The organism is Sedimenticola hydrogenitrophicus (assembly GCF_025175675.1).
GTDB classification, from domain to species: Bacteria; Pseudomonadota; Gammaproteobacteria; order Chromatiales; family Chromatiaceae; genus Sedimenticola; species Sedimenticola hydrogenitrophicus.
Map to the genome: position 1 here is coordinate 56,549 of NZ_JANIOA010000010.1, position 57,671 is coordinate 114,219.

Annotated in this window: 44 protein-coding genes (1 of these 44 cut by a window edge); 35 read left to right on the forward strand and 9 right to left on the reverse strand. The window is 61.0% G+C overall.

Annotated elements, in window-relative coordinates; translation table 11 throughout:
• On the reverse strand, positions 1–77 hold the beginning of the coding sequence (locus tag NPX02_RS07560) for an undecaprenyl-diphosphate phosphatase (RefSeq protein WP_260292883.1). 724 nt of this gene lie to the left of the window's left edge; only the first 77 of its 801 coding nucleotides appear in the window; its start codon is at positions 75–77; its stop codon lies beyond the left edge, outside the window.
• 484 nt (positions 78–561) lie between these two features.
• Here NPX02_RS07560 and NPX02_RS07565 point away from each other — a divergent pair, with 484 nt between their 5' ends.
• Positions 562–1,980 (forward strand): mannose-1-phosphate guanylyltransferase/mannose-6-phosphate isomerase, encoded by a 1,419-nt coding sequence (locus tag NPX02_RS07565; RefSeq protein ID WP_260292884.1) that lies wholly within the window; start codon positions 562–564, stop codon positions 1,978–1,980.
• Positions 1,981–2,489: 509 nt separating this feature from the next.
• On the opposite strand, the gene glnD is transcribed toward NPX02_RS07565, so the two are convergent.
• Complete coding sequence (gene glnD, locus NPX02_RS07570) at positions 2,490–5,129, reverse strand: [protein-PII] uridylyltransferase (RefSeq protein WP_260292885.1); 2,640 nt, start codon at positions 5,127–5,129, stop codon at positions 2,490–2,492.
• A 14-nt stretch (positions 5,130–5,143) separates the two neighbouring features.
• The gene (gene map / locus NPX02_RS07575) at positions 5,144–5,944 is read right to left on the reverse strand and encodes a type I methionyl aminopeptidase (protein ID WP_260292931.1); all 801 of its coding nucleotides are present in this window, start codon (positions 5,942–5,944) and stop codon (positions 5,144–5,146) included.
• A 383-nt stretch (positions 5,945–6,327) separates the two neighbouring features.
• Here map and rpsB point away from each other — a divergent pair, with 383 nt between their 5' ends.
• The 24 genes from rpsB (at position 6,328) to NPX02_RS07695 (ending at position 37,110) form a co-directional block, all read left to right on the forward strand.
• The gene (rpsB, locus tag NPX02_RS07580; RefSeq protein WP_335342532.1) at positions 6,328–7,074 is read left to right on the forward strand and encodes a 30S ribosomal protein S2; all 747 of its coding nucleotides are present in this window, start codon (positions 6,328–6,330) and stop codon (positions 7,072–7,074) included.
• Between the two features lie 256 nt (positions 7,075–7,330).
• Positions 7,331–8,218 (forward strand): translation elongation factor Ts, encoded by an 888-nt coding sequence (gene tsf / locus NPX02_RS07585; RefSeq protein ID WP_260292887.1) that lies wholly within the window; start codon positions 7,331–7,333, stop codon positions 8,216–8,218.
• Between the two features lie 312 nt (positions 8,219–8,530).
• Positions 8,531–9,256, forward strand: a complete 726-nt coding sequence (pyrH, locus tag NPX02_RS07590; RefSeq protein WP_260292888.1) for a UMP kinase — start codon at positions 8,531–8,533, stop codon at positions 9,254–9,256.
• Positions 9,249–9,806 (forward strand): ribosome recycling factor, encoded by a 558-nt coding sequence (gene frr, locus NPX02_RS07595; RefSeq protein WP_260292889.1) that lies wholly within the window; start codon positions 9,249–9,251, stop codon positions 9,804–9,806. The genes pyrH and frr overlap by 8 nt, the downstream gene beginning before the upstream one ends.
• A gap of 161 nt (positions 9,807–9,967) precedes the next feature.
• The gene (locus NPX02_RS07600; RefSeq protein WP_260292890.1) at positions 9,968–10,732 is read left to right on the forward strand and encodes an isoprenyl transferase; all 765 of its coding nucleotides are present in this window, start codon (positions 9,968–9,970) and stop codon (positions 10,730–10,732) included.
• 2 nt (positions 10,733–10,734) lie between these two features.
• Positions 10,735–11,556 (forward strand): phosphatidate cytidylyltransferase, encoded by an 822-nt coding sequence (locus NPX02_RS07605; RefSeq protein ID WP_260292891.1) that lies wholly within the window; start codon positions 10,735–10,737, stop codon positions 11,554–11,556.
• Entirely contained in the window at positions 11,553–12,731 is a 1,179-nt protein-coding gene (ispC, locus tag NPX02_RS07610; protein ID WP_260292892.1) for a 1-deoxy-D-xylulose-5-phosphate reductoisomerase, read from the forward strand. The genes NPX02_RS07605 and ispC overlap by 4 nt, the downstream gene beginning before the upstream one ends.
• Positions 12,732–12,740: 9 nt before the next feature.
• Positions 12,741–14,165, forward strand: a complete 1,425-nt coding sequence (rseP, locus tag NPX02_RS07615) for an RIP metalloprotease RseP (RefSeq protein ID WP_260292893.1) — start codon at positions 12,741–12,743, stop codon at positions 14,163–14,165.
• Positions 14,166–14,440: 275 nt separating this feature from the next.
• Positions 14,441–16,750 (forward strand): outer membrane protein assembly factor BamA, encoded by a 2,310-nt coding sequence (gene bamA, locus NPX02_RS07620; protein WP_260292894.1) that lies wholly within the window; start codon positions 14,441–14,443, stop codon positions 16,748–16,750.
• Between the two features lie 16 nt (positions 16,751–16,766).
• On the forward strand, positions 16,767–17,285 hold the full coding sequence (locus tag NPX02_RS07625; protein WP_260292895.1) for an OmpH/Skp family outer membrane protein: 519 nt from the start codon (positions 16,767–16,769) through the stop codon (positions 17,283–17,285).
• 9 nt (positions 17,286–17,294) lie between these two features.
• Positions 17,295–18,353: a UDP-3-O-(3-hydroxymyristoyl)glucosamine N-acyltransferase gene (gene lpxD, locus NPX02_RS07630; protein ID WP_260292897.1), complete on the forward strand. Its 1,059-nt coding sequence runs from the start codon at positions 17,295–17,297 to the stop codon at positions 18,351–18,353.
• Positions 18,354–18,475: 122 nt separating this feature from the next.
• The gene (fabZ, locus tag NPX02_RS07635) at positions 18,476–18,916 is read left to right on the forward strand and encodes a 3-hydroxyacyl-ACP dehydratase FabZ (protein ID WP_260292933.1); all 441 of its coding nucleotides are present in this window, start codon (positions 18,476–18,478) and stop codon (positions 18,914–18,916) included.
• A complete protein-coding gene (gene lpxA / locus NPX02_RS07640; protein ID WP_260292898.1) occupies positions 18,913–19,683 on the forward strand; it encodes an acyl-ACP--UDP-N-acetylglucosamine O-acyltransferase in 771 nt (256 codons plus the stop codon). Before fabZ ends, lpxA begins: the two co-directional genes overlap by 4 nt.
• 161 nt (positions 19,684–19,844) lie before the next feature.
• On the forward strand, positions 19,845–21,002 hold the full coding sequence (lpxB, locus tag NPX02_RS07645) for a lipid-A-disaccharide synthase (RefSeq protein WP_260292899.1): 1,158 nt from the start codon (positions 19,845–19,847) through the stop codon (positions 21,000–21,002).
• Positions 21,002–21,580 carry a ribonuclease HII gene (gene rnhB, locus NPX02_RS07650; RefSeq protein WP_260292900.1) on the forward strand — a complete coding sequence of 193 codons (579 nt, stop codon included), beginning with the start codon at positions 21,002–21,004 and terminating at the stop codon, positions 21,578–21,580. The genes lpxB and rnhB overlap by 1 nt, the downstream gene beginning before the upstream one ends.
• A 603-nt stretch (positions 21,581–22,183) precedes the next feature.
• Positions 22,184–25,756: a DNA polymerase III subunit alpha gene (dnaE, locus tag NPX02_RS07655; RefSeq protein WP_260292901.1), complete on the forward strand. Its 3,573-nt coding sequence runs from the start codon at positions 22,184–22,186 to the stop codon at positions 25,754–25,756.
• Positions 25,757–26,293: 537 nt separating this feature from the next.
• A complete protein-coding gene (gene accA / locus NPX02_RS07660; RefSeq protein ID WP_260292902.1) occupies positions 26,294–27,250 on the forward strand; it encodes an acetyl-CoA carboxylase carboxyl transferase subunit alpha in 957 nt (318 codons plus the stop codon).
• A gap of 564 nt (positions 27,251–27,814) precedes the next feature.
• Complete coding sequence (gene tilS / locus NPX02_RS07665; RefSeq protein WP_260292903.1) at positions 27,815–29,176, forward strand: tRNA lysidine(34) synthetase TilS; 1,362 nt, start codon at positions 27,815–27,817, stop codon at positions 29,174–29,176.
• Between the two features lie 301 nt (positions 29,177–29,477).
• The gene (locus NPX02_RS21345; protein ID WP_305792786.1) at positions 29,478–29,966 is read left to right on the forward strand and encodes a type II secretion system protein; all 489 of its coding nucleotides are present in this window, start codon (positions 29,478–29,480) and stop codon (positions 29,964–29,966) included.
• A 432-nt stretch (positions 29,967–30,398) separates the two neighbouring features.
• Positions 30,399–30,899 carry a prepilin-type N-terminal cleavage/methylation domain-containing protein gene (locus NPX02_RS21600; RefSeq protein WP_418067324.1) on the forward strand — a complete coding sequence of 167 codons (501 nt, stop codon included), beginning with the start codon at positions 30,399–30,401 and terminating at the stop codon, positions 30,897–30,899.
• A 190-nt stretch (positions 30,900–31,089) separates the two neighbouring features.
• Entirely contained in the window at positions 31,090–31,629 is a 540-nt protein-coding gene (locus NPX02_RS07680; protein WP_260292905.1) for a prepilin-type N-terminal cleavage/methylation domain-containing protein, read from the forward strand.
• 130 nt (positions 31,630–31,759) lie between these two features.
• Positions 31,760–32,695, forward strand: coding sequence for a prepilin-type N-terminal cleavage/methylation domain-containing protein (locus NPX02_RS07685; RefSeq protein WP_260292906.1), 936 nt, complete (start codon positions 31,760–31,762; stop codon positions 32,693–32,695).
• A complete protein-coding gene (locus tag NPX02_RS07690) occupies positions 32,692–33,114 on the forward strand; it encodes a pilus assembly protein MshP (RefSeq protein WP_260292907.1) in 423 nt (140 codons plus the stop codon). Before NPX02_RS07685 ends, NPX02_RS07690 begins: the two co-directional genes overlap by 4 nt.
• Before the next feature lie 3 nt (positions 33,115–33,117).
• Entirely contained in the window at positions 33,118–37,110 is a 3,993-nt protein-coding gene (locus tag NPX02_RS07695) for a LamG domain-containing protein (RefSeq protein WP_260292908.1), read from the forward strand.
• A 528-nt stretch (positions 37,111–37,638) separates the two neighbouring features.
• Here NPX02_RS07695 and NPX02_RS07700 read toward each other — a convergent pair.
• Positions 37,639–38,685: a cyclic nucleotide-binding domain-containing protein gene (locus tag NPX02_RS07700; protein WP_260292909.1), complete on the reverse strand. Its 1,047-nt coding sequence runs from the start codon at positions 38,683–38,685 to the stop codon at positions 37,639–37,641.
• A gap of 369 nt (positions 38,686–39,054) precedes the next feature.
• Here NPX02_RS07700 and prfB point away from each other — a divergent pair.
• Positions 39,055–40,153, forward strand: a protein-coding gene (gene prfB, locus NPX02_RS07705) for a peptide chain release factor 2 (protein ID WP_260292910.1) whose coding sequence is annotated in 2 segments (ribosomal slippage) — positions 39,055–39,129 and positions 39,131–40,153 — 1,098 coding nt in all. Because the reading frame shifts where the segments join, the coding sequence is not laid out codon by codon here.
• 333 nt (positions 40,154–40,486) lie between these two features.
• Complete coding sequence (lysS, locus tag NPX02_RS07710; RefSeq protein WP_260292911.1) at positions 40,487–41,983, forward strand: lysine--tRNA ligase; 1,497 nt, start codon at positions 40,487–40,489, stop codon at positions 41,981–41,983.
• 228 nt (positions 41,984–42,211) lie between these two features.
• Here lysS and NPX02_RS07715 read toward each other — a convergent pair whose 3' ends face one another.
• Genes NPX02_RS07715 through ygfZ form a run of 3 tightly spaced genes read right to left on the reverse strand, consistent with a single transcriptional unit; the run spans position 42,212 to position 44,396 of the window.
• Positions 42,212–43,045 carry an HDOD domain-containing protein gene (locus NPX02_RS07715; RefSeq protein WP_260292912.1) on the reverse strand — a complete coding sequence of 278 codons (834 nt, stop codon included), beginning with the start codon at positions 43,043–43,045 and terminating at the stop codon, positions 42,212–42,214.
• Entirely contained in the window at positions 43,029–43,292 is a 264-nt protein-coding gene (locus NPX02_RS07720) for a hypothetical protein (RefSeq protein WP_260292913.1), read from the reverse strand. The genes NPX02_RS07715 and NPX02_RS07720 overlap by 17 nt, the downstream gene beginning before the upstream one ends.
• A 60-nt stretch (positions 43,293–43,352) precedes the next feature.
• Entirely contained in the window at positions 43,353–44,396 is a 1,044-nt protein-coding gene (gene ygfZ / locus NPX02_RS07725; protein ID WP_260292914.1) for a CAF17-like 4Fe-4S cluster assembly/insertion protein YgfZ, read from the reverse strand.
• A gap of 283 nt (positions 44,397–44,679) precedes the next feature.
• Here ygfZ and NPX02_RS07730 point away from each other — a divergent pair, with 283 nt between their 5' ends.
• The 4 genes from NPX02_RS07730 to NPX02_RS07745 all read left to right on the forward strand — a co-directional run bounded on the left by NPX02_RS07730 (position 44,680) and on the right by NPX02_RS07745 (position 48,945).
• The gene (locus NPX02_RS07730; protein WP_260292915.1) at positions 44,680–46,500 is read left to right on the forward strand and encodes an RNB domain-containing ribonuclease; all 1,821 of its coding nucleotides are present in this window, start codon (positions 44,680–44,682) and stop codon (positions 46,498–46,500) included.
• Positions 46,501–46,690: 190 nt separating this feature from the next.
• Positions 46,691–46,888, forward strand: a complete 198-nt coding sequence (locus NPX02_RS07735; protein WP_260292916.1) for a nodulation protein E — start codon at positions 46,691–46,693, stop codon at positions 46,886–46,888.
• 46 nt (positions 46,889–46,934) lie between these two features.
• Positions 46,935–48,749: an AAA family ATPase gene (locus tag NPX02_RS07740; protein WP_260292917.1), complete on the forward strand. Its 1,815-nt coding sequence runs from the start codon at positions 46,935–46,937 to the stop codon at positions 48,747–48,749.
• Position 48,750: 1 nt separating this feature from the next.
• Positions 48,751–48,945 (forward strand): hypothetical protein, encoded by a 195-nt coding sequence (locus tag NPX02_RS07745; RefSeq protein ID WP_260292918.1) that lies wholly within the window; start codon positions 48,751–48,753, stop codon positions 48,943–48,945.
• A gap of 23 nt (positions 48,946–48,968) precedes the next feature.
• Here the strand turns inward: NPX02_RS07745 and ybaK are convergent, their stop codons facing one another.
• Positions 48,969–49,451, reverse strand: a complete 483-nt coding sequence (gene ybaK, locus NPX02_RS07750) for a Cys-tRNA(Pro) deacylase (RefSeq protein ID WP_260292919.1) — start codon at positions 49,449–49,451, stop codon at positions 48,969–48,971.
• 110 nt (positions 49,452–49,561) lie between these two features.
• On the opposite strand from ybaK, the gene hrpB reads away from it, so the two are divergent.
• Together hrpB and NPX02_RS07760 are read left to right on the forward strand one after the other, a co-directional pair.
• Positions 49,562–52,081: an ATP-dependent helicase HrpB gene (hrpB, locus tag NPX02_RS07755; protein ID WP_260292920.1), complete on the forward strand. Its 2,520-nt coding sequence runs from the start codon at positions 49,562–49,564 to the stop codon at positions 52,079–52,081.
• 464 nt (positions 52,082–52,545) lie between these two features.
• Entirely contained in the window at positions 52,546–53,454 is a 909-nt protein-coding gene (locus NPX02_RS07760; protein WP_260292921.1) for a crotonase/enoyl-CoA hydratase family protein, read from the forward strand.
• Between the two features lie 21 nt (positions 53,455–53,475).
• On the opposite strand, the gene NPX02_RS07765 is transcribed toward NPX02_RS07760, so the two are convergent.
• On the reverse strand, positions 53,476–55,956 hold the full coding sequence (locus tag NPX02_RS07765; protein ID WP_260292922.1) for an ATP-binding protein: 2,481 nt from the start codon (positions 55,954–55,956) through the stop codon (positions 53,476–53,478).
• 186 nt (positions 55,957–56,142) lie between these two features.
• Here NPX02_RS07765 and NPX02_RS07770 point away from each other — a divergent pair, with 186 nt between their 5' ends.
• Entirely contained in the window at positions 56,143–56,394 is a 252-nt protein-coding gene (locus NPX02_RS07770) for an acyl carrier protein (protein WP_260292923.1), read from the forward strand.
• Positions 56,391–57,608, forward strand: a complete 1,218-nt coding sequence (locus tag NPX02_RS07775; RefSeq protein ID WP_260292925.1) for a beta-ketoacyl-[acyl-carrier-protein] synthase family protein — start codon at positions 56,391–56,393, stop codon at positions 57,606–57,608. The genes NPX02_RS07770 and NPX02_RS07775 overlap by 4 nt, the downstream gene beginning before the upstream one ends.
• Positions 57,609–57,671: the final 63 nt, after the last annotated feature.

Sequence of the window (57,671 nt, forward strand, 5' to 3'; positions counted from 1 at the left end):
TGGGCCGAGCTGGAGATGGGCAGGAACTCGGTCAGTCCCTGGACGATGGCGAGTATGAAGATCTGCAGGCTATCCATGGCAGTTGGCGCTTATTGGCGGATGGATCGGAATGGGTTTGCTCTCCAGCGGTTTCTCGGCCCGACCGGTGCAAGACGCGCTCGTTGATATAGCGAAGTCCGACAGGCTCCTGGATTGGCGGGTCATCATACCGTTTTGTCGGGACGAATTCATGTGACAATTCAAACATTGCGGCATTGGCCCGAACCGGGTTGCTGATCCTAACAGCCTGTGCATAAATAACTACTACCTCCTGCGGGTCTTTTCGTCCGCCTTCGGCGTTACGGCAAGAGTTACATAGAACGACCATGCGCACCTTGCCGTGCGACGTGAAGGGATTCACTAATGCCGCGGGGGCAGGGATGCCCGGGAGCGGCCTTGAAGGCAAACGCCCTTGAAGTTAAAAGAAAGCCCGGCGCAATAGGTAGCAGTTATTTCCATCCAGGCCCTGAAGCGGCGCAAAATGCTATAGACTTAGGGGAACATCGATCCAGGGGAGTTTAAATGATACCGGTGATTCTTTCAGGTGGTTCGGGTACGCGACTGTGGCCGCTGTCGCGTAGTCAGTATCCCAAGCAGTTCCTGCCGTTGGTGACGAACAACACCATGTTGCAGGAGACCGTTATCCGGCTGGAGGGTCTGGAGGGGGTCTCCGCCCCCATCGTGGTGTGTAACGAGGACCACCGTTTCATGGTGGCGGAGCAGTTGCGTGAGATGGGTGTGGAGGCACGGGCCATCCTGCTGGAACCGGTGGGGCGCAATACCGCGCCGGCGGTCGCCCTGGCGGCGCTGGAGGCCGTGGCCTCCGGAACGCCGGATGAGTTGTTGCTGGTGCTGGCCGCCGATCACGTCATCGTGGATATTCCCGCCTTTCATGGCGCCGTGACCACGGCCGCTGGGGCGGCTGCGGCCGACCGGCTGGTAACCTTCGGCGTGGTCCCCACCGGACCGGAGACCGGTTACGGCTATATCCGGCGGGGAGCGGCAGGCGACTGGGATGGCAGTTTCGCCGTCGAGCGCTTTGTCGAGAAACCCGACCTGGCCACCGCCAGCGCCTACATCGATGCCGGTGACTACTTCTGGAACAGCGGCATGTTCGTGTTCAAGGCGTCGCAATATCTGCAGGCGCTGAAACAACATCATCCGCAGATGCTTGCCGCCTGTAACCAGGCCTATGAAGACAGCAGGCGGTCACCCGATTTTGTGTGCCTGGGCAGGGAGGCGTTTGCCGCCTGCCCGGCCGATTCCATTGATTATGCGGTCATGGAGAAGACCGATCGCGCAGTGGTGGTGCCCCTGGATGCCGGCTGGAATGACGTGGGCTCCTGGTCGGCGCTGTGGGAGGTGGCGAGCAAGGATGGCGAGGGCAATTCACTGAAAGGGGATGTGCTGAGTGTCGATACCCACAACTCCTTTATCCAGTCCGAAAATAAACTGGTGGCCGTGGTCGGGCTGGACGACATGGTGGTGGTGGAGACGGATGATGCGGTGATGGTGTCCCCGAAGGCGCGGGTGCAGGAGGTGAAACAGATTGTCGATCTGCTGCGGGTCGCCGGACGCAGTGAGAGCGAGCTGCATCGCAAGGTGTATCGTCCCTGGGGCTATTACGATTCCATCGATATGGGAGAGCGGCACCAGGCGAAACGGATCGTGGTCAATCCGGGTGCCAAACTGTCGTTGCAGATGCATCACCACCGCGCCGAGCACTGGATTGTGGTCAAGGGCACCGCCAGCGTCACCCGGGGAGACGAGGTGATGCTGCTGACCGAGAACCAGTCCACCTATATCCCCATCGGCACCACCCACAGCCTGGAGAACCGGGGGGTCATCCCGCTGGAGATGGTGGAGGTGCAGACCGGCAGCTATCTGGGCGAGGACGACATCGTCCGCTTCGAGGACCTGTATGGGCGGATGGAATCCTGAATCGGCTCCCGGTGAATCCTCCATGCGTCAGTCGGGCCGACTCGGCCGTACTCGGGAAAATATTAGCCGCGAGGCGTGGTGCAAGAGGAGTGGTACAGGGATGTACCGATAACGGAGCCGAGGATGCAATGCACCGTTTACGGACCTAAGGACGGAATGAACGTAAATCCCCGAGGTAATCCTCCGCTCAGCCGGAACCACGGATGAACACAGATTCACACAGATAGGAGATCAGAATTCTGAATCTGTGTTTATCTGTGTGAATTCGTGGTTCTACAGGGGCTTGGGCGGCTCAGGCTGTTGTGGCGCCTTTGAGTCGTCCACCCAATAAGCCCCCGGCCTTACCGGTGGTAGTTAACTGAACGCGAATAGGGATAACTTCGCAATACACTTGCACACAGCCTGTAGGATGCCGGTGAGCTTGCGAACCGCATCGTTCGCGGGTCTCCGGATTGATGCGGTTCGTGCCGCACCGGCATCCTACACTCGGGGCAGCCTGCCGCGAGTCGTCAGCTCAGCCGCTCCTGTATCTCCTTCTCCAGCGCCTCAAACTGCTCCCGGCTGGCGAGCGGCTTGTTCTTTCTGTCGGTGATGAAGAAGGTGTCTTCCGCTTCGGCGCCGATGGTGGCGATCTTGGCACTGATCAGCTTCAGGTTGCATTTGGCAAAGGCGTAACCGACCTGGGATAGCAGACCGGGGCGATCATCGGTCAACAGCTTCATGATGGTGCGCTGGTTGCCATAGTCCTGGACAAAGTCGATGCGCGTCGGCGTGGAGAAGTGCTTGAGCCGCCGGGGGATGCGCCGGGAGACCACCAGGTTGGCCGACTCCGGGGCGATGAGGGTCGCTCGCAGCAGGTCGCAGATCTCCTCTCTTCTACCGATCTCCTCCACCGGGCTGCCATCCTGTTCCAGTACCAGGAAACTGTTCAGCGTGAGGCCGGTATGGGCGGTCTCGATGCGCGCGCTGACGATGTTCAGGCCCAGCTGGTCCAGCAGGCTGGTGGTGATGGCGAACAGGTCGTCACGGTCCGCGGCGTAGAGGAAGATTTCGGTACCGCCACGGGTGCTGGATTTGCGCAGCAGCACCAGGGGCAGCTGCGCGGGAGTGCTGGCGAGAATCATCCGGGTCTGCCAGGCGATCTCCTCCCAGGTGTGGTAGAGGAAGTAATCGATACTGAGGGTCGCCCAATGGGCGATCGCGGTGTCCGGGTTGATGCCTTCCGATTTCAGCAGATGCAGTGCCCCGGCCTGCTTGTTCTGCACGATCTCATCCCGCTCCTGGGGATTCTGCAGGCCGCGCAGCAGCGCCTGCTTGGTGGCGATGTAGAGCTCCCTGAGCAGGGAGTTTTTCCAGCTGTTCCACTTTTTCGGGTCGGTGGCGCGGATGTCCGCCATGGTGAGCAGGTAGAGATAGTCCAGGTGCACCGGGTTTTTCACCATCTGGGCAAAGTCCCGGATCACGTCCGGATCGCTGATGTCCTTGCGCTGGGCGGTGATGGACATCAGCAGGTGCTTCTCCACCAGCCAGGAGACCAGGCGGCTGTCATAGTCGCTCAGGCCGTGCAGCTTGCAGAAATCCCAGGCATCCCGGGCGCCCAGTTCCGAGTGGTCGCCGCCGCGGCCCTTGGCGATGTCGTGGAAGATGGCGGCAATGTAGACCAGCTCCGGTTTCGGCAGTTTCTCCATGATATCGCTGCACAGCGGGAATTCGCCCCGGTACTGGGGGACCGTCAGGCGCCGCAGGTTTCGCACCACGAACAAGATGTGCTTGTCCACGGTGAACACATGGAACAGGTCGTACTGCATGCGCCCGACGATATTGGCAAAGGCAGGAATATAGCGCGCCAGGATGCCATAGCGGTTCATGCGCCGCAGCTCATGGGTGATGCCGACCGGCTGGCGCAGGATCTCCATGAACAGGCTGCGGGCGCGGATGTCGGCGCGGAAGTCGTCATTGATCAGGTGCCGGTGGCTGCGGATCAGCCGGATGGTGCTGGCGCGCACACCGTTCAGTTCCGGGTGCTGCTCCATGACCAGAAACAGCTCCAGCAGCGCCAGCGGGTACTGGGTGAAGATGTCCTGGTGCACCACCTCCAGAAAGCCGCTGCGGGACTGGAAGCGGCGATTGATCGGCTTGGGTTCGTCCAGGTGGCATTTCAGCAGGATCACCTCCTGGAACAGCTGCAGCAGCATCTCGTTCATCCGCCGCAGGCGCAGCGCGGTACGATAATACTGCTGCATGAATTTCTCGACCCCCAGCTCCTGCTTGTCATCCGTGTAGCCGAACTGGCTGGCCAGGGTGCGCTGGTAGTCGAACAGGATGCGGTCCTCGCGGCGGCCGGTCAGCAGGTGGAGGGCGAAGCGGATGCGCCAGAGATAGTCCTGACAGTCCATCAGGTCCAGGTACTCCTCCTCGGTCAGGAAGCCGTGCACCACCAGATCGTGCATGGTCTTGGCGCCATAGTGGCGCTTGACCACCCAGCCCACCATCTGGATATCGCGCAGGCCACCCGGGCTCTCCTTGATATTGGGTTCCAGGTTGCTGATGGTCTCCTCGTAGCGCAGGTAGCGCTGTTTCTGCTCCTCCCACTTGGCGGTGAAAAACCGCGCACTCGGCCAGATGCGATCCGGACCGGTGGATGTCTGCATCTGCTGGAACAGCGACTCCTGTCCGACCAGCAGCCGTGCCTCCATGATATTGGTGGCGACGGTGATATCCTGTTTGGCCTCGCTGATGCACTCGGCAACGGTGCGCACGCTGTGACCCACCTCGAGCCCGATATCCCAGAAGAAGGTGAGCAGCTCGGCGAGCTTTTCGCCGTGGCGATCGGGATCCCGCTCATCCACCAGGATCATCAGGTCGATATCCGAGCCGGGGTGCAGCTCCATCCTGCCGTAACCGCCCACCGCGATCATGGCCGCGTCGGCGTCGGCGGGCATTTTCAGTTTCCACGCCTGGATCAGCAGGTTGTCGATCATCTGGGCGCGCAGCGGCACCAGGGCGGTGATCGGGTCCCCCTGTTCATAGCGGGCCTTGAGTACCTGGTAGATCTGCTTGATGGCGTCGCGGAAGATGGGCAACGGGTTGGCGGCTCCGTCCAGCCGCCCGGCGAACTGGTCTGGGTCGAATCGGGTCTCTGGGGTCATGGGCGGGTACCGGGTCAGGCGATGGACTGGGCAGGCTGTTCCCGCTCCTCGTCTCTCAGGGTGAGTACCTCATATCCCTCCTCGGTGACCAGAATGGTATGCTCCCACTGGGCGGAGAGGCTGCGGTCCTTGGTCACCACGGTCCAGCCGTCCGGGAGCATTTTCACCTGGCGTTTGCCGGCATTGATCATGGGTTCAATGGTGAAGCACATACCGGGAACCAGTTTGATCCCGGTCCCGGGAGTCCCGTAGTGCAGGACCTGGGGGTCTTCGTGGAAGCCGCGGCCGATGCCGTGGCCACAATACTCGTGCACCACCGAATAGTTATGGGATTCGGCGTATTGCTGGATGATATGGCCGATGTCTCCCAGGTGAGCCCCCGGCTTTACCTGGTTGATGCCGAGCCAGAGCGCCTCGTAGGTCACCTTGGTCAGGCGTCTGGCCAGGACCGAGGACTCGCCGACAAAGAACATCTTGCTGGTGTCGCCATGAAACCCGTCCTTGATGGTGGTGATGTCGATATTGATGATATCGCCGCTCTTGAGCTTTTTGTTCCCTGGGATGCCGTGGCAAACCTGGTGATTGACCGAGGTGCAGATGGACTTGGGGAAGCCGCGGTAGTTGAGGGGGGCGGGAATGGCATGCTGTACATTGACGATGTAGTCATGGCAGCGCCGGTCCAGCTCCTCCGTGGTGACTCCCGGTTGCACGTAGGGAGCGATCATCTCCAGCACTTCAGCGGCCAGCCGGCCGGATACCCGCATCTTCTCGATCTCTTCCGGGGTTTTGATGATTACACTCATGTAGATACTTATCCTGTGGTGTCGTGATTGCCCTGCCGTCCGGCCGGTTATCGGGCCTTACGCTATAGATTGCCATTGTAAAGGTTAATTTCGCCTTATTCACCTCTGCTGGTGCTGGGGTTGAAATGCCCCGTTCTGGCGAGAATGGCGGGGCGCGGAGTCCCCCGGGACGGCGCTACCGATTGTCGCCTGCCGGCTTCTGTGGTATAAAACGCGCCCCTGAATCGTGAGAACGCCAATTGGCGAACGGTCAGGGGGTGGTGGAATCGGTTCCACCGAACAAATACACACACGTACCGACACAGCTGTCGGGGTGCCCGGGAAACCGGGTCGCCAGTTGGGGTATGTGGAGGACTAACCCGTACAATTCGGAGCAATACATGAGCAACATCTCGATGCGTCAGATGCTTGAGGCTGGCGTGCACTTCGGTCATCAGACCCGCTACTGGAACCCCAAGATGGGGGCCTACATCTTCGGTCACCGCAACAAGATCCATATTCTGAATCTTGACAAGACCCTGCCACTGTACAAGGAAGCCATGAATTTCATGGGCTCGCTGGCTGCAAACGGCGGTAAAATCCTGTTTGTCGGCACCAAGCGCGCCGCCAGTGAAACCATCAAGGAAGAGGCGGCCCGCTGTGGCATGCCCTACGTCAACCACCGCTGGCTGGGTGGCATGCTGACCAACTTCAAGACCATCAAACAGCGCATCAAACGTCTGAAGGATCTCGAGGCGATGTTTGAAGACGGCACGATTGAGCGCTTCAACAAGAAGGAGGCCCTTGGCCTGCGCCGCGAGATGGAGAAGCTGGACCGCAGCCTGGGTGGCATCAAGGAGATGACCAGCCTGCCGGACGTGCTGTTTGTCATCGATACCGGGCACGAGGATATCGCCGTTGCCGAGGCGCGCAAGCTGGGTATCCCCGTGGTCGGCGTGGTGGACACCAATAACAATCCCGATGACATCGACTACGTGATCCCCGGAAACGACGACGCTATCCGCGCTATCCAGCTCTATGTGCAGGGTGCGGCGGCAGCCGTCCTGGAGGGGCGTGCCAGCGCGGCCCATCTCGGTGGCAAAGAGGGCAGTGTCGACGAGTTTGTCGAAGTGCCGGAAGAGAAGGCCAAGGCTGCGGAGTAATCCCTGTCGGCGAATTCCAGCGGGGAGTCGGGCGGGTGCCTGTGTTAGCGGTACCCGTTCGTCGCCCGGCGGATCAGCCGGGCGTGGATTGGAATATTGAACAGATAGCGGTTACGTCGATCGGATGACCGTAACGGCCACCCATCCGGGTAAGCGGTAACAGGTGCCGCGCACCTCGCGCCAGCCACCGACGGCCCGGACCCCAAAACCGCTATCTTCTTACACTAGCTTTAAAATAAGCGAGGAATTACGAATCATGGCGATTACAGCCTCTCTGGTAAAGGAACTGCGTGAGCGTACCGGTTCCGGCATGATGGAATGCAAAAAGGCGTTGGTCGAGGCCGATGGCGATATCGACGCAGCGATCGAGAACATGCGTAAATCAGGACAGGCAAAGGCTGCCAAGAAGGCGGGGCGTACCGCTGCTGACGGCCTGATAGTCATCCAGATGACCGATGACAACAAAAAGGGTGTCATGGTTGAAGTCAACTGTGAAACCGATTTTGTTGCCAAGGATGAGAATTTCACCTCATTTGCCAATGCCGTGGCGCAACGCGCCCTGGCCTCGGATGTGACCAGCGTCGAAGAGCTGTTGAATGCCCCGCTGCACGACGGCGAAGAGACCACCGTGAATACCGCGCGTGAGGCGCTCGTGGTGAAGATCGGCGAGAACATGAATGTGCGTCGGTTTGAGCGCTTCGAGTCCGCCAACGGCCGTCTGGCCAGCTACAGCCACGGCGCGCGTATCGGCGTGGTAGTGGATATCGAAGGCGCTGACGACGAACTGGCGAAGGACATCGCCATGCATGTGGCCGCCAGCAATCCGACCTGCGTCTCCGAGGAGCAGGTCTCTGCCGAACTGGTGGAAAAGGAGCGCGAGATCTTCAAGGTGCAGGCGCTGGAGAGCGGCAAGCCGGAGAATATCGTGGACAAGATTGTTGATGGCCGGGTACGCAAGTATCTGTCCGAGATCACCCTCCTGGGTCAGGCGTTCGTGAAAGACCCTGACACCACGGTGGAGAAACTGCTTGCCGGTGCCGGTGCCAAGGTCAACAGCTTCAAACGCTTTGAAGTGGGCGAGGGGATCGAAAAGAAGCAGGAAAACTTCGCCGATGAGGTGATGGCGCAGGTTCGCGGTGAATAACTAAACAAAAACAGTCCCGGTCTCCCGGGACTGTTTTTTTGTCCAGGGATGGACTTATGCCGCGGAGGCCATGAGGAGTGGTACAGGGATGTACCGATTACGGAGCCGAGGATGCCATGGTCGTAGGGGCAACCCCCCGTGGTTGCCCGGACAACGGGCAGGCACAGGGGCCTGCCCCTACGGGCGCGGAGGCCATGGATGGACAATACGTAGGGTGGACAAGCCCTGGACGCATCCACCGGATATCCTCGATACCTTGGGCCTTCACCGGGTTGATGGCTCGTTGTTATGTTAAAAATTTAGAGAATTTGTATGGCTGAATTGATCTGCCGGCGCATCCTGCTCAAGCTGAGTGGTGAGGCGCTGATGGGCACCGGAAGCTTCGGGATCGATCCCGAGGTGATCACCCGGGTGGCCAAGGATATCCAGGGGCTGGTCGATGCCGGCATCCAGGTGGGGCTGGTGATCGGCGGCGGAAATATTTTCCGCGGCGAGGGCCTGGCCAAGGCCGGCATGGACCGGGTTTCCGGTGATCACATGGGTATGCTGGCGACGGTCATGAACGCCCTGGCAATGCAGAACTCCCTGTTGAAGCTGGGTGTGCCAGCCCGTACCATGTCCGCCATCGGTATGGAACAGGTGTGTGAAACCTACGTACGCAGGAAGGCGGTGGAGTACCTGGATAAAGGCGAAGTGGTGCTGTTCGCCGCCGGCACGGGAAATCCGTTCTTTACCACCGACTCGGCGGCCAGTCTGCGCGCGATCGAGATCGGCGCCGACCTGATGATCAAGGCGACCAAGGTCGACGGGGTCTATTCGGCCGATCCGATGAAGGATCCCGATGCCGAATTTTATCCCCGAATCAGCTATGATAAGGCGCTGGCCGAGGGGCTGCAGGTGATGGACGCGACGGCGATCGTCTTGTGTCGCGACAACGCCATGCCGCTGCGGATCATGAATATCAACACCCCGGGCGCCCTGCTGCGCCTGGTGAAAGGCGAGGAAGTCGGTTCCCTTGTGGAGAGTGGAAATGATTGATGACATAAAAAAAGACGCGACAACGCGCATGGGTAAGAGTGTGGATGCGCTGGATCATGAGCTGGCCAAGGTGCGCACCGGCCGGGCTCATCCCAGCCTGCTGGACCATCTGACGGTCTCCTACTACGGTTCGGATGTGCCGCTCAGCCAAGTGGCCAATGTCACGGTGGATGATGCCCGTACCCTGGCCATTACGCCGTGGGAAAAGAACATGGTGCAGACCATCGAGAAGGCGATCATGAATTCCGATCTCGGTCTGAATCCCAATTCCGCCGGCACGGTGATTCGTGTACCGCTGCCGCCACTGACCGAGGAGCGCCGCAAGGATCTGATCCGGGTGGTGCGCAATGAGGCGGAGCAGGCCCGCGTGGCGGTGCGCAATATCCGCCGCGACGCCAACAGCGAACTGAAGAACCTGGTCAAGGAGAAGCTGATTTCCGAAGATGACGAGCGACGCGGTCAGGAGATCATCCAGAAACTGACGGATCAGCACATCAAGGAGATCGATGAGCATCTGGCGGTCAAGGAGAAGGACCTGATGTCGATCTGATCCGGAACAGCTGATAGCCAGGTCCAGGAGCAATATACAGGGGTCGGCGTCGGTTGGCGTCGCTATCTCAGGAGTCCAATGCTGAGGTGCGACGCGAATTCGATTCCGACCCCTCAAGCTAACTAGACACAATGCAGCAGCGGACAGAGGATTCGGGTTTAATGGAGGGTGATGGAGTGGCCCGGATACCACGGCATGTCGCCATTGTCATGGATGGTAACGGGCGTTGGGCGCAGCAGCGGAATCTCCCGCGTCATGCCGGGCACAAGGCGGGCGTGAAGTCGGTCCGTACCAGCGTGGAGGAGTCGGTCAGGCACGGCATCGAGGTGCTGACCCTGTTTGCCTTCAGCAGTGAAAACTGGAAGCGGCCGGCGGGCGAGGTCTCGCTGTTGATGGATCTGTTCATGGTGGCGTTGCAGCGCGAAGTGAAGCGTCTGAAACGCAATAACGTCCGGTTGCGGATTATCGGTGATCGCAGCGCATTTTCCGACAAGCTGCAGCAGCGCATCGCCGCCGCCGAGGCCGAGACTGCCGAGAACGACGGACTGGTACTGCAGATCGCCGCCAACTACGGTGGCCGCTGGGATATCGTCCAGTCGGTGAGGCATCTCGCTGCCCGGGTGGCGTCCGGCGAACTGACGGCGGAGCGGATCAGCGAAGCGGTCATCTCATCCGGGCTCTCGTTTTCCGACCTGCCCGACCCGGACCTGTTTATCCGCACCGGTGGCGAGCAACGGATCAGTAACTTTATGCTTTGGCAGTCCGCTTATACCGAACTCTTTTTCACCGACGCCTACTGGCCCGATTTTGACGCGCGGGCCTACGCCGCCGCCCTGGACTTTTTCGCCGCACGCCAGCGTCGCTTCGGTATGCTTGAGGAACAGCTGTCGAGTGCGACTCCCAACCCCCCGGATTCGACGGACTGACCATGCTGCTACAGCGAATCCTGACTGCCCTGGTACTACTGCCGCTGGTGATCGCGGGGGTACTTTATCTGCCGACCAGCGGATTCGCCCTGCTGTTGGCGGTGGTGATCCTGCTGGGGGCCGACGAATGGACCCGGCTGGCCGAACTGACCCGGCGCCCGCAGCGGCTCCTTTATCTGCTGACCATGGGGCTGGCCATGGCCGGGCTCAGCGCGATTCTGCAATATCCGCTGCCGAGCCTGGTGCTGTTCGCCGCAGTCAGTCTCGGCTGGCTGGTGATCTCCCTTTACATCATCCGCTACCGGCCGGATCGGGCGGTTAAACCGGGCCGGGCCGGCAAACTGCTGCTCGGTTATTTTGTCCTGCTGCCCACCTGGGCGGCGCTGGTCTATCTGCATGGCGAAGACGCGCAGGGGCCGGCCCTGGTGCTGTACGCCCTGTCGCTCTCCTGGGTGGCCGATACCGGTGCCTATTTCGCCGGCCGGCAGTGGGGAAGGGTCAATCTGTCGCCCCATATCAGTCCGAAAAAGACCCGCGAGGGGGTCTATGGCGCCCTGCTGGCGATCGGGTTGTGGAGTGGGGTGCTGATCTGGTTGCGCCCGGAGACGGGAACCTTGTGGCAGGTCGTGATACTCTGCCTGCTGGTCTGTCTGGTGTCGGTGGTCGGTGACCTGTTCGAGAGCCTGCTGAAGCGGCAGGCCGGCATCAAGGACAGCGGAAACCTGTTGCCCGGCCATGGGGGTATCCTGGACAGGATTGACAGTCTGACGGCGGTAGCCCCGGTGTTCACCCTGGGACTGCTGTTGCTGGGAGGTGGCGGGTGATTGGCTTGACGGTACTGGGTGCGACCGGATCTATCGGTATCAGTACGCTGGATGTGGTGGCGCGGCATCCGGACAAATATCGCATCGTGGCACTGACCGCCAATCGGGACGTCGAGGGGCTCTATCGTCAGTGCCGGCAGCATGCGCCCGAGTACGCCGTCATGGCGGATGGCGATGCGGCACGCCGTCTGGAGGGTCGGCTCAAGGGTGCGGGCTTGTCGATAAAGGTATTGACCGGCGTGGAGGGCCTGGAGCATGTGGCCTCCATGGCGGGCGTGGACTATGTCATGGCGGCGATTGTCGGCGCGGCCGGTCTGCTGCCCACACTGGCGGCGGCGCGGGCAGGCAAGCGGGTGCTGCTGGCCAACAAGGAGGCGCTGGTGGTCTCCGGCGCGCTGTTCATGCAGGCCGTGGAGCAGGGTGGGGCGGAAATCCTGCCGATCGACAGCGAGCATAATGCGGTGTTTCAGTGCATGCCGGCCGATTTTCGCCGCGGGCTGGACCGGGTGGGTGTGTCGCGCATCCTGTTGACCGCCTCCGGGGGACCGTTCCGCACGCTCTCGCTGGATCAATTGCAGAATGTGACTCCGGACCAGGCCTGCGCCCATCCCAATTGGGATATGGGACGCAAGATCTCGGTGGATTCCGCCACCATGATGAACAAGGGACTGGAGGTGATCGAGGCCTGCTGGCTGTTCCATACCACGCCGGATCGCATCAAGGTGGTGCTGCATCCGCAAAGCGTCATCCACTCCATGGTCGCCTATGCCGACGGCTCGGTGCTCGCGCAACTGGGCAATCCCGATATGCGTACCCCGATCGCCCACGCCCTGGCGTGGCCCGAGCGCATCGAGTCCGGGGTGGCCCCCCTGGATCTGTTCGAGGTGGCGCGGCTGGATTTCGAGCCACCCAGCTTGGAGCGGTTTGCCTGCCTGCGGTTGGCCTACGAGGCGATCGAGGCCGGCGGCACCGCCCCGGCCATTCTCAATGCGGCCAATGAGGTCGCGGTGGCGGCGTTCCTTGGCGGAAAATTGGGGTTTACCGATATACCGTGGGTGATCGGCTCGGTGCTCGAAACCCTGCCCGGACGGCATGACGCCGATCTGGAGACCCTGCTTGCGGTGGATGGCGAGGCCCGCCGCCGGGCGGAACAATTGATCCGCGAGCGGGTCTGATCTGTCGCCATGACATCATTTCTATTCACAGTTGCCTCATTTGTCGTTGCCCTGGGCATCCTGATCGCGGTTCACGAATTCGGCCACTTTTGGGTGGCAAGGAAGCTGGGCGTCAAGGTGTTGCGGTTTTCCATCGGTTTCGGCAAGCCGCTGCTGACCTTCCGGGGGCGGCCGTCGGCGGCTGAAGCGGCTGCGGGGGCCGCGCCCGGCGATCGTCACTCCGAGGCGGACCTGGGCACCGAGTATGTGGTCGCGGCCATCCCGCTGGGTGGCTATGTGAAGATGCTCGATGAGCGGGAGGGGGCGGTTCCCGAACGCTATCTGCACCAGGCCTTCAACCGACAGTCGCTGGCGGTTCGCTCGGCCATCGTCGCGGCCGGACCGCTGTTCAATTTCGCCTTTGCCATACTCGCCTTCTGGTTTATCGGTGTCTACGGCGATACCGGATCGCGGCCCTGGATCGGTGAGGTGGCGGAGTCGACCATTGCTGCCGAGGCGGGGTTTGCCGCCGATGACGAGATTCTCTCTGTGGGCGATACCCGGACGCCGACCTGGGAGTCGGCCGTCTACACGTTGTTGACCAATGCCACCTCGGGTGATGACGTGAGCGTCACGGTGCGGGATGCCGCCGGTCTCGAGCGGCTGCGCATACTGCCGGGTGATCGTCTGCTGGTCTTGGCGGAGGATGGCCGGTTGCTGGAGCGTCTCGGTCTTGCGCCAAAACGGCCGGTGATCGAGCCGGTGATCGGGCAGGTGGTGGCGGGCGAGGCCGCCGAATCGGCGGGTCTCAAGGCAGGTGACCGGGTGCTCTCGATCGATGGTCGGGAGGTGGGGTCATGGTCCGAACTGGTCGACTATATCCAGCGCCACCCGGCGACCCTGGTGGAGATGCGCATTTCCCGTGACGGTGCCGAGCGACCGATCAAGCTGATTGTCGGGCAAAAGGATCAGGGCGAGCAGGCGGTCGGACGCATCGGCGCGGGGCCCCATGTGCCGGAAGGCTTGTTCGACGATTACCGGGTGGAGGTGCGTTACGGCCCCCTGGAGGCGGTGCCCATGGCGGCGATCAAGACCGGTGATATGTCGCTGTTCATGCTGAAAATGCTGGGCCGGATGGTGATCGGGGAGATCTCCGTCAGAAACCTCAGCGGCCCCATCTCGATTGCCCAGACGGCGGGTCGCACTGCGAGCTTCGGGCTGACCCAATTCCTCAAGTTCCTGGCGCTGGTCAGTATCAGCCTGGGGGTGCTTAACCTGTTGCCGGTACCCATTCTGGACGGTGGCCACCTGTTCTACTTTCTGCTGGAGGCGATCAAGGGGAGCCCGGTCTCCGAGACGGCCCAGGCCTTCGGGCAGCGGATCGGACTGGTGATTCTGCTTGGTCTGATGAGCCTGGCCTTTTACGTGGATATCGCAAGACTGTTCAATTCGTAATTAATTCCCCCTGCCCCTTGGGTAGGTTCGAAAGTTTATTTATACTAGTGCACTTTTGGGGTCAGTGGGTACTTTGGAAGCATGGGCTGGCGTCAAAAAAATTATGAATATCATAGCGATAGCATGATCATGTTCGGTTTGAAATAGAGATCGAATTTCAGGCCTCCATCTACCCTTTTTCATATCGGGAGCGGAAACGGTTATCCCGGTTTCGCCAGGGTGAGGGGCTCGGTTGTCATGGATAGACTTAAAAAACAAAACCTTATAAAGATAATATGAACCTGGTTATTAAATTGCGACTGTTACTGACTCTCATCATCCTGGTTCTGCCTCAATTGGCATTCAGTGATACCTTCGTCGTCAAGGACATCCGGGTTGACGGGCTGCAGCGTATCTCGCCCGGAACGGTGTTCAATTACCTGCCGGTGAAGATCGGACAGCAGATCGAGTCGGATGCCACCGGGGATATTATCCGCGCACTCTATAAGACCGGTTTTTTCAAGGATGTGAAGCTGGAGCGGCAGGGAGATGTGCTGATCATCTTTGTCACCGAGCGGCCGGCGATCGCCAAGATTGAAATTCAGGGGAACAAGGCGCTTGAGACCGAACCATTGTTGTTGGCACTGAAGGATATCGGACTTGCGGAGGGTCGGGTATTCAACCGCTCGGTGCTGGACAAGATCGAGCAGGAATTGCAGCGGCAGTATTTCAACTTGGGCAAGTACGCAGTCAAACTCTCCTCGACCGTGACCCCCCTGGAACGTAACCGGGTGGCGATCAATATCGATATCTCGGAAGGGGGGACGGCGCGGATCAAGAAGATCAATATCATCGGCAACCGCGCCTTTGACGAGGAGGAGTTGCTGGATGAGTTCTCCCTCAATACCACCGGCTTTCTCTCCTCCTTCACCAAGGATGACCAGTACTCCCGGCAGAAACTCTCCGGCGATCTGGAAAAGCTGCGCTCGTTCTATCTGGATCGCGGTCATATCAATTTCGCGATTACCTCGACCCAGGTCTCCATTACCCCGGACAAACGGGATATCTATGTCACCATCAATATCGAAGAGGGCGAGGTATACACCATTAACGATATTCTGCTGACCGGTGATCTGGTGCTGCCCAAGGAAGCGTTTTTCCCGATGATTCATCTGGTACGTGGCGAGGTATTTTCCCGGAAAGAGGTGATCGGCAGTGCCGAGCGCATCAATACCCTGCTGGGCAACAACGGCTATGCCTTCGCCAATGTCAACAGCATCCCGGATATCGACGAAGAGAAGAAGCAGGTGGCCATCACCTACTTTGTGGATCCCGGCAAGCGGGTCTATGTGCGGCGGGTCAATATGAAGGGCAACAGCTCCACCCGCGACGAGGTGCTGCGCCGGGAGATGCGCCAGCTGGAGTCAGCCTGGTATTCCGCCGACCAGGTGACCCGTTCACGGGAGCGTCTGCAGCGCTTGGGGTTCTTCGATGAGGTAAATGTGGAGACCCCAGCTGTAGCGGGATCTACCGATCAGGTGGATCTGAATATCGCGGTGGTCGAAAAGCCGATGGGCAACCTGATGGCGGGTCTCGGCTTCTCCCAGTCCGATGGTGTGATCTTCAGCACCAGCCTGAGCCAGAAGAACTTTCTGGGCACCGGCAAGCAGGTCTCGCTGGCATTCGATAACAGTGATTCCAGCACCCATTACCGGCTGGGCTATGTCAATCCCTACTACACGGTCGACGGGATCAGCCGGGGCTTCAACCTGAGTTATCAGAAAACCGATTTCGACGAGGTGGATACGGCGAAATACCTGACCGACACCGGAACCGTCGGGGTGGTGTTCGGGGTGCCGATCACCGAGACCGACCGGGTCAATTTTACCGCCGACCTGCTGCACACCACGTTCAAGCCGGCGGAGATCTCGCCGTCCAGCGAGGTGCTCGCCTTCAGGACGGAGAACGGCGACTCCTTCCTCGACTTCAAGATCGGCACCAGCTGGACCCGGGATTCCCGCGACTCCTCGCTGCTGCCCACCCAGGGGGCGACGCAGAGCCTGAGCGCCTCGGCCACCCTGCCCGGCAGTGACCTGGAGTACTACAAGATCGCCTACAAGCACAAGCGCTACTTCCCGCTGAACAACGCCTTCACCCTGGCGCTCAATGGCGATCTCGCTTATGGTGATGTCTATGGCGAGACTTCGCGACTGCCCCTGTGGGAGAACTTCTTCGCCGGCGGCATCAGGACGGTTCGGGGGTTCAAGGATCACAGCCTGGGACCGCGTGACACGCTTAACGGTTTACCTAATGATCCGATTGGTGGAAACATAAAAATCGTCGGCAATGCCGAGCTGTTCTTCCCGGCGCCCTTCAAGTTGATGGAGAAGTCGATTCGCCTTGGCCTGTTTTTTGACGCGGGTAATGTATTCTCCACCCACGGCGGGGCGGATTTCGACCTGAGTGAGCTGCGTTACTCCACCGGGGCCTCGGCCATGTGGCTCTCCCCCATGGGCGCGCTGGGTATGAGCCTGGGTGTTCCGCTCAATGAGAAACCGGGTGATGATACGGAGATATTCCAGTTCACCTTCGGTACCGCATTCTAAGTATCAGGAGATTAAATTGAAGAAGTCAGCCTTAAGCATCCTTGCGATATTTCTGTTCAGTCTGATTTCGGCGGCGGGGGCGGCCGAATTTAAAGTCGGTGTCGTTGACCTGAATAAAGTGATGGAGCAGTCACCCCAGGCCCAGGAGATCAGCAATGCCCTGAAGAAAGAGTTCCAGGCACGCGATCAGGACCTGATTGCCAAGGCCAAACAGCTGAAGCAGCTGGAAGACAAACTGACCCGCGATGCCGCGGTGATGAGTACGGAAGAGGCCAAGCGGCTCGAGAACGACATCCGCTCCCGGCGTCGTCAGTTGACCACCAATCGCACGGAGTTTCGTGAAGATGCGAACCTGCGTCGCAACGAGGCGGTCAACCGGCTGTTGCGCAAAGTGGGTGAAGTGGTCAGCCAGATCGGTGAAGAGGAGCAGGTGGATGTGATCCTGACCGATGGGGTGGCCTATTTCAACAAGCGGGTTGATCTCACGGCGAAAGTCCTGCAGCGCCTTGAAGAGCTGGCTAAAACCTCCAAGTAGGACGGGCCGGTGAGCGCAGCGGTGTATCGCCTGGCGGACCTGGCGAGGCGTGTAGGGGCCGAATTGTTCGGCGATGGTGAGGTCACCATCAGTCATACCGACACCATACAGGACGCCGCCGAGGGTGCGATCTGTTTTCTGGCCAACAGCAAATATCGCCACTACCTGGCGACCACCGGTGCCTCCGCGGTGATACTGAGCCGCGAGGATGCCGCGGACTCCCCGGTGGCGGGGCTGATCTCGGACAACCCCTACCTGACATACGCCCGGGTCGCCTCACTGCTTTATCCGCTGACGGAGGTGACCGGTGGTGTGCATGCCTCCGCCGTTATCGCCGACAGCGCGAAAATCGATCCGCACGCCTGGGTGGGACCCTGCGCGGTGATTGGGGCAAACGTGGAAATTCAGGCGGGAGTCTGGATTGGCCCGGGTTGCGTGATCGATGCGGGCAGCCGCCTGGGCGAGCACACCCGCCTGGTGGCCAATGTGACCATCTGTGCCGGCACGGTTATCGGCAGACGGGTGTTGATCCATCCCGGAGCGGTGATCGGCAGCGATGGCTTCGGCAATGCCAACGATCGGGGTGCGTGGGTCAAGGTGCCGCAGATCGGCATTGTCAGGATTGGCGATGATGTGGAGATCGGTGCCAATACCACCATTGATCGGGGTGCCTTGCGGGACACCCTGATCGCCGATGGCGTGAGACTGGACAACCAGATCCAGATTGCGCATAACGTGCGTATCGGGGAGCATACGGCGATTGCCGGATGCGCCGGCATTGCCGGGTCCACCACGGTTGGTAAATATTGCACCCTGGGGGGCGGGGTCGGCCTGTCCGGGCATCTTGAGATTGGGGACAACGTGCATTTTTCCGGTCAGAGCCTGGTTACCCGCTCATTCAAGGAACCCGGATACTACAGCGGGAATCTGCCCGCGGTTTCCAACGGCGAATGGCGCAAAACCATCGCCCGGATCAGGCGCCTGGAAAGCGTCATCCAGCGGTTGAATGCGTTGGAAAAACAGGTTTTTACCGATAAATCTGAAAACCATGGGGATGAGCGGGATTAGGGGCCTGTCGGGTTTAACCGACAGCCTCCTGGAGCGGTCGTCAAAAATCCGATCCGATAACTGTATATATCTTGATCGCTGGATGTTCCGTTGCGGCGGCTGGGGAGTGTAATTTGAGTACGATGGATATCAACAAGGTGCTGACGCTGTTGCCGCACCGCTACCCGTTCCTGCTGATTGACCGGGTACTCGATTTCGAGAAGGATACCCGGCTCCTGGCGTTGAAGAACGTCACCTATAACGAGCCCTTTTTCAATGGTCATTTCCCCATCAGGCCGGTGATGCCCGGGGTGCTGATTGTGGAGGCGATGGCGCAGGCGACCGGTCTGCTGGCCATGGAATCCAACCCGGAGACGGTGAGCGATACCACGGTTTACCTGTTCGTCGGGATCGACAAGGCGCGCTTCAGGCGCCCCGTGGAGCCCGGCGATCAGCTGATGATCGAGGTGCGCCAGAACGCGATCAAGCGGGGCATTGGCGTGTTTTCCTGTACCGCCAAGGTGGATGGCCAAGTCGCCGCTAGCGCGGAAATCATGTGTACAGCCCGGGATTTCGCTCCTTGATCGATTCAAAAGCCGCCATCGATCCCACCGCCGAGCTGGATGAAGGGGTCTCGGTTGGACCTTTCAGCGTGATAGGCCCCGGCGTTTGCATTGGCAAGGGGACCTGGATCGGGCCGCATACGGTGATCAAGGGCCCGACCACCATCGGCGAGGAGAACCGGATCTTCCAGTTCGCCTCGGTCGGAGAGGATCCACAGGATAAGAAGTACGCCGGTGAGGAGACCCGGCTGGAGATTGGCGATCGCAATGTGATTCGCGAATTCACCACCATTAATCGCGGCACCGCCCAGGATGCCGTGGCGACCCGGATCGGCAACGATAATCTGCTCATGGCCTATACCCATGTGGCCCATGATTGCCAGCTGGGGGATCACATCATCATGGCCAATGCCGCCTCCCTCGGCGGACATGTGATCATCGGTGACTGGGCCATCCTGGGCGGATTCACCATGGCGCATCAGTTTTCCCATATCGGTGCGCACAGCTTCTGTGCCATGGGGTCGGTGATCAACAAGGACATTCCGCCCTATGTCACGGTGAGCGGACACCCGGCCAGGCCCTATGGTATCAACTCGGAAGGATTGCGGCGGCGCGATTTTCCCGACCTCACCATTCAACATATCAAGCGCGCTTTCAAGATCATCTACAAGCAGCAGCACACGGTCGACGAGGCGCTGCAGGCCTTGCGTCTGCTGGAGCCGGAGTGCCCGGAAATCGGTCTCTTCATCGCCTTCCTGGAGCAGAGCGAGCGCGGCATTGTCCGCTGAGCTCGGGTGGTCCCGAGATATGACAGGATCCAGTTCAAACCTTGTGGCCGGAGGCAATCGTAGGATGCTGGTGAGCTTGCGAACCGCATCATTTGCGGAAAGACTTGATGCGGTTCGTGCCACTCACCGCATCCTACCGCGCTAACCTAAAGAATCCGGCTATGCTGAAAATCGGAATAGTTGCCAATGAACCCTCGGGTGATCTGCTCGGGGCCGGGGTGATGCGCGAAATCCGCAGCCGCCATCCGGATGCCCGTTTCGAGGGCGTGGGCGGGCCGCTGATGATGGCGCAGGGTTGCCACTCACTCTATGCCATGGAACGTTTGTCGGTCATGGGACTGGTCGAGGTGCTGAAACACCTGCCGGAGCTGCTGTCGATCCGCAAACAGTTGCGTAACCATTTTCTGCTCGACCCACCGGATGTGTTCATCGGCATCGACGCCCCCGATTTCAATCTGGGCCTGGAAACGGTCCTGAAAAAGGCCGGGATTCCCACGGTGCACTATGTCAGCCCAACGGTCTGGGCCTGGCGTCCTGGACGGGTGAAGAAGATCCGCGCGGCGGTCGACCTGATGCTGAGCATTTTCCCCTTCGAGTCGGAATTCCTCGAACGGCACCGGGTTCCGGTCCGCTATGTCGGTCACCCGCTGGCCGATGAGATTCCGCTGGAGAACGACCGCGCAGCCGCCCGGACGGCGTTGGGCGTGGCCGACCGGCCGCATGTGGTGGCCCTGCTGCCCGGCAGCCGGGTGGGGGAGGTCGAGTCGTTGTCGGCGACCTTTATCCAGGCGGCCCTGCGGCTTATCGAGCGCTATCCCGACGTCCATTTTCTGGTACCGCTGATCAACCGGCGCACCCGCACCGCCTTCGAAGCCATCCTCAACCGTGAGGCCCCGGACCTGCCGGTCACGCTGGTCGACGGGCAGGCGAGAGCGGCGATGATCGCCGCCGATGTAGTGCTCACCGCGTCGGGAACCGCGACCCTGGAGGCGCTGTTGCTGAAGCGTGCCATGGTGGTGGCCTACCGGCTCAACCCGCTCACCTACTGGATCGTCAAGCGCTTCAATCTGGTTAGGATTCCCTATGTGGCGATGGCAAACCTGCTTGCGGATGAGGCATTGGCGCCCGAATTCATTCAGGGCGCGGCCACCCCCGAAGCGCTGGCGGAGGCCCTGAGTGAACTGCTGGAGTCTCCGGAACGGGTAAACGCTATCCAGCAGCGCTACGCCGAGCTGCATCGGACACTGCAACAGGACTCCAGCCGCAAGGCGGCGGAGGCGGTGCTCTCCCTGATCGGCCACAACGGGAGTCCCGGATAATGTCCGAGCTGCTACTGATTGCCGGGGTGGATGAAGTCGGCAGAGGCCCACTGGCCGGACCGGTGGTGGCGGCCGCGGTGATTCTGGATCCGGCTCGACCCATCGCCGGGCTGGCCGACTCGAAGAAGCTCAGCGAGAAACGCCGTGAGCAGCTTGAGCTGGAGATACTGGAGAAGGCGCTCTGCTGGTCACTGGGGCGGGCGGAAGTGGAGGAGATCGACCGGCTCAATATCCTGCATGCCAGTCTGCTGGCGATGAAAAGGGCGGTTGAGGCGCTCGTCACCCCGCCCGGCCATGCCCTGATCGACGGCAACCGCTGTCCCGAACTTCCCTGCAGTGCCGAGGCCATCATCGGTGGCGATGCCAGCGAACCGGCCATCAGCGCCGCCTCGATCCTGGCCAAGGTGGCGCGGGACCGGGAAATGGTGCTGCTGGATCAGCGTTATCCGGGGTATGGACTGGCGCAGCACAAGGGCTACCCCACCAAGGCCCATGTGCAGGCGCTGCGTGAAATCGGCGTCAGCCCGATCCACCGGCGCTCGTTCGGCCCGGTGAAAAAGCTCCTGGAGGGTGGCTGATCCAGGCCGCTCCTCCTATGAAGAATTGTTTGTCAGGTCATAGGGCGCCCCATGGGCGCCATCGGCGGGCACGGCCCGCCCGATGAGTAGTGCCAAGGTAATGCGGGAGCAGAGCCTGCCTATATCCGAACCACGGATCCACATGGATGGACACAGATGGATTAACCCTCCAGCCGGGCATATGCATGTCCCCCCGCGCGGCCAACCGCCTGTTGGGCGGCTTCCTTATCCAAAATCCGTGTGTATCCGTGTGCATCCGTGGTGCCTTTTCGGATTCCTCGTTCCCACGCTCCGAGACTGTGAAAGTATTCTGGCTGATCAACGCCGCAAAAAAATTGACCGCCTGAGAAGCCCGTAGAGAGGCGATCGCCATCTCGGGAAGGGTTGGAGTACCCCCCTTTTCGCGTCATCCGGCAATACTTTCACAGTCTCTCCGCGTGGGAATGCATACAGGAAACCCTTGCGCGCTTTGCGCCTCTGCGAGAGTCAATTAGCTCAGCCGGCAACCCCTGCCACCCGGCCGGTTTGGCGGACAGATAATCTCCGGCGGGGTATGATCCCGATCTGAAATTTCCTCCGCGACTGGGTTACAATACGACGACTATGCAACCGGCCTTCATCCATCTGCGCGTGCACTCCGAATACTCCCTGGTCGACGGGCTGGTGCGGATCAAACCGCTGGTCGCACGGGTGGCCGAGCTGGGTATGCCGGCGGTGGCGGTGACCGATCAGTCCAACCTGTTCTCCCTGGTCAAATTCTACAAGGCCTCCATCGCCGCCGGGGTGAAGCCGATCAGCGGCGTGGATGTCTGGATCCGCGATCCGGAGGACCCCAACAACCCGTTCCGGCTGCTGCTGCTGGTGCAGAATCCCCGGGGCTACCGCAACCTCACCTGCCTGGTCTCCAGAAGCTACCGCGAGGGCCAGCACCTGGGCAAGGCGATGCTGGAGGCGGAGTGGTTCACCCGGGACAGCTGCGAGGGGCTGATCGCGCTCTCGGGCGGGCGTGCCGGGGATATTGGCCGGGCACTGCTGGCGGGCAACCCGGCGGAGGCCGAGCGGCGTCTGCGCCACTGGCTGGAGCTGTTCGGCGACCGCTTCTACCTGGAACTGCACCGTACCGGGCGGGGCGGCGAGGAGCGTTGCCTGCACGCCAGCATCGCGCTGGCCACCCACCTGGATGTGCCGGTGGTGGCCACCAACGATGTACGCTTTCTCACCCCGGACGATTTCGAGGCCCATGAGGTGCGGGTCTGTATCCACGAGGGGCGCACCCTGGATGACGCCAGGAGACCCAAGCTCTACAACCGCGAGCAGTACCTGCGCACGGCGGAGGAGATGCTGGAGCTGTTCGCCGACATCCCGGAGGCGCTGGAAAACAGCGTGGAGATCGCCCGCCGCTGCAATATCGAACTGACCCTGGGGAAAAATTTCCTGCCCGACTTTCCCATCCCCGAGGGCATGACCATCGAGGAGTTCTTCTCCCGCGAGTCGATGCGCGGCCTGGAACAGCGCCTGGAGATCATTCTCGACCGTAGCGATCCCGGGTATGCCGGCCAGCGCAAGGTCTACGACGAGCGCCTGCGGATCGAGCTGGATGTGATCAACCAGATGGGCTTCCCCGGCTACTTCCTGATCGTCGCCGATTTCATCCAGTGGGCCAAGGATAATGGTATTCCGGTGGGGCCGGGGCGCGGTTCCGGTGCCGGCTCCATTGTCGCCTACGCCCTGAAGATCACCGATCTCGACCCCATCGAACACGAGCTGCTGTTCGAGCGCTTCCTCAATCCCGAACGTGTCTCCATGCCCGATTTCGACGTCGACTTCTGCATGGATAACCGGGATAGGGTGATCGACTATGTGGCGCGCAAGTACGGCCGCGACTCGGTCTCCCAGATCATCACCTACGGCTCGATGGCCGCCAAGGCGGTGGTGCGGGATGTGGGCCGGGTGTTGGGCCACCCCTACGGCTTCACCGACCGCATCGCCAAGATGATCCCGTTCGAGATCGGCATGACGCTCAAAAAGGCGCTGCAGGAGAGCGAGGAGCTGGCGGCCGCCTTTCGTGACGAGGAGGAGGTGACCCAACTGATCGAGATGGCGAGAAAGCTCGAGGGCCTGGCGCGCAATGCCGGCAAGCATGCCGGCGGCGTGGTGATCGCCCCGGGCCTGCTGACCGATTTCACCCCGCTCTACTGCGAGCCGGGGGGCGCCAATCTGGTCACCCAGTTCGACAAGGACGATGTGGAGCAGGTGGGGCTGGTGAAGTTCGACTTTCTCGGCCTCAGGACCCTCACCATCGTCGACTGGGCGCTGAAGACGGTCAACCGCAAACGCCGGGAGCAGGGGGAGGAGCCGGTGGATATCACCCTGATCCCCATGGACGATGCCGACGCCTTCGTGTTGTTGAAAAAATGCGAGACCACCGCGGTATTCCAGCTCGAATCGCGCGGCATGAAGGAGCTGATCAAGAAGCTGCAGCCGGACTGTTTCGATGACATCACCGCACTGGTGGCCCTGTTCCGTCCCGGACCGCTGCAGTCGGGCATGGTGGATGACTTCATCGCGCGCAAACACGGGCGCCAGGAGGTGGTCTACCCGCACCCGGACCTGGAGCCGATCCTGCGCTCCACCTACGGGGTGATCCTGTACCAGGAACAGGTGATGCAGATCGCCCAGGTGCTGGCCGGCTACTCCCTGGGGGGCGCCGACCTGCTGCGTCGCGCCATGGGCAAGAAGAAGCCCGAGGAGATGAAGAAGCAGGGCGAGATCTTCCGCCAGGGCGCCGTGGCCCGGGGCGTGGACGAGGAGGTGGCCACCTATATCTTCGACCTGATGGAGAAGTTCGCCGGCTACGGCTTCAACAAGTCCCACTCCGCCGCCTATGCCCTGGTTTCCTATCAGACCATGTGGCTCAAGGCGCATTACCCCTCGGCGTTCATGGCGGCGGTGCTGTCGGCGGATATGGATACCACCGAGAAAGTGGTGACGCTCATTGAGGAGTGCCGCAGCATGGGCCTGGTGGTCAACCCGCCCCACGTCAACCACTCCGAGTATATGTTCACGGTCGGTGACGCAAGCGAGGTGATCTACGGGCTGGGCGCCATCAAGGGGGTGGGCGAGTCGGCCATCGAGAGCATTATCGAGGCGCGCCAGTCGGGCGGGCGGTTCAAGGATATCTACGAATTCTGCCGCCGCATCGATCAGCGCAAGGTCAACCGGCGGGTCCTGGAATCCCTGCTCAAGGCCGGCGCGCTGGATGAGCTTGGGGTCAACCGCGCCACCCTGATGAACCAGCTGCCGCTGGCGCTGAAGATGGCCGAGCAGCACCATGCCAGCCTGGCGGCGGGACAGGAGGATCTGTTCGGTATCGCCGATCCCGAGCCGCAGGCGACGGTCGCCTCGCAGATGATCCCCGAGGATGCCGAGGAGTGGGAGGATGAGATCCGCCTGCAGGGCGAGAAGGAGACCCTGGGACTCTACCTGACCGGGCATCCGATCGATCGCTACGTCCCGGAGATGAGCGGACTGGGGGTCACCCGGATCGGCAATCTCTCCCTGGAGGGGGGCGAGGGCGGTGGCGGTGGCGGCTACCAGAAACGCTCCAAACAGCGGGTCATGGTGGCGGGGCTGGCGCTAGCGGTGAGTCACCGCCAGACCCAGCGCGGGCGTATGGGATCGGTGGTGCTGGATGACCGCAGTGGCCGCATCGAGATCACCCTGTTTTCCGACGCCTATGAGACGTTCAAGGATCTGCTGGTCAGTGACCGTATCCTGCTGGTGGCGGGTAATCTGAATTATGACGAATACCGGGGCGGCCTGAGTATCCGGGTCGATCAGGTGATGGAGTTCCAGCACGCACGGGCGTTGAATGCCGCCGCCCTGCGGCTTAGCTGGGACCATCGGCTGCTGGCGCAACGGCGGACCACCGCCCACGATTTTGCCGAAGAGCTGCGTACCGTGCTGACCCCCTATCAGGGGGGTGTTTGCGATATCCAGATCTGTTATCAGGGGGTATCGTCCGCCGCTGCACTGGTCTGCGATGAGGCGTGGCGCGTACAGCCGGCCGACGAGCTGTTGCGCCAGCTTTCGCGGCTGCTGGGTATGGAATCGGTGGAAGTGATTTACAATCGCGGACGTGTTGCCGAGCGACAGGATGCCGGGGTGCCGGCGTGACCTGGAGCGACCGATATATAGAATCCTGGTAACTACTCATGGGGTGAGTAGGATGTAGTCAGTGGATAAGCCGGTAGGTGCACCCACCAATGCTCACGGGGTGATTGGCCTACCTTGCCGGCCTCACGTGATGGCTTGTTTCCTCGAATCCGGCCCTTTTTTCAGCGCCTGCCCAAACTCGCTTCGCTCAAACAAGGGCAGGCTTGAATCTGAAAAAAGGGCCGGATTCGAGGCGCCATCAAGATCGACCAACAAGGCAGACCAATCACTTACACACCGGGTGAGTAGCTCGGTAGGGTGGGCACGCTTTTTGTGCCCACGCGGAAGGTGTGGCATGGGACAAAAAGGTGGGCACAGACTACGTGCCCACCCTACGTGGCTTTGACCAGCCGTTTCGCTATTCGCGTTCATTCGCGGCTTCAATAAACGGCATTCGACAATAGCCGATTTTGGTAGCCATTCCCATATCCATCAAAATGGTCTTGGGGATGGCCCGATAATCTGTTATCTGCAAACCTAATCCGGTATATTTCGCCCATGGACATGAACTTTCTAGAATTTGAACAACCGATTGCCGAACTCGAGGCGAAGATCGAAGAGCTGCGCCTGGTCGGCAACGACAACGAGATCAATATCCAGGACGAGATCACCCGCCTGGAGACCAAGAGCCGGTCACTTACCGAATCGCTCTATCAGAACCTGAAGCCGTGGCAGATTGCCCAGGTGGCCAGGCATCCGCTACGGCCCTATATGCTCAACTACATCGAGCATATTTTTGAGGACTTCCATGAGATGCACGGCGATCGGGCGTTTGCCGACGATCACGCCATTATCGGCGGCGTGGCCCGCCTCGACGGGCGTCCGGTGATGCTGATCGGTCAGCAGAAGGGGCGCGACACCAAGGAGAAGCTGTTCCGCAATTTCGGCATGCCGCGTCCGGAAGGCTACCGCAAGGCATTGCGCCTGATGGAGACGGCGGAGCGCTTCAAGCTGCCCATCCTCACCTTTATCGATACCCCCGGGGCCTATCCCGGTATCGGAGCGGAAGAGCGCGGCCAGAGCGAGGCGATCGCGAAAAACCTGCTGGTGATGTCCGGGCTCAAGACCCCCATCGTCTGCACCGTCATGGGCGAGGGCGGCTCCGGTGGCGCACTGGCCATCGGTGTCGGCGACCGGGTGATGATGCTCCAGTACAGCACCTATTCGGTGATCTCGCCGGAGGGGTGTGCCTCGATCCTGTGGAAGAGCGCCGACAAGGCCCCGCTGGCGGCCGAGGCGATGGCCATCACCTCGGACCGGCTCAAGGAGCTGGACCTGATCGACCGGATTATTCCCGAGCCGCCGGGTGGTGCCCATCGGGACCCGGAAGGTGCGGCCAAAAACCTGAAGTCGGCGTTGTTGGCCTCATTGCAGGAGCTGGATCAGAAACCCCTGGAGCAACTGTTGGAGGAGCGCTACCAGCGTCTGATGGGGTATGGTACCTTCCAGGGATAATTCAGGGTAACTGCTCACGGGGTAATTGGCCTGACTTGCCGGCGACGTGAAGGGATTCACTAATGCCGCGGGGGCAGGGATGCCCAGGAGCGGCATCACACGATGGCTTGATTCCTCGAATCCGGCTCCTTTTTCAGCGCCTGCCCAAGCCGCTCCCGGCCATCCATGGCCTCCGCGGCATAAGTCCATCCGTGGACAAAACTCGCTTCGCTCAGACAAGGGCAGGATTGAATCTGAAAAAGGAACCGGATTCGAGGCGCCATCCAGATCGCTCAACAAGCCAGGCCAATCGCTTGCAGGCCGGGTAGTAGTTACGATACAGGTTTATTGTCGCAATCCATAGGGCGGGCCGTGCCCGCCGATGAACGCAAGGGGTCGGAGTCAAATCAAATGTACGGGTTGAGTTTAAACCTCCTGTTTCAACTGATTTGACTCCGACCCCTCTGGATGTATCTGGATATGACTACTGCCCCTCAGGATATATAGGCCGCCCTGCGGGCGCGACCGGCGGGCACGGCCCGCCCTATGTTTGACGCATCTGCATAGACACATCAGGATATTCACATGTCATTCAATCCCGAACGTCTGCTGAATATGCTTTTGACATATCCACAGCCCAGCGGCTACCTGCTCGGCTTCAGCGGCGGTCTGGACTCCCATGCGTTGCTGCACGCCCTGGCGGCACTGGGCGAGCGGCTGCCGGCCCCGCTGCGGGCGATTCATGTGGATCATGGGTTGCAATCACAAGCGGTCGCCTGGTCCCGGCACTGCGCGTCGGTCTGCGCGAAACTCAACGTCCCCCTGGAAACCTTCTCATTACAGCTCCAGCCGGTCAGGGGTGAGAGCCTTGAGGCGCTGGCGCGCGAGGCGCGCTATGGCGTGCTGGCGCGGGAACTCCGCACCGGGGAGATGCTGCTGACGGCCCACCACCAGGATGACCAGGCCGAGACCCTGCTGTTGCAATTGTTGCGCGGGGCCGGGCTGAGCGGCCTGGCCGCCATGCCGGGCCTGACGGAATTTTCCCGCGGTTGGCATACCCGCCCGCTGCTGGCTGTTAGCCGTGACGAACTGATGCGGTACGCCGGTGGGGCGGGCCTGGAGTGGATCGAGGACACCAGCAACCGGGACATCGGGTTCGATCGCAACTACCTGAGGCACGCAGTGATTCCGTTGCTGAAGGCGCGCTGGCCGGCACTGGGCAGCACCCTGTCGCGCAGCGCGCGCCACTGTGCCGAGGCGGATGGGCTGATCGAAACCCTGTTGTCCCGGACCCTGGAACGGATTCACCAACCGGTCGACGGCACCCTGTCGGTGGCGGCGCTGAACGCACTGCCGGCCGAACAGCAATCGGCGCTGCTGCGACTCTGGTTCGGTCAGCGGGGAGTGCCGTCGCCCACCTCGGCGATTCTGCAGCGGATCATCAGCGAGGTCCTGGGTGCGCGCCGGGATGCCACTCCCCAAGTGGCCTGGAGCGGGGCGGAGGTGCGACGCTATCGGGACCGGCTCTACCTGATGCCGCCACTGGCGCCTTTCGATCCCTCCCTCTCCCTGGTCTGGAGAGGCGAGCCCGCGCTGGCCCTGCCGGCCGGTCTGGGTACGCTCCATTTTCGCCCCTCGGTCGAGGAGACGGGGGAGCGGGCGGGAACCGGCCGCTACCGGATTCGCTTTCGCCGGGGCGGCGAGCAGTGCCGGCCGCTGGGGCGGGGTGTGGGCAAACGGGTCAAGGCACTGTTGCAGGAGGCGGGCGTGTTGCCCTGGATGCGCGAGCGGATACCGCTGCTGGAGATCGACGGGGAGATCGCCGAACTGATCGGCATCTGTCGCTGTGAGCCGGCCGCCCGGGACCCGCTGCTCAGCGGGCTGGAAATCAGTTGGGACTGCCCGCTACCCTGGCGGCAATTCCCCCAAGTTGATAAATCGGATTAAATTTTATTATAAACCCTAAAGTTTCTGCTGGCTTGGGCGATAGTCCTCCGTAGTGGGATTAAATGAAGCGGCAGCGGTGGCAATCCGCGGCATTTTAGTTTCGTGGGGTGGATAAGCCGGTAGGCGCATCCACCATTGCCGCGGGTTTGAAGGGGTCAGAGTCAAATGGGTCGAGGCTGTAGGGTCATACTCAGCTCGTTGAACCCATTTGACTCCGACCCCCCGCAACGCGGAACAGGCCGGCAGATTCGGAAAAACGATCAGTAACAACAACTGTAATATGCAAACCTTGGAGTGGAAAATGAAACGACAGGCGGGTTTTACCCTGATTGAACTGGTGGTGGTGATCCTGATTCTCAGCGTGCTGGCGGCCACGGCGCTGCCGCGGTTTATGGATGTGACGCAGGACGCCCATGTGGCCGCCGTCAAGGGTGCCGGTGGTGGGTTTGGCTCAGCCGTCTCCCTGGCGCATGCCCAGTGGGTGGCCAATGGCAACACGGCGGCGGTTGATAATCTGGTAGGTTTCGGGGACGGCACGATTGACACCAATGCCAATGGTTGGCCAACGTCAACCAACGGCAATAATGCTAATCCGAATGCTACAAGATGCGTGCAGATATGGGATGATGTCATGCAGAATCCACCTCCAGCAGGAACGGGCACGGTAAATGTGGATTACCAGGCGACGGCGTCAGGCAGTGTTTGCACCTTTAACTATCAGCCGGCCGGCAGCATGAGTATCACCTACGATGTGAGTAACGGTGCAGTGACAGTAGATGCCGTATTTTAATGGTTAGTCTTAGGGGTGGACTCAAATTGAACAATTTTGACTCTGCCCCTTTCACTGGCAAGCGGCGCCCACGGGACGCCCTGCAATGCCGATCCGGCCTGTAACTCACGACATGTAATCGTACGAAAGGGTTGAGTGCTGAATACCATGTCACCTCCTTCCACAGCAACCGAACGGGCACCGCTTGAGTGCCCGTTTTGCGTGTGGAGCGATTTGCCGGGGCATAGGGCGGGCCATGTCCGCCAACCTGTAGGAGCGGCGCCCCCGACGCGAACGGCCTCGACCCGGGGGCGGACCTCCCGCCATACCTCTCTGGCAAAGCAGGTGTCGGAGTCAGGTCGCGTACATCGTTCGTATTTACCACGGGATTTGTTACGACCTGACTCCGACACCTTGATTGAACCTCTGGCGCCCACGGTGTGCCCTATACCGATACATGGGGCGGATCCTGCCGCAAGCCACCACAACCGGACCGCTCAACGGGGCTTCACCCTGGTGGAATTGGTGGTGGTCCTGTTGCTGGTGGGGATATTGGCGGCGGTGGGTATGCCGCGCTTCTTCAATCAGCTCACCTTCCAGGAGTGGGGCTTCAGCGACGAACTGGCGGGGGCACTGCGCTTCGGCCAGAAGCTGGCGATCGCCACCGGTTGCGATACCCAGGCGGCCATCACCGCCGCCGGTTACCAGCTCAATCAGCGCGTCACCTGCAACAGCGGCGCCTTCACCACGCCGGTTCGCCTGCCCGGCGGCGACGGCACCGGTTATGCCGGGAGCGCCCCGGGCGGCATCGCGTTGACGGCTGCATCACTCTATTTCGACGCATTGGGGCGGCCCCACGACAGTGCCGACGGCAACTTGCTGGCGGCGGCGACCAACATCGCCATCGGCAGCCGCAGTGTCTCTGTGGAACCCCAGACCGGGTATGTGCACTGACATGACGCGTCGATCGGCAATTCAAGTATCAAATATTGGCTCGGCCACGGAATTTGTGGGTGTTGAGAGAAAATATTTTCTCTCGCCAAGCACGCCGAGACGGCGCATACCAGAAATAAAGCGAAAAAATCAGTTTTCCTCGGCGTTCTTTGCGTCTTGGCGAGCGCAAAATAAAGCCGGAACAATGGAGGTGTCGGAGTCGGGCCGGGCTGGAGTCCAGGCATACAGCCGACGCCGTGCATGGCCCGACTCCGGCACCTGGGTTCACTGTCAACGCGGTGTCACCCTGATCGAGCTGGTGGTCTCCATCGTGATCCTCTCCGTGGCGGCCGCCGGCATCATGATGGTGATGACCCGGACCGTGCTCTCCAGCGCCGATCCCATGCTGCGGGAACAGGCGACCGCCATCGCCCAGTCCTATATGGAAGAGATCCTCACCCAGCCGCTGACTGACCCGGACGGGGGCGAGGTGAACGGTCCCGAAGGCGGCGAGACCCGGGCCACTTATGACGATGTGTGGGATTACCACGGAATCGCCAACAGCGCCGGAGCGCTGGATCAGAACGGTGGCTCAGTGGCCGGGCTCGAGGGTTACAACATCGCCGTGGCCGTCAGCACTGCCAATCTGGGTCCGGGGGCCGGCAGCCCGGCAGTGCGTATCGCCATCACCGTGACCCACGACGGCCAGGCCGGTATCAATGTGCCGGTCGTGGCCTACAGGTTGAATTGAGATGACGTTCAATACGGCAACTCTTTCCGTAGGCAAAGCGGCGGCGCCGCGAACGATTCAGGTGTCGGAGTCGGGCCGTGCAGGAGTCCAGGCATACCGCAGAGGCTGTGCATGGCCCGACTCCGACACCTTGCCGCGCGACGAAGCAAGGCGTGTACGGCCTCACTCCGACACCGGGTACAACCGCCAACGCGGCTTCACCCTGATCGAACTGGTGGTGGTGATCGTGATCAGTGGCGTCATCGCCGTGGCCGCCTCCCAGCTGATCCAGCGCCCGGTGGAGATGTACCAGTCCCAGGCCAGCCGCGCCCGGCTGGTGGACCGGGCCGATACCGCCCTGGTACAGATGACCCGGGAGCTGCGGGACGCCCTGCCCAACAGCGTGCGTATCGGCTGTACCGGACGCTGTCTGGAGTTCCTGCATGTGGTCACGGGGGGGCGCTACCGGGCCGCCCCGGTGGATGATCCGTTACAGCTCAGCTTCAACCCGGCGGATGTGGATTTCCAATTTGAGGTGCTCGGTCTGTTACCCAACAGCGGCCTGATCCAGTCGGGGAGCAATGCCAATGATTGCGCCAGCATGAATGCCGCCTGCCTGGTGATCTACAACACCGGGCTGCCCGGCAGCAACGCCTACAACCTGGACAATGCGGCCACCGTTACGGCTGTGAATACGCTGGTGCCCATCACCCTCGATTTTATCAACAGTGGTTTTACCGGCGGTCAGACCGCCTTTCCCGCCAGCTCGCCCGACCAGCGGTTCTATATTGTCGACACACCCATCACCTATCTCTGTGACCCCGATCCCGGCAGCGGAACCCTGCGGCGCTACCAGGGCTATAACCTGCAGGCGGATCAGCAGGACCTGGACAGCCATGCCGAACTGCTGGCCCAGCCCAACCCGGCGGAGCATGCCCTGCTGATAGACCAGGTCAGCGCCTGCCGCTTTACCTACACCCCGGGGACCCCCTCCCGTAACGGGCTGGTGACCCTGGAGCTGACGGTCCAGGAGCGCAGTGAATCCATCACCCTGCTGCAGCAGGCCCACCTGGTAAATATGCCATGAGCAGATGGGGCGGCAATGCGATGCAGGGTTCGGTGGGACAGCGGGGTTTCTCCCTGATCAGCACCCTGTTCATACTGGTGGTCCTGGCCGCCTTGGGCGGCTACATGGTGCGGCTGAATGTCGCCCAGCAGACCACCACTACCCTGTCGTTGCAATCCGTACGCGCCTGGTATGCGGCGGCCAGTGGCCTGGAGTGGGCGGTGTACCAGATCAACACAGGTAGCAGTTGTCCCGCCGTGCCGAGCAGTTTTACTGCCGAAGGATTCACGATTTCCATGACCGCCTGTACGCCTTATCCGGTAACCGAGGGTGCGACCGGTTACAACCTTTACGACGTCCAGGTCGAGGCGAGCCGGGGCAGTTTCGGGTCGACGGACTATGTTTCACGCCGGCTGCGTGCCACGGTAACCGGGAGCTGATGCATGACACGGTATGTTGAATCAGGATATGGAGCATTGAAGGCGTGGTGGCCATGGGTATCACTCAGCCTGTTGTTGGTTTTGCAGATCGGGATGGTCCAGGCGGCGGAGGTGAAACGGGTGCAAAGTGGCATCCTGTCCAGCAACAGCGCCGCTACGCACACGGTGAACATCACAACCGTCGATCCGGCCAAGGCTTTCCTGATCTTTCAGACCCGACACAGTTCCAATCGACCCGGTGGCTCGGCTGCCGCGGGACGGCTGGGATCCGCCAGCTCGCTGGAGTTCGTGACTACCCGCAGCGATCCTATTGATATCCAGTGGTATCTGGTGGAGTTTGCCTCGGGGGTAAATGTCCAGCGTGGCGAGGTGTATCAGAATAGCGCAACGGTCAATATTCCAATTATCCAGTTGGCTTCATTGGAACAATCATTTGTCACCTGGTCCAAGGCCATCAATGGGTCGCACAGTACCTGGGGGACCGATGACCCGGTCTTTATGCAATTGACGGCCATCAACAATCTTCAGCTGCGCAGCAGCGCATCGACCAGCAACCACCGTGTCTGGTGGCAGGTGATCGAGTATACCGATGCGGCCGATATCCAGGTGCAGCGCGGTACCACGACGATTGCTTCCAATAAGAACGACCAGACAGTCGCCATCAATCCGGTCGGCTTGAGCAGAAGTATTGTATTGGCCGGGAACAGGATTGCCGCTGATGCCAAGCAGATCAATCGCCATACTCTGAGTGCTGAATTCAGTGACAGTGACACATTGCTGTTTTCCCGTCATCGTGAGGGGGGAAACGTCTCCATACCGGAGATCGGCTGGCAGGTGATCGAGTTCAGTGACGGCACCCTGGTGCAGTCCGGTGTCACCAAGGTTTCTAAAAACACCCTCACCGAAACGGCTTTGCTGTCTCCTGTCAATCCCAACCTTTCGATTGCCCTGGGTTCGGTGCAACCGGCCGGTGGTCAGAATATGGGACGTACCAAATACCAGGGCGATGATATCCCCGGCGTAACCGCCTTTACCCTGGGTCTGACCGGCAATACCCTCACCCTGCAACGCAACAGTGACCTGCATGAAGCAACCATCGGCTGGTTCGTCGTTGAATTTCCGACACCCCGACTGGCCGAGTGGCGCATGGATGAGGCCAGTTGGGGGCAGGTGCAGGATGCGACCGGCAATGGTTATCACGGAACGGCTCGCAATGGCGCAGCAACGGCCGCAACCACCCCGGCCGTACCCGGCAGTCCAGGCACCTGCCGTTATGGCACTTTTGACGGGGTCGATGATTATGTCGATTTGCCGGGTCTGCCCAATCTCACCGGAAGTTTTACCATCACCGCCTGGGTCAGGGCGAACGAACTCGGCAAGGATCAACGCATCTTTGCCGATGACCAGAACAATAGTGGCGGATTTGCCTTTAGTCTGGGTGATGGCGGTGATGGAAAACTGCGCTTTTTCTCCCGTCAGGTAAACCCGATTAGCGTCGATACTCAGAATGCGGTGATTTCGGCAGGCACCTGGCACCACGTGGCAGCAGTACATGATGTGACGGCCAGGACGCGCATGATTTATGTGGATGGTGTGGCGGTGCGACTCAATAACGGCAGCACCAGTTCGGTTTACACCGGGACCTGGGGTAGTGATCCAGGCGCCGCCAGCCTTGCAGGCGAGAACGATGCCGCTGGCGGTGAGGCGGTTCCCAACTGGCGTTTTAACGGCAGCCTGGATGAGGTGCGGATATACTCTGATGCGCTCACCCAGAGTCAGATACAGGCGGTCAAAGATGAGACCCGTCCTTGCGCGGCAGCCGGGCTGGATCATATCCGCCTCGAGCACGACGGCCAGGGACTCACCTGTACAGGCGAGACGGTCACCGTCAGGGCCTGTGTCGATGCGGCCTGTAACGATCTCTATACGGGTGAGGTGACGCTTGATTTCAGCTCCCCCGCCTCGGGCTGGAACGCGGACCCGGTTACCTTCAGCGGCGGTAGTGCCAGTGTCAGTCTGAGCCGTACCACGGTGGGCACCGTGGTGCTGGATGCGAGCGCCAGCTCGCCGACGGCAACCGGCGACACGCAATGCAGTAACAGTGGCGGTGGGAATCCCTGCGAAGTCACCTTCGCCGCTACCGGTATCCTCATCGACGGGGACGATGGCGACGGGGCCGCGGAGAGCATGATTTCCACCCAAATCGCCGGCAAGCCCTCGAACAGCGGTTACGGTGCCGCGGTCCAGCGGGTGCGGGTGGTGCGGACCGATGACCAGACCGGCGCCTGCGTTGCCGGTGTCGCTAACCAGACCCTGGATGCCGTGGTCAGCTACCTGGTGCCGGTGGCCAGTGAAGGATTGGGGGATAACGCCCTCAGCGTCACCGGTGTGGGTAGTGCCAACCTGACTGCCGCCGGCGGCGGCCAGACCCTCCAGCTCGCCTTCGACGGCAACGGCACCGCCCCCTTCAGCTTCAACTCGCAGGACGCGGGCCGATATCAGTTGCGGGTGGAGATGGCGATACCGGTGGTAGACCCGGACGGCATCCCGACCGGGGAGACGGTGGCCGCCAGCGATACCAGCAACGGCTTCGTGGTTCGACCCCTGGCGGTGTACGCCGATGCGACGGGCAATCCCCGGGCGCAGAGTGCCGCTGGGACGGCGTTCAAGGGGGCGGGGGAGGCGTTTACCCTCGGCTACAGGAGCTTGCGTTGGGTGTCGGGACGCGACAATGACAATAACGGCATCTGGGACAGCTGTTCCAGCCCGACCCTTGCCGATCCCGGGGCCTATGCCCGGCTGCCGGCCTGGACCTTCGGCCAGGCGGGTGCCGATCTGCAACAACCTGTCGGGGGCAACGCCGGCACCCTGACCCATGGGGGCGGGGACGCCGCCATCCCGGCTGGGGCAACCAGTGTCGACGAGGGTAATGTCGCTTATAGCGAGGTGGGCATCATCCAGCTTCAGGAGGATAGTCTCAATCCCTTCCTCGGCGAGTCGGTGAAGCTCTGTTCGCCCTATATCGGACGCTTCATACCGGCTGATTTCAGCTTCAGCATCACCGATCAGGGGGTGCTGGAAAACAGCTGCCCGGCCGGTAGCTTCAGCTATGCGGGCACACCCATAGGCTATGCCGCGCTGCAGTTACCGACCGCCATCATCACCGCCAGAAACAGCAGTGGGGACATCACGCGGAATTACACCGGGGCGTTTATGAAGCTCCCGATGACCGGTATCGATATACCCGATATCACCAGTGATGGCAGCCAGCTGGGCGCGGATGGCGTGACCAGGGTGGGACTCAGCTGGGAAGTTGGCACGCCTTCCTTGACCGATAACGGCGACGGCACGCTGGGATTCGTGTTGGCTGGGGATACCTTCACCTATGGCCGCACCAGCAACGACCGGGTGGCCCCCTTCACCAGCGATGTGCAGCTGGCGGTGCAGGGCATAACGGATGACGACGGCGTCAGCGCTACCGGACTGCCCGAAAATTTCACCCCGACCGGGGTGGAGCTACGCCACGGGCGCATGGCGATGCAAAATGCCCAGGGTTCGGAACTGCTGCCGCTGCGGGTGCCGCTGCAGGTGGAATACTATGCCGGAGCCGCCAGCGGCTTTGTGGTCAATGGCGCCGATACCTGCACCACCGGAGTGACGATGACTCTGAACGACCCGCTGGGACAGGTAGTGATCGCCGGGGGCAGTCGCAATACCGCCATTTATGCACCGGCCGCCGTGGCCGGCGCCTTTGCGGCGATTGACCTGAGTAATCCTTCACTGCAGTTTGTCCAGCCGCCGCTGGCGGGCGAATTCAATCTGCACCTGCAGCCGTCGGGGCAGGGCAATGCCGGGAGTACTGTGGTGGAGGTGGAAGTGCCACTCTGGTTGAAGTATGACTGGAGCGGCGCGGGGATGGCGGATCCCTCGGCCAAGGCCACCTTCGGCGTGTTCAGCCGTCCCGGCGGACTCATCTATCAGCGGGAAACCTACTAGCGTTGGTGATTGCTCCCGGATACAACAACATTGAGATGTAGGATGGGTGAAGGAGGAACGACGTAACCCATCAAGCGGGCAGGGCACCATGCGTGGGGGATACCCGGCCGTATTTGCCGAGTGCGCTGTGAGCCACCGTTTGACGATTGAGGCATCGGTGGGTTACGCGGCGCCCGGGTGCTGTTGTGGACTGGAAGTGAAGTGCCTGTGCGCCGCTAACCCACCCTACGCGCTGTGCCCACGCTGTCATCTGTGTTGTAGTGTCCGCGTGGGCACAAAAAGCGTGCCCACCCTACCTGCCTATTCGAACCACGGATTCACACCGATAGACACAGATGGGTTCACCCTTAAGCCGGGCAAAAGTATGCCCCCGCACGGCCAACTACCTGTCGAGCAGCTTCCTTATCCCCAAATCCGTGTATATCCGTGTCCATCCGTGGTGCTTCTTCAGTCAGAGAGAGCCCCGTGGGCGGCGTGGGATATCGCATCGCGGATTCGGCAGACAAGATCCGCCTGCCGCGCTGGGCATCAGCTTCGAATAGCCGAGAGTCCACCTTCCAGTACGTAGACGTCGAAGCCCTGCTGGCTGAGGAGGAAGGCGCAGGTGGCGCTTCGCTGTCCCGAGTCGCAGTAGACGATGTATTTCTTGCTCTTGTCCAACTCGGGAATGGCCGCCCGCAGCTGATTCTGCGGGATGTTGAGACTGCCCCGCAGGCCGTTGTGCTCGAATTCCCGGCGAAACCGTACATCGATGCGCACCGCCCCGTCGGCGGCCATCCTGGTCAGGGTCGGATAGTCGATCCACTGTAGCAGGGGGGCCTCCAGCAGCTGCAGGAAGTCCTCCTTGGCCAGGCGCATCAGTTTCCCGTTGGTCAACATGGAGACATTGGCATTGCGTACCGAATCGGTGATCAATGCCTCCTCGCCAAAGCTGCTGCAGGGGCCGAGTTCGGCCAGTACCACCTCGCCGGTATCGGAGGGCAGGGTGACGCGGCAGCGGCCCTGCTTGATCACGTAATAGTAGTCACCGGGATCGCCGGTCTTGACGATCAGGTCTCCGGCCCGGGCCTCGACCTCCTCCATGCGCGAGAACAGATCCTGGATGTTGGCCGCGGGCAGCCGGGTGAAGGCGGTGGTCTGCATCATCGACATCATCCACTCGCTCTCCTCGGCACTGGGACCGCCGGTGGGTTCGGGATGACTGTTGATGGAAAACTCCGGCGAGAAGTGTCCCCAGGCGAGCAGGCGCTCCAGCAGGGCCGAGTCGAAGCGGACCACGGTTGCCGCCTGCGACACCACCACGCCGCGGTAGTGGCGTGGTTTGCGACTGGCCAGCGCATGCAGCCCCCGGTCGGAGCCGGCGGATACCCGGATCTCCTCGCCCTCGGGCGAGGTGAGGCAGAGCTCCCCGGACATCAGGAAGAGGCTGTCCGGATCATTGTCCCCGATATTGAAAACCTGTTCGCCGTGCAGGTAGCGCTCGACGTGGGCCTGCTCCGCCAGATAGAGCAGATTGTCCTCATAGAGGGCATTGACCGGAATCAGGGTGCGAAATTTATTGAGATCCAGTTCCATAAATCATCCAGAAAGCCTCAGTGGAATGCGCTTTACACTACGAGAATAGTGCCTGAGGAGCAAGCGGAATGATTGTGTAATGTAACTACTCACGGGGTGATTTGCTTGCCTTGTTGGCCGATCTTGATGGCGCCTCGAATCCGGCTCCTTTTTCAGATTCAAGCCTGCCCTTGTTTGAGCGGAGCGAGTTTGGGCAGGCGCTGAAAAAGGGGCCGGATTCGAGTAGACAAGCCATCGTGTGAGGCCGGCAAGGCAGGCCAGTCACTTACAGACCGGGTGAGTAGTTACTGTGGAATATGAATTCCGGACGGTTTCCGTCGCTACCCTTTCTGGTGTAATATTCGCCCTCCGTTTCGTTCGAGGTAGACCATGCAGGATCTCAATCCCATCACTAATAAAATCAGTGAATTACGAGGGCGCTCGGAGTCCCTTAGGGGGTACCTTTGACTATGACCGCAAGCAGGAGCGCCTGACCGAGGTCCTGCGCGAGCTCGAAGATCCCGACATCTGGGGCGATCCCGAGTATGCCCAGTCGCTCGGCAAGGAGCGCGCCACACTTGAGGCCATCGTACTCACCCTGGACGGACTGGTCAACGGACTGAACGAGGCCGCCGACCTGCTGGAGATGGCGGTGGAAGAGGGCGATGCCGAGACGGTGGATTCGGTGGTGGCCGATCTCGAAAGGTTCGAGAAACAGGTCGCCGAGCTGGAGTTCCGTCGCATGTTCTCCGGCGAGATGGATGCCGCCAACGCCTTCCTGGACATCCAGGCCGGTTCCGGCGGCACCGAGGCGCAGGACTGGGCCGAGATGCTGCTGCGTATGTATCTGCGCTGGGGCGAACACCGTGGTTTCAAGACCGAACTGATGGAGGTCTCGCCCGGCGAGGTGGCCGGCATCAAGTCGGCCACGATCCGTTTCGAGGGTGAGTTCGCCTTCGGCTGGCTGCGCACCGAGATCGGCGTGCACCGGCTGGTGCGCAAATCGCCCTTCGACTCCGGCAACCGGCGCCACACCTCGTTCGCGGCGGTGTTCGTTTCCCCGGAGGTCGACGACTCGATCGAGATCGACATCAATCCCGCCGATCTACGTATCGACGTCTACCGCGCCAGCGGCGCCGGCGGGCAGCACGTCAACCGGACCGAGTCGGCGGTGCGCATTACCCATAACCCCACTGGCACCGTGGTGCAGTGTCAGAACGACCGCTCCCAGCACAAGAACAAGGACCAGGCGATGAAGCAGCTCAAGGCCAAGCTGTATGAGCTGGAGATCCAGAAGCGCAATGCTGATCAGCAGGTGTTGGAGGCGAGCAAATCCGATATCGGCTGGGGCAGCCAGATCCGCTCCTATGTGCTCGACCAGTCGCGCATCAAGGACCTGCGTACCGGGGTTGAAACCGGCAATACCCAGGCGGTGCTGGATGGCGGGCTGGATCTGTTTCTTGAGGCGAGTCTCAAGAGCGGCTTCTGACCGATTATCTTTCCTGATTACCCACAATTCTCAGTCAGGTTCGAATATTGTTAATCAAGCCGCGAATAAACGCGAATAGACGCAAATAATAACAAAACCAATTAACTGACCAGTGAGCAATGGAACGGGTCTCTATCTGAAAATGAATGACGCCCTTCCGACAAGGACACGAGGTACATGGAAATTAATAGAATTCGCGTTCATTTGCGTTCATTCGCGGCTAATATTTTCCTGATCGTGGCTGAGCCAGGTGAGTAATCAGGTTATCTTTTTACGCGTTTGGTCTGATGCTCCCGCAGCCTTCTCTGACGCAACAACCAACGAGTTTTTACCATGAGTGAACAGATCCAGGACGAAAACAAGCTAATTGCCCAGCGCCGCGAAAAGCTGGCGCAGATCCGCGAGCGCGGCATCGCCTTTCCCAACGACTTCCGTCGCAATGTGGTGGCTGGTGAACTGCACGCCGAATATGGCGAGAAGAGCGCGGAGGAGCTTGAAGAACTGGCTGTGCGGGTGCGGGTGGCCGGGCGCATGATGAGCCGCCGGGTGATGGGCAAGGCCAGCTTCTCCCATCTGCAGGACATGTCCGGCCGCATCCAGCTGTTCATCCAGCGCGATACGCTGCCGGAGGGGTTCTACAACGATATCTACAAGAAAGAGTGGGATGTCGGCGACATCATCGGTGCCGAGGGCCAGCTGTTCAAGACCAAGACTGGCGAGCTTTCGGTGCGCTGTGACGAGCTGACCCTGCTGACCAAATCCCTGCGTCCGCTGCCGGAGAAGTTCCATGGCCTGACCGACCAGGAGCAGCGTTATCGCCAGCGCTACCTGGACCTGATCATGAGCGAGTCCTCGCGCGACACCTTCCGCCTGCGCACCCGCATGATCCAGTACATCCGTGGTTATCTGAACCGGAAGGATTTCATGGAGGTGGAGACCCCCATGATGCAGGCGATACCAGGCGGCGCGACGGCGCGCCCCTTCGTCACCCATCACAACGCCCTGGACATGCAGCTGTTCCTGCGCATTGCGCCGGAGCTGTATCTCAAGCGCCTGGTGGTGGGGGGCTTCGAGCGGGTCTACGAGATCAACCGCAACTTCCGCAACGAAGGGCTTTCGACCCGGCACAATCCGGAATTCACCATGCTGGAGTTCTATCAGGCCTATGCCGATTACAACGACCTGATGGATCTGACCGAGGATATGCTGCGCGGTCTGGCCCGTGAGATCCTGGGCGATACGGTGATCCGCTACCAGGGCGAGCGCTATGACTTCGGCCAGCCGTTCGCCCGCCTGTCGATCAAGGAGTCGATCCTCCATTTCAATCCCGCTGTCCGGGCCGAACAGCTGGAGGATCTGCAACAGGCGCGTGGCCTGGCGGAATCCCTCGGTATCCCGCTGAAGGCCAGCTACGGCCTGGGCAAGGTGCAGATCGAGATCTTCGAGAAGACGGTGGAGCACCGGCTGATGAATCCCACCTTCATCACCGCCTACCCCACCGAGGTATCACCCCTGGCACGGCGCAATGATGACGATCCCTTTGTCACCGACCGCTTCGAGTTCTTCGTCGGCGGGCGCGAGATCGCCAACGGCTTCTCCGAGCTCAACGACGCCGAGGACCAGGCGGAGCGTTTTCGCATGCAGGTGGAGGAGAAAGAGGCGGGGGATGACGAGGCGATGCACTTCGATGCCGACTATGTGCGCGCCCTGGAACACGGTCTGCCGCCCACCGCCGGTGAAGGCATCGGTATCGACCGGCTGGTGATGCTGTTCACCGACTCGCCGTCGATCCGCGACGTGCTGCTGTTCCCGCACATGCGGGCGGAGTGATTGAGCGTCTGGAATTTAAATATTTTTTATTAACCGCGAAAAACGCGAACCACACGAAAAAACAGTCGTAGGTTGGGGTGAGCCTGCGAACCCCAACGGTGTTGCATGCGTGCGCCATGATGTTGGGGTTTGTTCCTCACCCCAACCTACGGTCTGACAAACACTCATTTTCGCGATTTCCGCGCCTTTCGGTTAATAGCTTTCTCTATTTTGAAGGTTGGCGGGTATTTAGAGAAAAACACCCTGTATCGATTCGATATCCTCGGCCACGCCCTCGATCTCGATCAATTCAACCTCCGGGTCGAGCCCCACCTTCAGGAACGCCGGTACGTTGATCCAGTTGGCCATGCCGCCGATGTCCTCGGCGGGAAGGGCTTGGAGCCGGGCGACAATCACCACATCCACATAATCGGCCTGGGGCCCGCCGTCATACTGGAGATTCTGCGCCTCGGCCGCCACCTTGATCAGGGTCTCGGGAAAGCCCCAGAACTCCAGGATCTGGGTGCCGATGCTGGGGGTCAGCTCGGCTACCAGGCTGTCCAGCTCCACCTCGTCTTCCATCAGCTCGGGATAGGCCTCGGCCCAGGTGAGAATCGGCAGGGAGCCGATGTTGTGGATCAGACCGGCCAGCATCGCCTGCTCCTTGTCCAGGTGCGGCAGGTTCTGGGACAGCACGCGGCTGATGGCGGCAATCTCCACGCTCTGCTCCCACATACGGCGTAACCGGACGTCCAGGGTGTCGGACGTGGCCTGGAAGATCTGTTTCATGGCCAGGCTGACCACCAGGCTGCGAACCAGCTTGTAACCGAGCCGGGTCACCGCCATCTGGATGCTCTCGATCGGCACCCGTCCGCGATAGAGGGGGCTGTTGGCGACCTGCAGCAGCCGGGTGGAGAGGGCCGCATCGGTGCCCACCATGTCGGCTATCTGGTGGGCGGTGATGTTCTCCTGCTCCACCGCGTCACGCACTTTCAGGGCGACTTCCGGGAGCGTCGGCAGGGTGATCTTGTTCTCTTTGATGGCGGTCTGGAGTGACTCGAGAAATTCAGCTTTGCCAATCATATCGGTAATTCAGTCCCAATTGGCGGGTGCGGCAGGCGGGCCGCCGGACATCCGGCGACCGGTCAGACCCGGTGTTGTTGTTATCACTGTATCGGAAGATGCCCCGGATACTTGAACCTGGAAAACGCAGTTGGATCACAAAAAGCAGCGGCACCCCTTGCGGCACCTGGCTATGAGAAAAATGGCTCATCACCAATAAGGTGACCATGCCATTTTTCTCTACGCCATGCACCACAATGGATACCACTCTTTTTTCGCGTCCAACTGCGTTTTCCAGGTTGAACGGCTGCGCTGATCACGATCCGATTCAGCCGGGCGCATCAGTCTCATCAAAACCGTAGGGCAGGGTGCCGAGCTTCAGTTTCGGCCCGGTGTCGCCCTGCAGGTGCAGATTATCCTGTTCGAAATTCTTGATCTCCGTCACCGCCAGCAGGTCGAAACCGCCGCCGGGAGCGGGCCGGGCGTCCACCACCTTGCCCGCGCCCTGTCCGGATGCGCTGCCGGGTGCGAACAGTTCATCTCCCGGTACCGGCCGGGTGTCCGTATCCACAGAGGCCAGGTACATGCGCCGTTTCAGCTTGCCCAGATATTTCATGCGGGCGACCACCTCCTGTCCGGTGTAACACCCCTTGGTGAAGCTGACGCCATCGATCTGCTGCATGTTGGTCATCTGCGGCACGAAGGCGTCGCTGGTCTCCCGGTAGATGGTCGGGATGCCGGCGCGGATATCCAGCAGGGACCAGTAGTCCCGGTTGCCCGGTTGTGCCGCTTGTGCCAGTTCGCTCCAGCTTGCGGCGACCGCCTCCGGGGTGCCGCTGAGCTGAAAGCGTGCCGGTTCGCCCGGCAGCCGGATCAGCGTGATCCCGCTGTGTTGCGCCACCTCGCCCGGTTTGTCGGGGACCTTGGAAAACTGCCGTTGCAGCAGGCCTTCGGCACAGTCGCCGGCGAGGCCGATGGAGACGATCTCATCGCTGGCGTCGGTCACCTTGACCTTTGATATCAGCACGAACATCGGCAGGCGGTGCAGCACGGTTTCATAGGTGTCGCGCGGCATCTGCAGGAAGTAGTCACCCTGATGCAGGAAGATCCTGAAATTGGCCAGCATCCGTCCCTTGGGCGAACAGTAGGCGCTCAGTTGGCTCCAGCTCTCGGTTACATCGCGGATGTCGTTGGTGAACTGGCCCTGGAGAAAGGTACGGGCATCCTCGCCCGCCACCCGGATCAGCCCCAGATGGGAGAGGTCGAACAGGGCACAGGCCGGGAACGGGTCATCGCAGACAAAACGGACCTCGCCTTCCGCCGATATCTGCGCCGACTGGGATTCAAGAAAGCTTTGCCATTGGCTATTCATGTTGCTGGATCCTCGGGTGCCCTTGTGTGGTAACGGTTATCTTTAATTGCCAGGGAAAATTCTCTCTGAATCAGTCATGTAATCCGATTTAGAGGGGGAGTCAACCGGTCGTTTGAGATCCGGCTGAGCAGAATCTTCAGCATCGAAGGGTAACATACCGGGCACAGTGGGTCGCCACTCTGGATATGGGGATATATGAATTTATGATTATCCGCACTATCCGGCGGTCAAGCGGGGATTCTCGGTTTATACTCGGCAGCCGAGAGACACAGATAGGAAGCCCATGTCAGTTTTCAGAGCAGCACCAGGCAGCTTGGCCCTGTATAAGGTTCGTCCGGCCCGCGTCACCCAGGTCAGTGACAAGATCGATATCGATCTGGGGACCGGTAAGGGCAAGCGGGTCCGCCCCAAGGATATCCAGATTCTCCATCCCGGTCCGCTGAACCGGCTGGAAGACCTGGTGGAGCTGAACGGCGAACTGGCGGAGGCCTGGGAACTGCTGAGTGGTGAGGAGACCAACCTGGAGGAGCTCTCTTCCCTGATCTATGGCGACTTTACCCCGGTCACCGCCTGGGCGACCTGGCAACTGGTGGAAGAGGGGCTCTATTTCGAAGGGAACCCGCAACAGATCCGCGTGCGCAGCGCGGCCCAGGTGACGGCCGATCAACAGGCCCGCGAGGCCAAGGCGGCGGCGGAGCAGGCATGGGCGGATTTTCTCGCCCGGCTGGAGCGGCGGGCGATCGAACCGCAGGACCACGAGCGGCTGGTGGAGGTGGAGAAGCTGGCCCTGGGGGCGAGCGAAAACAGCCGTATTCTACAGCTGCTGGGTCATCAGGAGACCCCGGTGAATGCCCACCGCATGTTGGTGGGCGTGGGCTATTGGCGTGACGACCACAACCCGTTTCCGTTACGCCAGCAGCTGCCCTGCGAGGATCCGCGCCTGGAACTGCCGCCCCTGCCGGACGAGGCGCGGGAGGATCTGACCGCGCTACCCGCATTTGCCATCGACGATGAGGGGAGCGAAGACCCGGACGATGCGATCTCCCTGGAGGGCGATCGCCTGTGGGTGCATGTGGCGGATGTGGCCGCGTTGGTAACCGCGGATTCGGCCCTCGACCGGGAGGCGCGCAGCCGGGCGGCCAACCTCTATCTGCCGGAAAAGATCGTGCATATGCTACCGCCCGAGATCACCCACCGGCTGGCCCTCGGCCTGCAACCGGTTTCACCGGCACTGTCGATCGGCATGCGCCTGGACGCGGCGGCGCGGATCACCGATGTGAAACTCTGCAAGAGCCTGGTCAAGGTGACGCGCTACACCTATGACGAGGTAAACCAGCGCATGGACAGTGCGCCGTTTGCCGCCCTCAGGGCGCTCACCGACTGTTTCCGGGCGCGCCGCCTGGCCGACGGTGCGGCCACCATCGATCTGCCGGAAGCCAGTGTGCGGGTGCGTGATGGCGAAGTGGTCATCCGCCCCATGCAGCGCCTTCACAGCCGCGAGATGGTGACGGAGGCGATGGTGATGGCCGGCGAAGCGATTGCCGGTTACGCGCTGGCGCAGGAGATCGCGGTGCCGTTCGCCATTCAACCCGCCCCGGACCAGGCGGAGACCCCGGTCGGACTGGCGGCCATGTATGCCTATCGCCGCAAGATGAAGCCGTCCCGGTCCCGGACCCAGGAGGGGCCCCATTCAGGCCTGGGCCTGACCTGCTACACCCGCACCACCAGTCCGTTGCGGCGCTATCTGGATCTGGTGGTCCATCAGCAGCTGCGAGCCCATCTGGATGGCCGGGTGCCGCTGTCTCTGCAGCAGATCGGTGAGCGTATTGCGGCGGTTGAACCGCTGAATGGGGCCATTCGCCGGGCCGAGCGCCTCTCCAACACCCATTGGAAACTGGTCCATCTGAAGCGCAATCCGACCTGGCAGGGTGAGGCGGTGGTGGTCGAGGTGGCGGAGAACAAGGCCACCCTGCTGATTCCCGAACTCGCCATGGAGACCAAACTCCGGCTGCGCCAGGAGCTTGCCCTCGATGCATGCCTGCGCGTCGCGGTGCGCGAGGTGGATGTGGAGGATCAGACGGTCTGGTTCCGGCCGTTGGGTTAGCCACCCACACGCCATCAACAGCCGGCATCCTGCCATCCAATCTGAAGCGGAGTCCCACATATCTCGCATTTTAACGCGCCACTTCTTATACTGGGGCGCCGGTCTGTCCGCTACCGGGCGATGTCCCGCCGCGGGCGGTTTCAGGCGGCAACAAACCATAACAATATCAGGCCGAAGTTGGAGAGCCAGCATGTCGGGAGAAGAACCAGTCAGCCATTCCGGGTCCCCCGGGGTACCGCGACCCTCCGAGGCGTTTTCCGCCTACTGCAATGCCGAATTTGACCGCCGCCGCAACAGCGGTGAGACTTTCGATGAGGCCACGTATCGCGAGGCGATGCAGCTGGCGCTCAGCAAGATCGAACGGCTGGAAGAGGAGGGCTACGCATGACCCAGGAGCCGCGCATACTTCGTCCCGTCCAGTCGAGGATTCCGGGATGATCCTTACCGATATCATTGCCGAGAATTTCCTCAAGTATGCCCGTCTGGAGTTGCGCAATCTGCCCGCGCAGGGGGTGATCGCCGTCTCCGGCGCCAATGAATCGGGCAAAAGTTCGATTGGCGAGGTGATCTGCTTCGCGCTGTTCGGTCGTACCTTCTCCCTGGGGCAGGAGGATCTGCGAAAACTGATCCGCTGGGGCGAGCCGGCGTGCAGCGTCACGGTCCGTTTTCGGGTGGAAGACCAGGCGCCGTATCAGATTACCCGTATGCTGGATCGGAATGGCAACCATGGGGTCCGGCTCTCTCGGGCAGATGCCGAGGAGAGTCCATTTGCGCGCGGTCAGGTCGAGGTCGAAGCGGTACTCTATGATCTGCTCGGGTACGGCTATGATGAGTTCATCGAGTCCTACTATCTGGCCCAGCGGGAGATCATTGCACCCCAGCCGCACAGCCAGGCGGTCAAAAGCATGGCCGGTCTCGCCACCCTGGAGTATGTGGCCTATGAACATGAACAGGAGATCGAACAGGAGCGCGAGGCGATTGCCGGCCTGCAGGACCGCATCGAGCAGCAGGACGGGGAGCTCAGGGAGTTGAACCTGGATCCCGCGGCGCTGGGCGAGCTGGAGTCGGAGCAGCAGGCACTGCAGGCCAATCAGGCGCTGCTGCAGGAGAAGGGAGCGAACCTGGAGCGCGCGTTCGGCGACTACCGGGAGATGCTGCCGAAACGTTTTGCCGCGCGTCGCGCCAGGCGGCGGGCGAGTATCCTGCGCCTGTTCAGCCTGATCGCCACCCTGCTGAGTGGCGTGGCCTGGGGGATGCTGGCGCGATTGCCGGATCACCCTTACAGCGGTCGTATTGACTCCGCCCTGAAGAGCTATCTGACCCAGTGGGAGGCACAGTACCCCACCGGACTGCTCTATGCCGCCGCGCTGTTCGCCTTGCTGTTTGCACTGCTCTGGGTGCGGGTGGTGACCCGGCAGATGCGGGTGAACCGCCTCAACGGTGAGGCCAATGGGCTGGCGGTGGCACTGGAGAGCGCCCTGCTGAGTCCGGCCAACGGACTGAACGGGGTGCACGCCGAGGAGGGCGAGGCGGACGAGCGCGCGGCCCTGCCGGCGCGCATCCTGGCCGAAACCGTCTCCATCAGTGAACTGGAGCCTGCCGTGGAGCGGATTGTCGACACCCTGCAGGAGAAGCGGGAGACCCTGCGTCAGCGGGGTGTCCGGTTGGGCACGGCGCTGCACAAGGAGCAGGCGCGTCTGAAACAGGGGGCGCAGCTCGATGCCGTCCGTGAGGCGCTGCAGCAGCAGCGCGCGGAGCATGAACGACGCATCGAACTTCGTGAGCATGCCCTGGAATTGTTGTCCGGCGCGATGAATACCCTCTCACAGCGCTTTAATCGCGATCTGGGAGAGTCGGTCAGCGGGACACTGCCGATCTTCACCGACAACAACTACCAGCATCTGCAGATCGAGGATGATCTCACGGTGCGGGTATTCTCCAGCCAGAAGCGGGACTTCATGGATCTGGAAGAGATCTCCAGCGGCACCCAGCGGCAGATCATGCTGGCGCTCAGGCTGGCCCTGGCTCAGGCCCTGAACCGGCGCACCGAGGGGGGGCGGCAGTTCGTGTTCCTGGATGAGCCCTTCGCCTTCTTCGATCAGGAGCGGACCCGAAGTACCCTGCGGGCGTTGCCCGGGCTGAATGGACGGATCAGTCAGACCTGGATCGTGGCACAGGATTTTCCCGCGGGGGAGGCGTTCGATCTCTCGTTGACCTGCGACCGGGAGCGACCCGAACTGGTGGTGTGACATGGCCGATTACAATAACTCCTGCGCGGTGTGCCGCTTTCTGCGCAGTCTCGCCTTCAGCGCCATCGGCGGTGGCATTGCCGGCTATACGGCGCTGGGGTTTGGGCTGAGCCAGGACCATGCCATCGTTGCCGCCTTCTTCGGCGCCTTGGGGCTGGTGGTACTCACCAGCCGTAAATCCAAGAACTCCCGCTGATCGGAAACCTACCGCCGGGTTGGTTACTGGGCGGCAGAGACCAGGGTGGGATTGAGCACCCGCTGTAGATCGTCCGCAGCCAGGCTGATCAGATAGCCCCGCCTGCCGCCGTTGATGTAGATCCGTTGCAGCGCCAGGATGCTCTCCTCGCAGTAGACCGGCATGCGCTTGCGGGTGCCGAACGGGGAGGTGCCCCCCACCTGATAACCGGAGTGGCGATCCGCTACCGCGGGCTTGCAGGGTGTGATCGACTTGACCCCAATATGGCGGGCCAGGGCTTTGGTCGACACCTCGCGGTCGCCGTGCATCAGCACGATCAGGGGATTGCCATTTTCATCTTCCATGATCAGGGTCTTGATCACCTGGTGCTCATCGACCCCCAGCTCAAGAGCAGAGACCCGGGTACCGCCCCCCGTCGTATAACGATAGGGATGATCCGAGAAGTCGACCTGGTGTTGGCGCAGCTGGCGGATGGCGGCGGTGGCCGGAGTCTTGTGCTTGGTCACGGTGGATACACTGTCGTTCGTCTGTGGATTGGGGCTATGATAGTGCAACACCGACCGTGCTGGAATATCGCTTTCGCGCTCAACAGACTCCTGGAATCACCGCTCGCCCGATGTCGCAACTCCCGGTTACCCAACTGCTGCCCGAACTCTGCCGGACCCTGGCGGAATCCGGACGTGCGCTGGTGGCCGCACCGCCGGGCTCGGGTAAGACCACCCTGATCCCACTGGAGCTGATCCGCCAACCCTGGCTGGCCGGCCAAAAGATCCTCATGCTCGAGCCGCGGCGTCTGGCCACCCGTGCCGCGGCGCGGCGCATGGCGCAGCTGCTTGGCGAACCGGTGGGCCAGCAGGTCGGCTATCAGGTCCGGTTCGAGCGTGAGATCTCCGCCAATACCCGCATCGAGGTGGTCACCGAGGGGATACTGACCCGTCGCCTGCAGCAGGATCCGGAACTCCGGGGGGTCGGACTGATCATCTTCGACGAATTCCATGAGCGCAGTCTGCATGCCGATCTGGCGCTGGCGCTCACGCTGGATGTGATGAATAACCTGCGCGATGACCTGCGCCTGCTGGTGATGTCCGCCACCCTGGATACCGGGGCGGTGGCCGGTCTGCTCGGCGGCGCGCCGGTGATTGTCGGCGAGGGGCGCAGCCATCCGGTGGAGCTGCGCTATCTGGAGCGTCCGGCAACGGCCGATATCAGTGAATCCCTGGCCCGGGGCGTGCTGCGGGCGGTGGCGGAGACGGCGGGGGATATCCTGGCCTTTCTGCCGGGCAGCGGGGAGATTCGGCGCGCCGCCTCCCTCCTCAAGGAGCGCCTGCCACCCGGGGTCGCCCTGTTTCCGCTCTATGGTGATCTGAGCCGGGCGGATCAGGACGCCGCCCTGACCCCGCTGGCGGCGGGCCGGCGGGTGGTGCTCGCCACCTCCATCGCCGAGACCAGCCTGACCATTGAAGGCATCGGCGCCGTAGTGGACGCCGGCTGGTCAAGACGCCCCCGGTTTGATCCCAACAGCGGGCTCTCCCGTCTGCAGACGGTGCGCGTCTCGGCCGCCTCGGCCGAGCAGCGGGCCGGACGCGCGGGGCGGCTGGGGCCGGGGGTCTGTTACCGGCTGTGGACAGTGGCCGAGCAGGCCCGCCTGATACCGCATCAGCCGCCCGAACTACTGGAGGCTGATCTGGCGCCACTGGTGCTGGAGCTGGCGCTCTGGGGGGTGACGTCGGCGGACGGGCTGGCGTGGCTGGACGGCCCGCCGGCCGGGGCCTATGCGCAGGCCCGGGAGCTGCTGCAGCGGCTGGATGCCCTGGACGCGCAGGGCCGGATCACCGCACTTGGTCGTCGCATGGTTGGGCTTGCCCTGCACCCACGGTTGGCCCATCTGCTGTTGAATGCGGGCGGGCAGGTGGATCTGGCGTTGGATCTCGCCGCCTTGCTGAACGAGCGGGATATCCTCAGACGGCGGCCCGGGGTTACCCATTCAATCGATATTGAAGAGCGTCTCCACCGGCTGGCCGCCTGGCGGCAGGGCCGGCGGGAGCGCGCTGCGGAGGGGGGGCTGGATCGCTCCGTAGCTCAGCAGGTGGAACGCTCCGTGAAACAGTGGCGCCGCCTGCTGGGTTCCGATTCTGAACGGGGGCGCAATGATCAACAGTTGAGTGTGGGTGGGCTGTTGTCGCTCGCCTTTCCGGAGCGCATTGCCCAGCGTCGTACCGGTTCGGACGGCCGCTATCTGCTCGCTTCGGGGCGTGGGGTGGTACTGTCGGAGGGGGACCCCCTGTCAGGGAGTGAATACCTGGTGGTGGCCGCGCTGGATGCCGGCCGGCGGGAGGGCCGGGCCTACCTGGCGGCGCCGATAACCCTGGATGAGATCCGGGCAATCCAGGCGCCGCAGATCGGCAGCGGCCGGCGGGTGGCGTGGGAATCCGCCAGCCACTCTGTGGTGGCCCGGGAGGAAGAGCGGCTCGGGAGCCTGATCCTGTCCCTGCGTCCCTTGAACCGTATCGACCAGGACGAGAGCGCTCGGGCGATGCTCACCGGCATACGCCAGATGGGGCTGGGGGCACTGCCCTGGAACGAGGCGCTGCTGCAGTGGCGGCAAAGGGTGATGTCACTGCGCTCATGGCTTGATGATCCGGTCTGGCCCGATCTCTCCGACGCGGCGCTGCTGGATAGCCTGGAGGAGTGGCTCGCTCCCTGGTTGACCGGTATCAGCCGCAGAGAACATTTGAAGCAGCTGGATCTGGATGCCATTCTCCACAGCCAGCTCTCCTGGGAACAGCAACAGCAACTGGAAAAACTGGCACCCGCCAGTCTGACGATGCCGAGCGGGGGTCGCCGGAGATTACACTATCAGGCCGCTGAGCCGCCGGTGCTGGCGGTGCGGCTACAGGAGCTGTTCGGGCTGCGGCAGACACCGGCGGTGTGTCGGGGAACGGTCTACGTCATGCTGCATCTGCTGTCGCCGGCGCAGCGGCCGATTCAGATTACCCAGGACCTGGCCGGCTTCTGGGACCGGACCTATGCGGAAGTTCGTAAAGAGTTGAAAGGGCGCTATCCAAAACACTACTGGCCGGATGATCCCTGTTCCGCGGTTCCCACTGCCCGGGTACGGCCGGTCAACAAAGGCTGAATTTGGTCCGTCATTCGTGCTCCCGCACGCCGATCAGTGGCCTGTAGCACGCCGTCACCGGCAAAGGTTTGCCGCTATTCCCCGTTTTTCTCCCTGCGATGCCGCGCTATTACCTGGTATTGGACTCGGAAATGTTGGGCTGGACAGGACCCGGGGAAGGTTGCAGTGTGGCAGGGTGATACGGTTCGCAGGGCCGGTCAATGGCGTGGTTGAATAAGCGGTAGTGTGTACGCGGTAAGCGCCGTTGCCGGGCAGTGTCTTCAATAATACCGGGCAGCATTCGCTGTGCGGACGTGGATTGACTCTATGCTAAGGCATAGGAATTGCAGTATGCACTGCGATTCTGTTGGTGCGGCGCAACTCGTTCGATCGATAACTGCCATTCAGAACAATGCCGGAGGAGGATGAGTTGGTGTCGCAAATGTCCCCTGTTCAACTTTCCACATAATCCAGGAGAGGGAAAAATGAAACAGCACAAGATCGAGATGGCGAATACCCGTGGATTGACACATGTTGATCTGGAATTTGATCCGGCCTACCACGCCGTGTGGGCCAGATTGCGCTATCCGGACCGTCCCTGCATCAGTAATGGGCTCATCCGGGATCTGCAGCAGGTGCAGACCCTGATCTCATCCATCGCCAGGAAAGGTCATGAGTCTGGCGACCCACACAGACTGCGTTATCAAATACTCAGTTCGAGTCTCCCGGGCGTATTCTGTCTGGGTGGAGACCTGGAGATGTTCATCCGCCTGATTCGGCTCGGTGACCAGGACGGACTGGCGAATTATGCCCGGGATTGTATCGATATTCTCTACGCCTCGATCAGCGGATATGGGTTGCCGTTTACCAGCATTGCACTGGTTCAGGGAGAGACCCTTGGCGGCGGGTTCGAGGCCGCGCTCGCCGCCAATGTACTGATTGCCGAAAAGAGCGCCAAATTCGGTTTTCCGGAAACCGTATTCGGTATGTTTCCGGGAATGGGGGCGTTCAGCTTCCTGGCGCGCCGCATCGCACCGGCCATCGCCAAGCGCATCATTGCCAGTGGCAAGGTCTACACGGCGGATGAGCTGTTCGAGCTGGGGGTGGTGGATCAGGTGGTGAATGATGGTAAGGGGGTTGAGGCCGTCCACGAATTCATTCGCCATCAGCAGGTGCGCAGTACCGGTTTCGAAGGGCTGGAGCGGGTGGTGGAGCAGTTCAATCCGCTCTCCTACAAGGAACTGCTGGAGGTGGTCAATATTTGGGTTGAAACCGCGCTACAACTGTCGGAAAAAAATCTGCGGTTGATGGAATATCTGGTGCATGCACAGAATAAACGCTGGACTCCGGTGGCAAACACAGCGGCCAGGTTGAAACGGGTCAATACGGGATGATCGGCAACAACGGATTGCGGCTCAGGGCGCGGTAAAGGGGGAGCGTGGATTCTCAATCAATCTTGAGAGTTCGCTGACCCCCTGGTTGAAGGCCGTGCGCAGGTTGGCAATCTGATCCGACCCCTGTTCGCTAAGGCGATCCTGTGGCAGCTGCTCCGCACACAGGGCCTGGGCCTGCAGGCGGCTGAGGCCGAGATTGGCTGCGGAGCCTTTCAGGGCATGTGCGTACGAGCTGAACTGTGCCGGATTGTTGGCCGTTACCGCCTGTGACATCTCGTCAAGCAGCTGTTCTCCGTCCTGTTTCAGCTTGTTCAGCAGCCGTTCAAGGAAGGCCTGGTCCGGCGCCAGCAGGTACAACTCATTGATGGTGCCCAGATCCAGTATGGGATCACCATCCGCTGCATCGGTTGACTCAATCGCCGCTGGCGAAGGGGGATGTGGTTTCTGGTCTGCAACCGCCAACCGGATCACCTTATTGAGGCGTTGCGCTGAGATCGGCTTGGTGAGAAACCATTTGATCCCGGCCTCCTCACACTGTTTACGGCTCTCTATGGTGGCGTTCGCGGTGAGTATAATGAACGGAATCGAGTTGTCTGGATGGGCAAAACGGAATATTTTGAATGCATCCAGTCCGCCCAGGTGGGGCATCTGCATATCCACGATGACCAGGTCATAGCGGCGGGTTTCCAGCGCATCCAGTAACTCCTGCCCATCTTCCACTTGCTGGTAGTGGTGGCCCGCCTGATCGAGCATGCGGCCGAGTACCAGCCGATTGATGGGATTATCCTCGGCAAACAGTATTTCCAGTCTATGCTCGGGACCGGGATGCGGCGCCGTGGCGGAATCCATGGCGGCGGAATCCGCGGAGAGTATGTCGTTGGCATCGTAGTCCGAGACCCGTGATGCATGCAGTATGTTGAACAGCGGCACTTTGTCCAGCGGCTCCTGTAGGATCTGGACCCGGTTTTTGATGGTCGGACGGATCAGCTTCAGTTGTCGTTTGTTGCCGCTATGCAACAGCAGGATTGAAGTATCCTGGCAACCCTGGTGACGCAACAGGTGGTCGATATAATCAACCGTGTTCTGATCATACGGGGTCTCCTCGAACAGCAGCAGATGGTAGGGGCGGGACTCTGCAGCTGCCGCCTTCAGTCGTCTGGCCGCGTCGCGAATATCGGGACTGTTGTCAAACTGCACACCCCAGCCGTGCAGGCAGTGCGTGGCATTGGTCTCGATCGATTCATCCAGGGTTGAAATACGCAGTACCCGGCAGCTCTGCATCAACTGCATCTCGTCCGGGGTTACCATCTTTTCCTGGGCCTGGAATCCGAGTTCGAACCAGAACAGGCTGCCGCTGCCGGGCTCGCTTTGCAGACCGATCTCTCCCCCCATCAGTTCAACCAGCTGCTTGGCAATGGTGGTCCCCAGGCCTGTTCCACCGAAGCGGCGGGTGGTGCTGCCGTCGGCCTGGGTGAACTTCTCAAAGATTTTTTCCTGTATCTCCCCGGGGATACCGATGCCGGTGTCGCTGACCTCGAAGCGGATGACCTGGGACGCGTCCTCTGCTTCCCGGATCCGGGTGCAGCGCAGTTCCACATGGCCGGAGTCGGTGAATTTGATGGCATTGCCGATCAGGTTGATCAGCACCTGGCGGAGATGCAGCGGATCACCAATGAGACGGAACGGGATGATCGGATCGATCTGGGAAAACAGTTGTACCTTTCTTTTGTTGACCTGCGGAACAAGCATCTTGATGGTGCTGTTGATCAAGGCATGGAGATCGAACGGGGTGGTTTCGATTTCCAGTTTTCCGGCTTCGATCTTGGATATATCCAGAATGTCCTCAATCAGGCGCAGCAGGGTATGGCCGGAGGTATGTATGGTGTCGACATATTCCCGTTCCAACCGATTCAGATGACATCCCCTGAGGAGTTCACCGGTACCGATGATGCCATTCAACGGTGTCCTGATCTCATGGCTCATGCGTGCCAGGAACTCGCTCTTTGCCTGATTGGCCGCCTCCGCACGGCGACGCTCCTGATGAATGCGTTTGGTCAGCTTGGCCGCGTAGCCGGGCAGTACCATGAGCGAGACGAGCAGTCCAATACCCAGTGGAAGATTCTCCCGCCAATAGGGCGTGAATGCGATGACGGTACTGAAGCCGATAACCGACAGCACACCGGAGAGATAGAGATATTTTTCACCGTAGCGGAAGCCATTGCCGAAAGTGACCCAGAGATAGACGGCATACCACGGGGCTCCCAGTTCACCGGTGATGGCCAGTCCGAAACTGAAGGCCGAGACATCGGCGACGATGCCGATCACCCGGCGTAGCGGGGACTTGTCCGGCCAGCTCAGGATGGACAAAAACAGGGTGGTGGAGAGGATGATAAAGAGCGAAATGAAAACAAGTATAAAATGCCATTCCCGCAGCGCCGCGGGCGAGGAGGGTCCCGAGGCCAGGATATAGACAAACAGGGCAACCTGAATAAAGATGCGCACTGCCGCCTGTTCATGCTCGCTATCCGGTCGGTTGCTCAGTCTATGGGTAAGCCGATGGAATCCTGTCTCTATCGTGGCAAAAAAAGATGTGGGATTGCTATTCATAATTAGGTGATGATACAGTGCTTGTGGTGTCACCGACAGCAAATCCAGTCTATTTTCGAAACATCAACGGAAGCATATATCATGGCCATGGACATTGAAACTATCGTTAAAACGGCGATTGCCAATCAGAAAATGATCGATGTGGAATCGATTTCATTGATGACCTCGCTACAGGATCTTGGGGTGACCTCGCTGGATGCGATCACCATCGTCTATGAGGTCGAGGAGATCTGTGACATTGAAGTGCCGAATGATGAGCTGGAGAACCTCCGAACGGTCCAGGATATAGTGACCGGTGTGCAGTCACTGTTGGCAAAAAAAGTCCAGGTATGACCCGGGACGGGAATAGCCGGGTGGTGATCACCGGCCTCGGCTCGGTGTCGGCGCTGGGTCTCGATACGGACCGGTTCTGGACCGCCGTGAAAACCGGGCAGAGCGGTATCGCTCCGCTGCAAGGATTTGCTGATGCGGCACTGAAGATCAAGCTGGGCGCGCAGGTCAAGGGGTTTGACGCGGCGGCCCACTTTTCCAGCAGGGATCTCCCGCTCCTGGATCGCTACAGCCAGTTCGCCCTGATGGCGTGCCGCGAAGCCATTGGACAGGCCGGCCTGGAACCGGCCGTCCTGCACGATGCGGCGGCGGTTATCGGCACCGGTTGCGGGGGCAAAGAGACCGATGAAATCACCTACGCCCATCTCTATAAAGAGCAAAAATCCCGCGCCCATCCGTTCACCATCCCCAAGGGCATGCCCAGTGCCGCCGCCAGCCAGGTGAGCATGCAGCTTTCCATCGCCGGGCCGGTGTTCACCGTCTCCAGCGCCTGTTCGTCGGCCAATCACGCCATTGCCCAGGCGGCGCTGCTGATCCGTGCCGGGGTGGTGGAGGTTGCCATTGCCGGCGGTACCGATGCACCCTTCACCTACGGGTTGTTGAAGGCCTGGGAGGCGCTGAGGGTGGTCTCCACGGACAATTGCCGACCTTTTTCGGCCGATCGTAGCGGTCTGGTGTTGGGGGAGGGCGCGGGAATGGTGGTGCTGGAATCGGAACGCCACGCCAGGCGGCGTGGCGCATCGATTCTCGCCCGGCTCGCCGGTTCGGGCATGACGGCGGATGCCGGCCATATCACCGATCCCTCCGCCGACGGGGCGGCACGCGCCATCCGCGCCGCACTCAAGGATGCCGCCATCGACGCTCAGTCGGTGGAGTATGTGAATGCGCATGGCACCGGCACCCTGGCCAATGACCGTACCGAAACCGAGGCATTGCATCGGGTGTTCGGTACGCATGCCAAGGCCTTGATGGTCTCATCCACCAAGGCGATGCACGGCCATGCGCTGGGTGCCTCCGGTGGCCTGGAATTCATTGCCACGGTGCTGGCGCTGCGTGAGGGGATCATCCCGCCCACTATCAATTTCACCGGGCCGGGCGAGGGGTGTGATCTGGACTATGTACCGAATGTCGCCCGGGAGAGAAAAATCCGCGTGGCGATCTCCAACTCGTTTGCGTTCGGCGGACTCAATGCGGTACAGGTGCTTCAGGCGATTTAATGACGGGCTCGCCCGTGTTCACCACCAAGGGGTCGGAGTCAACCCGTGCGACATGGTATGGCC

What these genes read in the sequence shown, in the direction of transcription:
- NPX02_RS07565 (WP_260292884.1), top strand. Translation starts at nt 562, where the DNA reads ATGATACCGGTGATTCTTTCAGGTGGTTCGGGTACGCGACTGTGGCCG.
- glnD (WP_260292885.1), bottom strand. Translation starts at nt 5,129, where the DNA reads ATGACCCCAGAGACCCGATTCGACCCAGACCAGTTCGCCGGGCGGCTG.
- rpsB (WP_335342532.1), top strand. Translation starts at nt 6,328, where the DNA reads ATGCGTCAGATGCTTGAGGCTGGCGTGCACTTCGGTCATCAGACCCGC.
- tsf (WP_260292887.1), top strand. Translation starts at nt 7,331, where the DNA reads ATGGCGATTACAGCCTCTCTGGTAAAGGAACTGCGTGAGCGTACCGGT.
- pyrH (WP_260292888.1), top strand. Translation starts at nt 8,531, where the DNA reads ATGGCTGAATTGATCTGCCGGCGCATCCTGCTCAAGCTGAGTGGTGAG.
- frr (WP_260292889.1), top strand. Translation starts at nt 9,249, where the DNA reads ATGATTGATGACATAAAAAAAGACGCGACAACGCGCATGGGTAAGAGT.
- NPX02_RS07600 (WP_260292890.1), top strand. Translation starts at nt 9,968, where the DNA reads ATGGAGGGTGATGGAGTGGCCCGGATACCACGGCATGTCGCCATTGTC.
- NPX02_RS07605 (WP_260292891.1), top strand. Translation starts at nt 10,735, where the DNA reads ATGCTGCTACAGCGAATCCTGACTGCCCTGGTACTACTGCCGCTGGTG.
- rseP (WP_260292893.1), top strand. Translation starts at nt 12,741, where the DNA reads ATGACATCATTTCTATTCACAGTTGCCTCATTTGTCGTTGCCCTGGGC.
- bamA (WP_260292894.1), top strand. Translation starts at nt 14,441, where the DNA reads ATGAACCTGGTTATTAAATTGCGACTGTTACTGACTCTCATCATCCTG.
- fabZ (WP_260292933.1), top strand. Translation starts at nt 18,476, where the DNA reads ATGGATATCAACAAGGTGCTGACGCTGTTGCCGCACCGCTACCCGTTC.
- lpxB (WP_260292899.1), top strand. Translation starts at nt 19,845, where the DNA reads ATGCTGAAAATCGGAATAGTTGCCAATGAACCCTCGGGTGATCTGCTC.
- rnhB (WP_260292900.1), top strand. Translation starts at nt 21,002, where the DNA reads ATGTCCGAGCTGCTACTGATTGCCGGGGTGGATGAAGTCGGCAGAGGC.
- dnaE (WP_260292901.1), top strand. Translation starts at nt 22,184, where the DNA reads ATGCAACCGGCCTTCATCCATCTGCGCGTGCACTCCGAATACTCCCTG.
- accA (WP_260292902.1), top strand. Translation starts at nt 26,294, where the DNA reads ATGGACATGAACTTTCTAGAATTTGAACAACCGATTGCCGAACTCGAG.
- tilS (WP_260292903.1), top strand. Translation starts at nt 27,815, where the DNA reads ATGTCATTCAATCCCGAACGTCTGCTGAATATGCTTTTGACATATCCA.
- NPX02_RS21345 (WP_305792786.1), top strand. Translation starts at nt 29,478, where the DNA reads ATGAAACGACAGGCGGGTTTTACCCTGATTGAACTGGTGGTGGTGATC.
- NPX02_RS07690 (WP_260292907.1), top strand. Translation starts at nt 32,692, where the DNA reads ATGAGCAGATGGGGCGGCAATGCGATGCAGGGTTCGGTGGGACAGCGG.
- NPX02_RS07695 (WP_260292908.1), top strand. Translation starts at nt 33,118, where the DNA reads ATGACACGGTATGTTGAATCAGGATATGGAGCATTGAAGGCGTGGTGG.
- NPX02_RS07700 (WP_260292909.1), bottom strand. Translation starts at nt 38,685, where the DNA reads ATGGAACTGGATCTCAATAAATTTCGCACCCTGATTCCGGTCAATGCC.
- lysS (WP_260292911.1), top strand. Translation starts at nt 40,487, where the DNA reads ATGAGTGAACAGATCCAGGACGAAAACAAGCTAATTGCCCAGCGCCGC.
- NPX02_RS07715 (WP_260292912.1), bottom strand. Translation starts at nt 43,045, where the DNA reads ATGATTGGCAAAGCTGAATTTCTCGAGTCACTCCAGACCGCCATCAAA.
- ygfZ (WP_260292914.1), bottom strand. Translation starts at nt 44,396, where the DNA reads ATGAATAGCCAATGGCAAAGCTTTCTTGAATCCCAGTCGGCGCAGATA.
- NPX02_RS07730 (WP_260292915.1), top strand. Translation starts at nt 44,680, where the DNA reads ATGTCAGTTTTCAGAGCAGCACCAGGCAGCTTGGCCCTGTATAAGGTT.
- NPX02_RS07735 (WP_260292916.1), top strand. Translation starts at nt 46,691, where the DNA reads ATGTCGGGAGAAGAACCAGTCAGCCATTCCGGGTCCCCCGGGGTACCG.
- NPX02_RS07740 (WP_260292917.1), top strand. Translation starts at nt 46,935, where the DNA reads ATGATCCTTACCGATATCATTGCCGAGAATTTCCTCAAGTATGCCCGT.
- NPX02_RS07745 (WP_260292918.1), top strand. Translation starts at nt 48,751, where the DNA reads ATGGCCGATTACAATAACTCCTGCGCGGTGTGCCGCTTTCTGCGCAGT.
- hrpB (WP_260292920.1), top strand. Translation starts at nt 49,562, where the DNA reads ATGTCGCAACTCCCGGTTACCCAACTGCTGCCCGAACTCTGCCGGACC.
- NPX02_RS07760 (WP_260292921.1), top strand. Translation starts at nt 52,546, where the DNA reads ATGAAACAGCACAAGATCGAGATGGCGAATACCCGTGGATTGACACAT.
- NPX02_RS07770 (WP_260292923.1), top strand. Translation starts at nt 56,143, where the DNA reads ATGGCCATGGACATTGAAACTATCGTTAAAACGGCGATTGCCAATCAG.
- NPX02_RS07775 (WP_260292925.1), top strand. Translation starts at nt 56,391, where the DNA reads ATGACCCGGGACGGGAATAGCCGGGTGGTGATCACCGGCCTCGGCTCG.